This is a genomic window from Pacificoceanicola algae, assembly GCF_049341065.1.
In the GTDB taxonomy this organism is placed as follows: domain Bacteria; phylum Pseudomonadota; class Alphaproteobacteria; order Rhodobacterales; family Rhodobacteraceae; genus Pacificoceanicola.
Map to the genome: position 1 here is coordinate 1 of NZ_JBMPIX010000003.1, position 53,372 is coordinate 53,372.

Sequence of the window (53,372 nt, forward strand, 5' to 3'; positions counted from 1 at the left end):
CGCCGATCCTCCCATCCAACGCAGGAATTGAATCAGCCGACGCCCCTTCGATCAAGGGCGAGTTTTTCAACAAAATACGCCCGACCTGCTGGAGCAGCGAAGGCTGAACACAAGCTCGGATCGTGGCCGCTTCGGGCTGGGAACAGTCGAATGCAGATGCAGTACGTAGGGTTTTGAGCGGGGTAGGTCCGGGCTCGGAGCGGTCGTTTCCACTTCGAGCCGAACGGTTGGTTCGTCTCAACCAAAATGCGAAGGGTTGGCCCGACAAGACTTTCGAGGAACTCCGGGTACAGGTCCGACCCGGCTGAAAATGTCGGGCCGACTTTCCGGCCAGCGCTTTACCCGTCAAAGTCCACTTCTTCGACCAGACGCAGGGCGTCTTCGCGCAGGCCCGCGACGGTCATCAGGTTGGTCTCATCCGCCGTGAAGCTGCCCCAGCTTTTCACAAGGTCATCCGCTTCGGAGCCCGGCGCGATGGGGTATTCATAGTTGGCGTGGGCATAGATTTCCTGAGCTGCCGGGGTGGTCAGGAACTCCATCATCTTCAGCGCATTGTCACGGTTGGGCGCTGAGGCGGTCATTGCGACGCCCGAGATGTTCACATGGGTGCCCGAGCCTTCGAAGACGGGGAACAGGACGTTGACCGAATTGGCCCATTCTGCCTGTTCGGGGTCTTCCAGCATCTCGCCCATGTAGTAAGTGTTGCCGAGGCTGATATCGCATTCGCCGGCCCAGATCGCCTTGACCTGCGCGCGGTCGTTGCCCTGCGGTTTGCGGGCGAGGTTGGCTTTGACCCCTTCGAGCCAGGCCTTGGTGACCGCTTCGCCGTGGTGGTGCAGCATCGCTGCGACCAGCGCTACCGTGTAGGGGTGGGTGCCGGAACGGGTGCAGATGCGGCCTTTCCATTTCGGGTCGGCAAGGTCTTCGTAGGTGGTGACCTCTTCGGGCGCGACACGCTCTTTGGAGGCATAGACGATGCGGGCGCGGGTGGTCAGGCCCCACCAATGTCCATCGGGATCGTGGTAGGCGGCGGGGACGTTGGCGCGCAGCGTTTCGCTGTCGACAGCCTGGGTCACGCCGGCCTCGACCGCGGCGGCAAGACGCGCGGCATCAACCGTAAAGATCAGGTCAGCAGGCGAACGGCGGCCTTCGGCCTTGAGCCGTTCGACCATGCCTTTGTCAAGGAAGGCGACGTTGACCTTGATTCCGGTCGCTTCGGTAAAGGCGTCGGTCAGCGGCTCCAGCAATTCGGGCTGGCGATAGGAATAAACGTTCACCTCTTGCGCCAGCGCCGGGGCGGCGATGGCGAGGGTGGCAAGCGCGGTTGTGATGCGCAGGAACATTGGGGGATCTCCCTTGAGTCCGGTTTGATTTCACTGCGGGCTTTAAACCTGACCAAAACAATCAGGTCAATACCTGATAAAAACATTCACCTTTTGGAAGGGATGTCGAAACCGATCTTCATCGGCTGGGAACATAGCGCCACCTATGGCTTTGCCTATCATGAGGGGCTCGCGCAGCGCGGTTGCAGATATGAGCGGCGTCAGGACTGAAGGCGCAATGCAGGCGGCGGGGCCTTAGGTTTGGCCGCGCTTTTCCGCCAGCTTCGCGGCGTCCCACAAGGCATCCATTTCGGCCAGATTACTGTCCTCGGGGCGTTTGCCCTGCTTGGCCAGATCCGCCTCGATGGATTTGAAGCGGCGGGTGAATTTGGCGTTGGCGGCGCGCAGCGCCTCTTCGGGGTCGATGTCCAGATGGCGCGCGAGATTGGCCATGACGAACAGCAGATCGCCGAATTCCTCGTGCTGGTGCTCGGGGCTGGTGGCTTCGCGCAGCTCTTGTGCCTCTTCGACGATCTTGTCGATGACCTCATCGGTCGAAGGCCAGTCAAAGCCGACCCGCGCGGCGCGCTTTTGCAGTTTCACAGCCCGCATCAGGGCGGGCAGGCCCATGGCAACATCGTCCAGAACGCCGCCGCGCGCCTTGGCGGCGCGTTCCTGTGCCTTGATCGCCTCCCAATCGCGGGTTTGCTGTTCGGCGGATTTGTCCCGGCTTTCGTCACCAAAGACATGCGGATGCCGGGCAACCATCTTGTCCGACATGGTGTCGGCCACTTCGTCAAAGGTGAATAGCCCCGCCTCATCGGCCATTTGCGCGTGAAAGACCGACTGGAACAGCAGATCGCCCAATTCGCCCTTGAGTTCATCCCAAGCCGCACGCTCGATGGCATCGGCGACCTCGTAGGCCTCTTCGATGGTGTAGGGGGCGATGCTGGCGAAATCCTGTTCCAGATCCCAGGGGCAGCCTGTTTGCGGATCGCGCAGGCGCCGCATGATTTCCAGCAGGCGGGGCATGCCGCCCTTGGGATTGTGGATCAACTCTTCGCTCATTGCATCGGCCCCCGGATTGGCGTTTTGTCCTTTGGTGCGGGATTGAAGGCAAGGAGTCCAGAGATGGCGGTGGTGAACAGGATTGCAGGCTTTGCGGATGAGATGGCAGGCTGGCGGCGGCATCTGCATATGCACCCCGAGCTGTCCCTTGAGTGTTTTGAGACAGCCGCCTTTGTCGTGTCGCAATTGCGCAGCTTTGGCGTGGATGAAATCCACGAGGGAATCGCCACCAGCGGTGTCGTCGGGGTGATCGAAGGGCGCGGGCCGGGGCCGGTGACCGGGCTGCGCGCCGATATGGACGCCCTGCCGATGGAGGAGGGCACGGGCGCCGAATGGGCCAGCACTGTGCCCGGGCGGATGCATGCCTGCGGCCATGACGGGCATACCAGCATGCTGCTTGGGGCGGCGAAATACCTTTGCGAGACGCGCAATTTCGCGGGCAGGGTCGTGCTGATCTTTCAACCGGCCGAGGAAACCATTGGCGGCGGGCGGATCATGGTTGAAGAGGGGGTCATGGAGAGGTTCGGAGTCGAGGAGGTCTATGCCCTGCACACCGATCCCTATGGCGATCTTGGAGAGTTCCGGACCTGTCCCGGGCCGATCATGGCCGCTGTCGATGATTTCGAGATCACGGTGATTGGTAAGGGCGGCCATGCCGCCTATCCGCATGACTGCCGCGATCCGATGCCCTGCGCCTTTGCTATCGGGCAGGCGGTACAGTCCTTGGTCGCGCGTGAGGTGGACCCGCTGGGATCGCTGGTGATCTCGTTGACCATGGTGCATGGAGGTACGGCGTTCAACATCATCTCCGAAGAGGTGGTCTTGGGCGGTACCGTGCGCAGCCTTGACCCAAAGGTGCGCGATCTGGTCGAGGCGCGGATTGCAGCCATCGTGGCCGGGCAGGCGGCGAGTTACGGCGTTCAGGCTGCTCTGGATTACCGGCGGAACTATCCGCCCACGGTCAATCACGCGGCGCAGACCGAGTTTGCCGTGTCGGTGGCGCGCGAGGTCTCGCCTCTGGTTGTGGATGATCTGCCGCCTGAGATGGGGGCCGAGGATTTTTCCTATATGCTGAACGCGCGGCCGGGGTGTTTCCTGTTTCTGGGGCAGGGTAAGGGGCCTTCGGTGCATCATCCGCTGTTTGATTTCAATGACGCAGCGGCGCCTATTGGAGCCAGTTTCTTTGCGCGCGTGATTGAGAAGCGTCACGGGACGGGGTGACGCTCGTTTCTACGAAACATCGCCCCACCCACCGTCCCGCAGGGGCTTTTCATTCGGGGCGGCCAGGTGCAGGCTGAGTTTTGAAAGGAACATTCCATGCCCGTACTCAATTCCATCGCCGATATGGCCGAAGACATGACGACCTGGCGGCGCCATTTGCACCAGAACCCCGAGCTGGGCTTGGAGTGTCACAAGACAGCGGCCTTCGTGGTGGATCAGCTCAAGAACTTTGGCATCACTGATATCCACACCGGGATTGCGACAACCGGTGTGGTGGCGGTGATCGAAGGGCGCGGACCGGGACGCACGATTGGTCTGCGGGCCGATATGGATGCCTTGCCGATGGAGGATCTGTCGGGGACGGATCATGCGTCGAAGATACCGGGGATTGCCCATACCTGCGGCCATGACGGGCATACCACCATGCTGCTGGGGGCTGCGAAGTATCTGGCGGAGACGCGCAATTTTTCCGGCAAGGTCGCACTGATCTTTCAGCCTGCCGAAGAGGGCGAAGGCGGTGGGCGCATCATGGTCGAAGAGGGCATGATGGAGCGCTTCGGCATTGACGAAGTCTATGGCATCCACAACATGCCGGGCGGTGAGGTTGGGCATCTGCACACCACGCCGGGGGCGCTTTTGGCGGGGGTGGATACCTTTTACATTGATGTTCAGGGGGTCGGCGGGCATGGGGCGATGCCCTATCAGGCCAAGGACCCGGTGATGAGCGCTGTTGCCATCGTTCAGGCGCTGCAGACCATCGTCAGCCGGAATGTGAATGCACTTGACCAGTTGGTGATCACGGTGACGCAAATCCATGCCGATGGCGGGACCAACATTATCGCCGACACGGCGCGGATCGTCGGCACCCTGCGGTATTTCGACAAGGAGGTGCAGGCTCTGGCGCGGGCACGCATGGCCGAGATCGTGGAGTTTCAGCCAAAGGCTTTTGGACAAACCGCTGTGCTGACCTATGAGGAAGGCTATCCGCCAACGATCAATCACCCCGATCAGGCCAGTTTTGCCGCACAGGTGGCGCGCGAAGTGGTGGGGGCGGGCAAGGTTGACGACAAGTGCCAGCCGATCATGGCCGCCGAGGATTTCGCCTATATGCTTGAAGCGCGACCGGGGGCCTATTTGTTCTTGGGACAGGGCGATACGCCGGTCTGCCATCACCCAGAGTATGACTTCAACGACGAGATCGCCCCGGTGGGCGCCTCGTTCTTTGCCACGCTTGTGGAGCGTGCGCTACCTTTGTAAACCCTGCGCCTGAGGTTGGGCGGGCATCCTTTGCGGTGCCGCCCACCCACCCACCCACCCCGTCACCGCAAAGGATGCCGCTATGGCCTTGGAAGACGCCAAGAAACAGATCGATCACGCCTTTACCCGCGAAGACCTGAAGGGGCCGTCCTTTGAGAATGTCTTTGCCGGGGCGCCGTCGTTCCTGCGCCGCCGGTATACCAAGGATCTGGGCGGCGCGGATATCGCCGTGACCGGGCTGCCATTTGATCAGGCGGTGACCAACCGGCCCGGCACGCGCCTTGGGCCGCGCGCGATCCGTGAGGCATCGCTGTTGCAACCCTGTGATGCGCCTTATGGCTGGGGCTACGACGTGCTGAGCGAGTTTGCCATCGCCGACTATGGCGATATGGCCTTTGATTACGCGATGCCCTCGGAAGTGCCGGGGCGTGTCACCGAACACGTCGGCGGCATTCTGGCCACGGATACCGCTTGCATTGCGCTGGGGGGCGATCATTCGGTGACCCACGGGTGTTTGCGTGCCCATGCCTTGGTGCATGGGCCGCTGTCGGTGATCCAGATCGATGCCCATACGGACACCTGGGCCGATGATGATGCGGCGCGGGTCGATCATGGCACCTTTATGTACAAGGCCGCGAAAGAGGGGCTGGTGGTGCCCGAACGCTCGGTTCAGATCGGGATTCGCACCGATAATCCTGATCCGGTCGGTTTCAATATCCTCGACGCTCGGGCAGTGCATTCCCAAGGCCCCGAGGCGATTGCCGCGCAGGTCCGCGAGATTGTGGGCAATGCGCCGTGTTATCTGACTTTCGACATCGACGGGTTGGATCCGGCCTTTGCGCCCGGCACCGGCACGCCGGTCTGGGGCGGGCTGAGCAGCGCTCAAGCGGCGGTTTTGCTGCGTGGACTGGCCGGGATCGACCTGAAAGGTGGCGACGTGGTCGAGGTTTCGCCGCCCTTTGATCCGGCAGGGATCACCGCCATCGCGGGGGCGCATGTGGCGACGGAATTGCTGTGCCTCTGGGGGTGGACGCGGCGCTAGGGGCCTGTATCGGCGAAAATCCGGGGCCTGAGCCCCTTTGTCGGCGGGATTGTGTCAATTCACCGTGACCCCCTTTCAGAATCGTGCCCGCCCGTGTCATTCCAGTGGGGGGCGGACGTCAGACACTTGGAGCTTTCTCTTTGCGCATGATCTTTTTTGCGATCCTACTTCTGGTTATCGGCGCTTTGGCGTGGATCCGCTTTGCGCCCTCTGACCCGGCTGTCTGGAACGTTGACCCCATGGTGACGGCCGATCAGGATCTGACCAGCGGCGTGCGGCGACGCATCCCTGCGTCCGAGGGAACCTTCGCCCGTCTCAATGGCATCATCCTTGCCACCCCCCGCACCGAAGTTCTTGCAGGCTCACCTGAAGAGGGGCGCGTGACCTATGTCACCCGCAGCCTGTGGATGGGCTTTCCCGACTATACCACGGTTCAGCAAAACGACGGTTTGCTGGAGATCTGGGCGCGACTGCGCTTTGGTCAATCGGATATGGGGGTGAACCAGGCCCGGGTCGAAGGCTGGCTTGCGCGTCTGGCCGAGGTGCAGGCAAAGGGTTGACCCCTGCCGCGTCTTGGGCAATGGAACCGCATGATCCCAACTGAACGCCTACAGCAAATCAAGGAACGGCTGGAATACGTCGAGGCCCGTATGTCTTCGGGGGCGGGCGATATTGCCGAACTGGGCCGCGAATATTCCGAGCTGAGGCCGGTTGTGACTCAGATCGAGGAGTGGGAACAGCTTCAGGCCGATCTGGCCGAGGCCGAGGCCCTGCTCGCCGATCCTGAAATGAAGGAACTGGCGGAAGAGGAACTGCCGCTTCTGCGCGAGCGTCTGCCAATGGCCGAACGCGCCGTGCAACTGGCGCTCTTGCCGCGTGATGCGGCGGACAGCCGTCCGGCGGTTCTGGAGATTCGTCCCGGCACCGGGGGTGACGAAGCGGCCTTGTTCGCGGGCGATCTGGCCCGCATGTACCAGCGCTATGCTGAAAGCCATGGCTGGAAATGGGAGGTCATCGAAGAGCAGCTCAGCGATCTTGGCGGCCTGCGCGAACTGGTTGTCCGCATCGTTGGCGAGGGTGTCTTTGCCCGATTGAAGTTCGAGTCCGGCGTGCACCGTGTCCAGCGCGTGCCGGAAACCGAAAGCGGCGGGCGCATCCACACCTCGGCGGCGACGGTCGCAGTTCTGCCCGAGGCGCAGGATGTCGACATCAAGATCGACCCCAACGACATCCGCATCGACACCATGCGCAGTTCGGGCGCCGGCGGACAGCACGTCAACACCACGGATTCGGCTGTGCGGATCACGCATATTCCGTCCGGGATTGTCGTCACCAGCTCTGAAAAATCCCAGCACCGCAACCGCGAGATCGCCATGCAGGTCTTGCGCGCGCGGCTCTATGACGCCGAACGCCAGAAGATCGACAATGAACGTGCCTCGGACCGAAAGTCTCAGGTCGGGAGCGGCGATCGCAGTGAACGCATCCGCACCTACAACTTTCCGCAGGGGCGCATGACCGATCACCGGATCGGGTTGACGCTGTACCGGCTGGATCAGATCCTTCAGGGCGATCTGGATGAAATCATCGATGCGCTGACCTCGGAACATCAGGCGGCACAACTGGCCGAGATGGAGCACTAGGATGCGCGGGGCCGAACTGGTGGCGCGCGGCACTGCGACGCTGATCGAGGCCGAGGTGCCCGATGCAGGCCGCGACGCGCGGCGGCTGCTGGCGCATGTGCTCAAGGTTCCGCCGGGTCGCCTGACGCTGTTCCTGCCCGAAGAGGTCGATCCCGAACTCGAAGTGATCTTTAACGTCATGATCCAGCGCCGGGCCGAACGCATGCCGGTCAGCCATCTGACCGGTCGGCGGCTGTTCTACGGGCGTGAGTTCCTTGTCACGCCCGAAGTGCTGGACCCGCGCCCCGAAACCGAAACCCTGATCGAAGCCGCGCTTGCCGAACCTTTTGCCAGCGTTCTGGATATTGGCACAGGATCGGGCTGCATCCTGTTGACGCTTTTGGCTGAGCGTGACAGGGCCGTGGGCGTCGGGACGGACATCAGCCCGGCGGCGCTGAACGTCGCGTTCTGGAACCGGAACGCGCTGAAACTGGAGGGCAGGGCTGATCTGCGAACCGGCAGCTGGTACGCGCCTTTGGACAAGGACGACCAGTTCGATCTGATCGTTTCGAACCCGCCTTATATTGCCCTGCACGAAATGGCCCATCTGTCCCCCGAAGTGCGCGATCACGAGCCGCGCCTGGCCCTGACCGATGAGGCTGACGGCCTTCAGGCCTATCACGCGATCTGTGCCGGTGTGATGCGCTGTCTCGCCCCCGGCGGACGGCTGCTGGTCGAGATCGGCCCGACGCAGAGCGCCGAAGTGGCCTCCCTGATGACGGCGGCGGGCCTGCGCGGAATCGCTGTAATTCCCGACCTTGATGGCCGTGATCGTGTGGTCGTGGCCACTCATCCGGGGCAAACTGGCTGAAAACCGCATCAAATCCGCATAATCGGGGCATTTCTCCTTGCCCAATACGCAGATTCTATGTTTAGAAGCACATGTCGAGAAGCTTGATCGTAACTTTTGCGGTCGCGCCCGACGTCAAGCCAACATTCAGGTGACCCCTAAATTGAACTGGCGCAGGATGCGCCGTGGTGGTCACGAAACAGTCGAAAAGCAGGCTGGATATCTTAAATATGCGATCTTCCAAATCTCGTTCGCGGAACAAGAACAACCGCAACCGTAACAATAGCAATACCCTTGGTAATGTTGTGAACCGCGTGTTCGACAGCAATGGCCCCGAGGGTAAGGTTCGCGGCACGCCGCAACAGATCATCGACAAGTACAACCAGCTCTCGCGCGACTCGGCGCTTGGCAATGACCGGGTGGCCACTGAAAACTTTCAGCAGCACGCCGAACATTACCTGCGCTTGCTGAGCGAAGCCCAAAAAGAGATGGACGCCAAACGCGAAGCGCAAGAGCGCGAAAATCGCGAAAGGCAGGCTCAGCGGGATCGCGAACGCACCGACCGCGACGTGCCACGAGGTCGGCGCGACGATGAAGGCGGACAGCCCGAAGTGTCCAATGCTCCGGCGGGCACCGGCGAACAGCCCGGCTCGGGCGATCAACCGGACGTCTATGATCTGACGGCTGAGGCAGAAGATGATGGCCCGGGTCTGGTCGATACTCCGGAATCGCGCAATGCGCCGCGGCCTGTGGCCGAGGCCCAACCCGCTGCCGAGGCTCAGCCCAAAGCTGCTGCCGAGGCCCCGGCCAAACCGAAAAAACCGCGCGCCCCGCGCAAACCCCGTGCCAAGAAACCAGCGGAAGCCACCTCCGAGGCACCGGCTGCTCCTGCCTCGGGCGATGCATCGGACGCGGCTGAATAAGCACCCAAGGCTGACTTCTAAATGCAAAAGCCGCGCGGAACCTCCGCGCGGCTTTTTTGCCGTCCCATCAGGGAAACGTCAGCCCGAGGCCAAGCTCCGCGCCAAGGCACAGAACCCCTCCAGCGGCACACGCTCGGCGCGTTCCGTCGGCGCGATCCCAACGGCTGTCAGATGATCCTCGATATCCGGCGCAAGCCCCTTGAGCGCCGCGCGCAGCATCTTGCGCCGCTGGTTGAAAGCGGTGGCAACAACGCGTTCAAGCACCTTTGGATCGGCGGGATAACGCGGCTCGGGCAGGGCGGTGAAATGAACCACCGCGCTGCTGACCTTGGGGGCAGGGGTAAAGGCCTCGGGGGGCAAGTGCAGGGCAATCCGCGCATCCGTGCGCCATTGCGACAGAATCGCCAGCCGCCCATACGCCTTGGACCCCGGCTGCGCGACGATCCGTTCCGCGACCTCTTTCTGAAACATCAGCGTCAGCGACGACCAGAACGGCGGCCAGACCTCTGGCGTCAACCAGCGCACCAACAGTTCGGTGCCGACATTGTACGGCAGGTTGGCACAGATCGCGATGGGCGGGCTCAGATGCGCTAGCGGATCGATCTTCAGGGCGTCGCCCTCGATCACCTCAAGCCGACCAGGATAGGCGCGCGCGATCTGTTCCAGCGCGGGCAAGCATCTCGAGTCCTTCTCGATGGCAAGAACCTTGCGCGCCCCTTCCGCCAACAGCCCTCGGGTCAGCCCGCCCGGGCCGGGGCCGACCTCGATCACATCAGTGCCGGACAGATCTCCCGCAATCCGCGCGATCCGGGACGTCAGGTTCAGGTCCAGCAAAAAGTTTTGCCCCAAAGCTTTGCGTGCGCGCAGCTCATACGTCGCGATCACATCGCGCAGGGGGGGCAGGTCATCAATCGCGCTCATGGTTTCACTGGTCCAAAAATATCCCGGGGGAGGCGCCTTGGCGCCGGGGGCAGAGCCCCCTTATACAGTGCCGCCCGCCATGGTCCACGCCAGACGCAAAGCCGCCAAGGTCGAAGAAGGATTCGCCTGCCCGGTTCCGGCGATGTCAAAGGCGGTGCCATGGTCGGGCGAGGTGCGGACAAAGGGCAGGCCAAGCGTCACGTTCACCCCGCGGTCGAAATCCAGCGTCTTGATCGGGATCAGCGCCTGATCGTGGTACATGCAAACCGCCACGTCATAGCGCGCGCGCGCGGCGGCGTGGAACATGGTGTCGGCGGGCAAGGGGCCTGCAATCTGCATCCCCTCGGCGCGCAGCCGGTCCAGCACCGGGGTGATCACCTGCGCCTCTTCCAGTCCCATGCGCCCGCCTTCTCCGGCGTGCGGGTTCAGCCCGGCCACGGCGATACGTGGGTTGGCAATGCCAAAGCGCGCCTGCATGGCCTGATGGGTGATGCGCAACCGCCGCTCCAGCAGGTCCGGCGTCAGCGCCAAGGCGACGGCGGACAAGGGAATGTGAATGGTGACGGGCACCACGCGTAGCATGTCCGAGGCCAGCATCATCACCACCTCATCAGCGTCCGCCAGATGCGCCAGAAACTCGGTATGACCGGGATAGGCAAAGCCCGCGCCTTCGGCCAGCGCCTGCTTGTGGATTGGCAGGGTGCAAAGAGCCGAGGCCGCACCAGAGGTGACCTGCGCCACACCCGCCTCGATCGCGGCGATCACGCCTTTGGCGTGGGTGGGCTGCGCCTGTCCCGGCACGCGTAGGCCGTCAAACGTCATAGGCAGCACTGGCAGGGCCCGCGCGCCTGTTTCGGCGGCCTCGGCCGGGCTGGCGATCACGGAATGCGGGACGCTGCCGGGCAGATGGCGAGGATCGCCGATCCAGTAAAAGGGCAAGGCGCCGCGCAGCGCCCGCCAACAGGATTCGATGATTTCCGGGCCGATCCCGGCCGGTTCGCCGCAACTGACGGCGATCGGGGCCGGGGTCATTTCTGAACGATGCGGGAGTCGGCGCGCAATTGCGCGAGATAACCGTCTGCCAGTGCCGTAAGACGGCGATTTCGCAGACCCAGGGTGAATTCCTGACGGTCCACGTCCTCGGCAATCTTGTTGGTGCGCCCGCAGAGCATCAGGAACACCAGCGTCTGGCCATTGGCCCGGGTCAGCGCGGTCGATACTTCGCCAGCGTCCAGTTTGGACAGCTCATAGGCGATATCCGTGGGGATCTCTGCCGGGGGCAGGGTGCCGCGTTCCAGTACTTCGGCGGGCTGGCCCTTGGCGATACCATAAAGGTCGTCGCAGCGATCAACGCGGCCCTGAAGCACGCGTGCCTTGGCCAGCGTTTCCTCGGACCGGCCACCGGGCATGTAGTAGGCGGCGTAATCGATCGAGGAGATCTCGGGCGCGCTATAGCCGGTTTCCTCGATGTCGCGCAGTTGGAACAGCGCGATGGCATTGGGGATCGGCAGCGGGTCGGTCACTTCACCGGGCTTCAACGCCAGCACAAGCGGTTGCAGAACCGGCGGCAGTTCCTTGATGTCCCGCCAAGGCAGACGCCCGCCGTTGCCGCGAGACGGTGTTGCCGAATAGCGCCGCGCTTCGGCAGAAAACTCCGAGGTGGATGTCATCTGGGAAATCCGGGCAGCGCGGGCGCGAACGGTCTCTTCCTGTTGCGGGGGCATCGGCATGATGATTTCCGACAAGAGCACCCGCACGCTGCTGCCCGAGCCATCGGCGGCCAGGGCACGGTCCACTTCATCTTCCGAGACCGTGGCGCGCCCGGCAAAGCGCTGACGCACCAACATCCGCCAAGCCAGACCGGCCTTGACGAAATCGCGGAAGGTTTCGGCCGAGACATTGTTGGCCTCCAGCACCTTGATGAATTCGTCGCGGGACAGATTGGCGCGCTCGGCAAATTCCGACATGCCTTCGAGGATCTCTTCGCCCGAGGGGCGGACACCGGCTTCAAACGAGGCCTGAAGCCGCAGCCGGTCGTCGATCAACTGTTCGCGGGCCAGCTTTTGCAGATCGCCCGGCGCGTTCAGAAGGCGCAGCATTTCGGCGCGCTGTTGCAGTTCATACCCGGTGATGACCAGATCATTCACGATGATGGCGGGCGAAAACAGCCCCTGCGCCTGAACCTGAACGGCGCCGACTGGCGCAATGGCCAAGGTCACGGCTGTTGCCAGCCTGGCAAGGAAGCGGGTCATTGATTGCATGTGCGTCGATACTCCTTGGCGCTGCCGCTGGTGCCGAAGCCCTGTAGCGCGACAGTCAGGTCGAAATCCGTGCTTGGTTCAAGATTGGTAGCGGATGCATAGCGGCGCTGCACCCCGAAATCCACCTGAACGCATTCATTGCGGTATTGCAGGCCCAGCCCGACGCGGTCAAGGTTGCGTTTGGCCAGATCATAGCGCCACTCGGTCGATCCGGTCCAATGGCGCGAAAACCGGTAGCTGCCGTCAAAGGTCCATTCGGATTGGGCGTCAGGACGGTCTTCGGCGGGGTCCGTTACCAAAAGAACATAAGACGCGCCAAGCTCCATCCGTGTATTGGACCAGCCTGCGCGGGCCTCGGCCTTGGAAAAGCGCAGGGACTCATCCAGAAGGCCGCGCGCCACAAGGTTCAGGCCGGACTGATGGGCAAAGCGTCCGGCGATCAACCAGTCGCTAGTGCTGCCGGACAGGCCCGAGGACCGGCTGAACTCCGGGTCAGCGTCGTCCCGCCAAACTTTGCCAAAGGTCAATGCCGCCGACCAGCCAGAGGGCGCCTGATGCATCCAGCGCAGGCCGGCAGCCAGCGTGCGGCCATGTTCGCGCCGATCTGCGGCGGGAAAGCGCGACAGCGACAGCAGGTTGGCTTCGTCAAATTCGACCCGTGTGCTTTCGTCATTTGGGTTGCCCGGGCGCGTGCCGCCGACCCAGCCAAATTGCAGCAATGGTTCGATCAGGGTGCGCCCGCCGCCCGCGCCTTGTTTCTGGAAGGGCCAGCGCAATTCCAGCGCCACGCCCGGCGTCGCGCGAGACACGTCAGCGACCGATGTGATGTCCTGCCGCGTGCTGTAGCGATCCAGCCAGAGATGTGTGGACACCCCGGCGCGAATCCCGCCCGGCAAAGTCCAGCGACGGCGCCAGCTGGCCTCGGCATTGATGCGGTTGACGTCGCGCCCGTCTACGTCGGTATCTGCATCCGCGCTGTCGAAGGGAATCGAGGAATAGCGAAAATGGCCATGGGCCTCGGCGGACAGCCGCAGCTCGCCACCCAGCAGGCTGGGAAACTGGCGCCGTTCCATGCGCGCGAAGCCGACGATCGTGGGCTGCGTGTCGTTGTTTTCGGAGGTGCGCAGGGATTGGTAATGCACCAGCCCGGCCTCAATGAATTCGTCCCGACGCACGCGGGTCAGCGTCATGGTGCTGTCCAGACGGTCCGCCCCGGTCACGTCATAGTCGTTCAGGTACGAAGTGTCCGATGTGGTCTTGAGATCAAATTCCAGCTTGAAGTCACGTTTGAGGTCAAAGGCACCCTCGGCAAACAGGTATCCGCGCGCCTCGTCCGGACGCAGGGTGTCGCTGGACAGCGCGCCGGTCAGTTGCAGATCGCCGTTGCGAAAGGCCTGCCGATAGCGGAACTCAAGCGTGCGGGTCTTGGGTGACAGGTAAGGGGTCAGCGTGATGTCGCGGTGATCGCCAATCGGGATGAAGTAAGGGATCTTGATCCCGAACCCCAAAAGCGTCGAACTGCGCAGCGAGGGGATCATGAAGCCGCGGGCGCGTTTGAGCGTGGGGTCCGGCAGACGCATGCGCGGCAGGTAAAAGATCGGGACATCCAAAACGCGCAGTTGGGCGTTGTCGAAATAAAGCTGCCGTTCTTGCTGGTCATGCACCACGCGGCTGGCGCGAATTTGCCAGAGCGGGGCGCTGTCATCGCCGCAGACCTGACAGGAAGTGACGGCCACGCGCGACAGTTGCGTGTAGCGGCCTTCGACGCGGCGGGCTTCGACCGCGGCCAGTTGCAGCTGCTGGTCCATGATCATGCGCGCACCGCGCAGCAGGCCGTTGCGCAGGCCCTGATCCAGCGTTGCGTCATCGGCCAGAAGAATGTTGCCGGCTTCGTCCGTGATGCGGATCGGGCCTTCGATGGTCAGGGTGTCGCTGTCGCGGTCATAGGTGATGCGCGTGGCGATCAGGCGGACGCCTTCATGCAGCGCCTCGACATTGCCCGTGGCGATCAGCAGCGCTTCGTTTTCGACATAGACCTGATCGGCGATCAGCAAGGCGGGCGTGCTGGGCGCAGTCGTATCGTCCTGCGCCAAGGAGGGCAGGGCCGAGACCAGAAGAAAGGCCAAGATATGGAGAAGACGAGTCATCCATCCTCCATATGCAGTATCAACCCCAGTGCAAGCAAGACCGAGGCGACCGGCGGCACCCAAGCGGCCAACAGCGGCGACAACTGGCCGTTCTCACCAAGGATCTGTGCAAAGTTGCGGACATAGTACAATCCAAAGCCCAACAGCACGGCTGACAGCACCGATACACCGGTGCGGCCAAGGCGGGTGGGGCGCATGGTAAAGGCGGCGCCGATCATCATCATGGCGACCAGAAACAGCGGGCGGGCCAGTTCCATATTCATCCAGACAATATGGCGCCGCGCAGAAAAACCTGCCTCTTCAAGGCTCAGGATAAAGGCAGGCAGATCCCAGATGGCGATGGCGGACGGTTTGCCGAACCTGTCACGAATGCTGTCCTTGGTCAGGGTAGAGGGCAGCGAAAGGCTGTCGTGGGTCTTGGACCCGGCTTCGGGGTTGAGACCCGCTGCCAAGGGCCACGCCTTGGCGTTGGTGAGCAACCATTCGCCGTCCATAAGCTCGGCCTGCTCGGCAATAATCCGCTGCACTGCGCTGCCACCGGGGGCGTAGACAACGAAACTGACGTCGAAAAGAACGGTCGCCTCGGCGTTTGCGCGGGCGGCGCGGATCACCGATTGGCCTTTGGGTCCACCCTGACGCAGCCAAAGCCCTTCCGGGCCAATGGACATGGCGGACGCGCCGCCATTCTCATAGGTTTCGCGCAGGTCCGAGTAGCGTTTCGACGTCGCCGCGACGATCGGGTTCATCATCGCCACGACCAGTCCGCCAATGATCAACGCCACAACCACCGGAGCCATCAGCGCTGTCAGGCCGGACCGCCCGGCGGCGCGCGCTACAACCAGTTCAGAGGACCGCGCAAGGCCAAGGAACAGTGCCACGGTCGACAGGATCATCACCAGAGGCAAGATCTGGTACAGCCCTTCGGGCAGTTTCAGAGCCACCAGTTGCAAAAGTTGCCCCAGTGTTGGATCGCCGTCGATTCGGCGCATTTCGTCCATCAGGTCAACAAAGGCCTGAAACAGCGCGAAAACCGCGAGGATCGACAGGAAAAGCCAAAGGAAGCGGCGGGCAAAGTAATAGTGCAGCGTCATGCGGGCACCTCTTGCGCGGTGCCGCGTTTGGGCCGATAGGGGCGGCTGGCTTGCCGGAGCAGGGCGCAGACAATCGCAATACCGACGAGGCTGGGCAGATAGACCAAAGGCCAAAGGGCAGGATCGCCGCGAACCGGGTCTGTCACAGCGCTTTCAACCGTCTTCACCAGAACCAGCAGGAAAATCGCCCCGACGATTTGGCGGGTGACACCAAAACGCGAATAGCCGCCGACCATCAATCCGGAAAAGCCCATCAGCGCCGCGACGATGCACAGCAGCGGCCCCTGAAAACGCATGTGCGCCTCTTCGAGCACTTCGCCGGGCGATTCATTGGCCTCGACGGCGACGGCATCGGTTTGCGTCAAAAGTTCCCATGTGGGGATGTAGTTGACCTTGCGGCGCCCGCGGCTGGCCTGCGTCACCAGCCCTGAGACATCATAGACGAGATCAGTGAAATTGGTGGTTGAAAGCCGCTCGGTTTCAAGATTCAGCGTTTGCGCCATCCCTGCCAGCATGGCCAGTTTGGGCCCGGCGTCGTCGCGCAAAAGGTATGCCTTTTCAGCGGTATAGGTCACTTCGCGCCCAGCCTGCCTGCGGTCGGACAAGAGGACATCGCGCAATTCGCCGGTTTCGGTGATGTCGCGGATATAGAAGGTCACGCCCTGCGTTGGATGCAAAAAAGCGCCTTCACGCAGCAGGCGCGCGCTGAGCGAGCCGGAAATCTCGCGCTCGCGCAGGCGCAGCTGTTCCAGAGAGGCGGGAACCAGAATATGGGTCAGGATTGCCATCATCAGGGCGATCAGAATGCCGAAGAATAGCACCGGCCGTGCCATCCTCCACGGCGAAAACCCGACCGATTGCAGCACCGTCAGTTCCGAGTCGCCGGTCAGTCGATTGGTGACATAGACCGCTGCGGCAAAGCCAGCCATCGGCACCACAAGGGCGATCACCGAGGGCAAGGAAAGGGCTGAAAATTCGAGGAACACGCCAGCTGAATGGCCATCCGCAATGAGTCTGTCGAAAAGGACCACAGCCCGATTGACCCAGTAGACCGAGACAAGCACCAGGGCGAAAAATCCGAACAACACCATCAATTGCGACAGCATGTACCTGTCGAATCTTTGCACTTCGGGCCCCTTACCACCTGAACTTTCCGTTTCATCTCTACCGGATCGGCGCGCGCGGGGAAAGCTGACTCTGGTCATTGCGCGCGGGCAGGGCTACCTCTTGGCGGAACACGTCTTAGGAGTTTGAGATGACCGAACCGCGCGAGATCACATTTGCCGAAATTAATCTTGATGGGCTGGCCGAGGCCACGGGCCACGTGGCGCTTCTGGTCAACGAGGCCGGAACACTGACGCCGGGTACGCGGCGGTTGAACCGGCTGACCAAAGGCGCGGTGGTCCGTGCGCTGGCCTCGGAGGCCTGGGGCAAGTTGAAAGAAGGCGAGGCGATGAACCTTTCGATGCCCGTTGGACTGGCGGCTGACGCCGTGACGCTGGTGCGGCTTGAGCGTCGTCCGACAGTGGCGATGGCGCGCAAGGCGGGGGCGGCCTTGGCCACGGCTGCGGGCGCCAAGCCGGTGACGCTGCTGGTCGAGGGCACAACCCGGGCTCCGCAGATCGCGCTGGGACTGGCCTTGCGTGGCTACCGCTTTACCGACCACCTTTCTGACAAGGGTGAGGCACCGGCGCCCGCTGTCCTGATGTGCAAGGACCCGGTTGCAGTTCAGGCGGCGGCAAACAATGCGATGGCCGTGGCGCAGGGCGTATTCTTCACCCGTGATCTGGTTTCGGAGCCGGCCAACGTTCTGACCACCACAGAATTTGCCGGCCGTCTGGAGGCCTTGGGCGACCTGGGCGTCCAGGTTGAGGTGCTGGAAGAGGATAAACTTGCCGAACTGGGCATGGGTGCGCTTTTGGCCGTCGGGCTGGGGTCGGAAAGCCCGTCGAAGGTTGTGATCATGCGGTGGAAGGGCGGGCAGGGCGCGCCATTGGCCTTGGTTGGCAAAGGCGTGGTTTTTGACACCGGCGGTATCAGTCTGAAACCGGCGCAGGGCATGGAAGACATGACCATGGACATGGGCGGCGCCGGTGTTGTGGCCGGGGTGATGAAAACTCTGGCGCTGCGCAAGGCCAAGGCCAACGTGGTGGGTCTTGTCGGCTTGGTCGAGAACATGCCGTCTGGCAAGGCCACGCGTCCGGGCGACATCGTCACGTCGTTGAAGGGCGATACGATCGAAGTGATCAACACCGACGCTGAAGGGCGACTGGTTTTGGCCGACGTGCTTTGGCACGCGCAAGAGGCGGAAAAGCCTGCTGCCATGGTCGATCTGGCCACGCTTACTGGCGCCTGCATCATTGCTTTGGGCCATGAAAATGCTGCCGTCTTTTCGAACGACGACGATTTCGCAGGTGGCTTCCTCAAGGCCGCTGAAACCGAGGGCGAGGGCGCATGGCGAATGCCTCTGGGTCAGGCCTATGACGAGCAGATCAAGACCCTGAAAGCGGATATGAAGAACACCGGCGGTCGCCCTGCGGGGGCGATCACCGCAGCCCAGTTCCTCAAGCGCTTTGTCAAGGACGACATGCCGTGGATCCATCTGGACATCGCGGGCGTCGCGCAGATCGCCAAGGATACCGCCTTTGCCCCCAAGGGCGCTACGGGCTGGGGCGTCATGGCGCTGGATCGGCTTGTGCGCGATCGGTTCGAGCAGGACTGACGTGATATGGGCGCGGCCTTCTTCTATCACCTGACGCGTCGCCCGCTTGAGGCGACGCTGCCCGTGCTTTTGGAAAAATCCATCGGCGCGGGCTGGCGGGTTGCCGTGCGTGGCAGCGCGCGCGAACGTATGGACTGGCTTGATCAAAAGCTGTGGCAAGGTCCGGAAGACGGCTTTCTGCCACATGGGATGGCGGGCGGCCCGCATGACGTCGATCAACCGGTTCTTTTGACGTGGAGCGTCGAGGCCGCGAACGACCCGCAATGCCTGATGACCATAGACGGCGCCGAGATCACGCCAGAAGAGGTGCAGAGGCTGGAACGTGCCTGCATCTTGTTCGATGGTCACGACCCGGAGGCTTTGCACGTGGCACGCGGTCAATGGAAGGCGCTGACCAGCGCCGGGTGTTCCGCGCAATACTGGTCCGAAGAATCCGGTCGTTGGGAAAAGAAAGCCGAGGCTTGATCGTTTTCAGCGCTCGAGCACCAGTCGTCCGCCGGAAATCTCGATCCGGTGAAAGCGCTGAAGATAGGTCATTCCCAACAGCGAAGTGTCCATTTCTCCGGCGTTCACAAAAGCTGGCATGTTGCGGTCGACAAAAGGCCCCAGCGCCACGCGGTCCAATGTCACCGGAGCCGTCTTGACGGCGCCATTGGCCGTCATCGCCTGCGAATAAAAGGCCAAGGTGCCCGCGTCGATTCCGGCGCGTTCCGCATCCCGCTGCGTCAGCACCACCGCCGAGGCGCCGGTGTCCACGACAAAGCGCGTCGGCTCTCCGTTCAGGTCAAGCGTCACATAGTAATGCCCGTCGGGCGCGAGTGGCAGTTCGATCCGGCCCTGATCGGCAAAGACTGCCTGTCTGGGTTGCACGGTCTGGCGAATGTCGCCCCAAAGGCCGATGCCCGCGATGACGCCGAGAAAGATCAGCGCCCAGGCTGAGAGTTGCTTTATCTTGGTGCTCAGGCTGTCGCGGTTCTCGATGAAGAACCAAAGCACAAGCACGCCGCCCAAGAGCAACAAATAGACAAAACGCCCCGTTTCCCAAGATGACATGCTCAGCTCCCACTCAACCACATATTCAAATGTAGGGGGCCGGGTGTCGAATTTCACCCTGCAGAGGCAGCAAAGCCGAAGGCCCGCAAACCATCAAGCACAAATTGCACCGAAAGTGCGGCCAGAAGCATGCCCAATAGGCGCGTCACTACGGTGATGCCGGTTTTGCCAAGTGCCCGTTCGATCAGGCCTGCCGACAGAAACAATGCCAGGACGATCACCAGAACCGCCGCCATGACTCCCAGAACCGAGGCCATGGCCAAGGCGCCGTCAGCCTGTCCGGTCAGAAGGATGATCGAGGCGATTGACCCCGGACCAGCGATAAGCGGGATGGCGATGGGAAAGACGGACGGGTCAGGGAAATCCTCGGTTTCGGTCTGGTCCTCGCGCCGTTTGGTACGGCGTTCGAACAGCATGTCGAGGGCGGTCAGGAACAACAGGATGCCGCCCGCGATGCGGAAGGCAGGCATCGATATGCCGATGAACCCTAGCACGGCCTCGCCGAAAAAGGCGAAGAGCGTCAACAGTGTAAAGGCAATAAGGCAAGACCGAAGCGCCACCGAACGGCGGTGCCTTGCATCGGTACCCGTCGTCAGTGCGATGAACATCGGCGTCAGACCAACAGGGTCGATGACCACGAAAAGTGTCGCGAAGGCGGTGATGAGAAAGGCGCTGTCCATGGGTTTGGTTAGCTTGCCGCCATGGTTGGCGCAAGTCGTCTGTCAGATGATTGGAACGGAACCGGGGGCTGAGCCGCATTGCCGATCACAAAGGCGAAGGCTTATCGAGATTTAATGTGATCGGAGTCGTTTGATACGGCGATACCTATTTGGCGGTGGTCATTTGCCGGACAGCCCGCCATTGCCAAGGCTGATCAAGCAACCGAACACGAGGCAAGTGATCGGGTATTTCAAGCTTCTGCCGCTTCCAGCTTTTCCAGCGCTGCTTCCCACATCGCTTCTGCGCGGCGCAGCCCGTCCATGACCTCGGCGTATTTCTTGTTCCAGACTTCCAGTTCGCCGACCTTGTCATTTTCGTACAGCGCCGGGTCTGCTAGCTTTTCCGCCAGCTTTTCGCGCATCTCTTCGATCTTGGTGACGCGATCTTCGCATTTCCGGGCTTGCGCGCGAAGTTCAAGGATTGCGTCCCGCGATGGGCGTTTGGGCTTTTCCTTGGGCTTTTCGGGGCGCGCAGGGGCATCGCGGGTCAGCAGCATGGCACGATAGGCGTCGAGGTCGTCCTCGTAGGGTCTGACGGTGCCATCCTTCACCAGCCAGAGCCGGTCAGCGACCATCGACAACAGGTGCATGTCGTGACTGACAAGGATCACCGCGCCGGAATAGGCGGTCAACGCTTCGACCAGCGCCTCGCGCGATTCGATATCAAGGTGGTTGGTCGGCTCGTCGAGGATCAACATATGCGGCGCGTCGAGCGTTGCCAGCAGCAAGGAGAGGCGCGCCTTTTGGCCCCCCGACAAACGCCCAACCTCGGTTTCTGCCTGCGCGGCCATCAGGCCGAAGCCTGCCAGCAGGGCGCGCAGCTTGGCGGGCGGGCTGTCGGGGCGCTCGCGTTGCAGATGCTGGATCGGGGTCTCGTCCAGATGCAATTCGTCGACCTGATGCTGGGCGAAATAGCCGATGCGCAGCTTGGAAGACCGGTTCATGCGGCCGTCCATCAGGGGCAGGCGGTCGGACAGCAGTTTCGAAAGGGTCGATTTTCCCTGACCGTTCTTGCCGAGCAGGGCGATGCGGTCGTCCTGATCGATCCGAAGGTTCAGCCGGGACAGAACGACGGTATCGCCATACCCGGTTGATCCGTTTTCGATATTGATGATTGGTGGAGACAATTCGTCTGGCTGAGGGAAGTTGAACACATGCTTGGCGGCATCCTCGGGCGCGCTGATCATATCCATCCGTTCGATCATCTTCAGGCGCGACTGGGCCTGCTTGGCCTTTGACGCCTTGGCCCGGAAGCGATCGACAAAGCTTTGCAGATGCTGTCGGCGGGCGTCCTGCTTTTTTGCCATTGCGCTGGCCTGCGCGCGGCGCTCGGCGCGCTGCTTGGCAAAGCCGTCATAGGGCACGCCGTAATAGGTCAGCTGCTTGTCTTCGAGATGCAGGATGCTGTTCACGGCGCGGTTCAGAAGGCCGCGATCGTGGCTGATCACGATGACGGTGTGGGGGTACTTCTGCAGATAGCTTTCCAGCCAAAGCGCGCCTTCGAGGTCCAGATAGTTGGTTGGCTCGTCCAGAAGCAGCAGATCGGGTTGTGCAAACAGCACACCGGCCAGCGCGACGCGCATCCGCCAGCCGCCGGAAAAGGCTGAGGAGGGCTGCAATTGCTGTTCGGGATCAAACCCAAGTCCGCGCAGGATCGTGGCGGCGCGGGCCTCGGCGCTCCAGGCATCAATGTCGGCGAGACGGGTCTGGATATCCGCGATGCGGTGGCTGTCCGTGGCGGTCTCGGCTTCGGACATAAGCGCGCTGCGCTCGGTGTCGGCGGCAAGCACCGTGTCGATCAGCGAGGTTTCTGAGGCCGACACCTCTTGGCTGACGCCGCCAATGCGCGCGCGCGAGGGTAAGGTGATGTCGCCTTGGTCAAGTGTCAGATCACCCTTGATCAGGCGGAACAGCGTCGTCTTGCCCGCGCCATTGGGGCCGACGAGGCCAACCTTGTGACCATCGGGAATGGTGGCAGAGGCGCCCTCGAACAGAGGGCGGCCTTCGACAGAATAGGAAATATCTTGGATACGCAGCATAATCAGGGCCAATGTCAGAGGCGCCGATCGCTGTCAATGAGCCGCGCCGTCAAGCCATAACCTTCGGGCACTCTCTTGGCTTCACTGGTCCATAAATATCCCGGGGGTTTGGGCGCTGGCCCCAATCTGCGCGGCGTTTGCCAAAGGGCACGAAGGGCTTTTCAAATCTTGCGGTTCATGTTAGCGCCCCGCGCAATAGACATGCCCGGACGTGGTGTCCGGGCCTTCATTGATGGAGCATACCCATGGCCCTTGAGCGCACCTTTTCGATCATCAAGCCCGACGCAACCCGCCGCAACCTGACTGGCAAGATCAACACCAAGTTCGAAGAAGCGGGCCTGCGCATTGTCGCTCAGAAGCGCATTCACATGACCAAAGCTCAGGCTGGCAAGTTTTATGAAGTGCACGCCGAGCGCCCGTTCTATGATGAGCTGTGCGAATTCATGGCCTCCGAGCCGGTGGTTGTGCAGGTTCTGGAAGGCGAAGGCGCCATTGCCAAGAACCGTGAAGTCATGGGCGCAACCAACCCGGCAGACGCGGCCCCCGGCACCATCCGTGCCGAGTTCGCCGAATCGGTGGGCGAAAATTCGGTCCACGGATCGGACGCTCCGGAAACCGCAGCCGTCGAGATCGCCTATTTCTTCTCAGGCCTTGAGCTGGTTGGCTAAATATTTCGGGTTCATCTGACCTGAAAACAATGAAAAGCGCCCTGCGGGGCGCTTTTTGCATTCTTGAGCGGATCAAGCCGGAGTCATGCTCGCATCAGGCACTGTCCCGGCGGCAAGGGACAAGGAACTTGGCGGACGAGGGGCCTGTTCGGCGGCTTGTTGCGCTTCCACATGGGCGCGCAGCAGCGCGGCGTTACGCAGGTTGGCTTTGAAGCCAATGTCGAAGACATCACCGATCAACGGGATAAGTCCTATCACCCAGTCTGCCCCGATATTGGCGAGCATACGCCGTTGCAAGCGCCGCGGTGCGCGCAGGTCTCGGGCTGACTTCACGATATAAAGGGAGGGCGCCAGAGCCAGCGCATCACCGACGCCGGGAACCAGCCCAATCAGGCTGTCCCAGCCAAAGGTGATGCGGGTGAAGGGCAGACGAAACGCGCTGTCCATGCGGCGCGCAATCGACTCGGCCCGCTCGACGTGCCTCAGGTCGGTGTTGCGTGCCATCGGTTACACCCGGCTCGGTTCGTGACCTGTGCGGGCGATGATCCAGACAGCGTGCACGATTCCCGGTATATAGCCCAGAAGCGTCAGCAGGATGTTCAGCCAGAAATGTTTGCCCAGTCCAACCTGAAGGAAGACGCCAAGCGGCGGCAGAATAACGGCGAAAATGATACGAATGAGGTCCATTAGGGGCCTCCTCTTTGTCGAGTTGCGTTCATTTGCATAACCGTGAGAGGCCGATTTGGTTCCCGATCAGCGTTCGATGCCTATCTCGCGCAGGAAGCGGCCAAGGCCTTCGGGAAGGGCGTTCGGGGATTTGGAAGTGTTGGACTTCAGGCTGTCGAACTGGAGGCGAAGCGCTTGTTTTTCCTTGCCTTTGCAATCGTTCCAGGGCCGCCCCTGCAGGGCCATATGCAACACGTAATAGCCGATGAAATGCGGGCGCGTTCCGGCCTGAAGCATCCGGGCATAGGCATCGTGTGCGCCCAAGGCCCGCAGGGTTTCGGCGTCGGGGATGCCCGCGCGTTTGCACTCGGCCTCGAAGGCGGGGCCAAGGTTGCGGATCGAAGAGATCGGCGTGTTCATTTCAGCAGGGCGTCGACCTTGGCGCCGGGCATGCCTTGGCCCAGAAGGTCGAATTCGCCATTACCAAACATCTGGAGAGCGGCGTCGTGGATCACGCGATGCGTGACGCGGGCAAGTGCTGCGCCAAGCGACAGGCGCGCAACGCCCGCAGCAGCGAATTCGGTCCGACTGCGGGTCGCGTAAGGGCCAGCAACAAGGGCGTTCACCGGAAGCGATGTGGCGGCGCAGATGGCGCTCAGATCGTCAAAACGGGGTGGCAGCGGGATATAGACGCAATCGGCGCCTGCCTTTTCGTAGCTTTGGATGCGGGCGATTGCTTCGGGCAGATCATAGTGGCCGTTCATCACGCCATCGGCGCGTGCGACCAAGACGAAATCGCGCGGCAGGCTGCGGGCCGCTGAGGCGGCGGCGCGGATGCGTTCGGCAGCCAATGCGGCGTCGTAAGGGGCATCCGAGGGCAGGGCGGTGTCTTCGATGGAAATACCGGCAAGACCGGCTTCGGCAGACAGGCGGACGGTTTCGGCGCAGGTATCGGGCGCTTCGCCAAATCCATTCTCGAAATCGCCGGAAACGGGCAGGTTTGTCGCGGCGATCAGGTCTTGGGCGTGGGCGAGCGCTTCGTCGCGGGTGACGTGGCCCATGTCGGGGCGGCCGAGGGTGAAGGCATGCGCAGCGGAGGAGGTGCCGATGGCCTGAGCGCCAAGCGATGCCAGCATCTTGGCCGACCCGGCGTCCCACGCATTGGCAAGGATAAAGGGGTTGCCGGGCTGGTGCAGGGCGCGGAAAGCGGGGCCGGGATCATGTGTCATGTTGGGCCTTTTCAGCTAGTGTTTCGGCAAAAGCGCACAGCTCGCGCAATGCTTGGGCGAGCAGGGCGTCGTCGACGGTCAGAGCGACGCGGATGTGCCCCGCTGCGGAGTTGCCAAAGCTTTCGCCCGGCATGACGGCGATGTGGCGGGCGTCCAGAAGCGCCTCGGCAAAGTCGCGGCCTGACAGGCCCGTGGCGCGGATGTCCAGCATGACATACATGGCGCCTTGCGAGGGGATGGCGGTGACGGTGTTCTGCGCGGCAAGGATGTCGAGGGCAAGGGCGCGGCGGCGGCGGAAGGGCTCGGCCACTTCGTCCTGCAGCCATGCGCCTTGGTTCAGGGCAAACACAGCGGCATCCTGAATGTAGCCGGGCACGCCGTAGTTGGTGTTGGTCGACAGATCGATCAGGTGTTTGATCACCTCGACGGGGCCGACGATCCAGCCGACACGAGATCCGGTCATGGCGTGGCTCTTGGACATGGAGCCGATGACCAAGGTGCGATCCTGCATGCCGGGCAGGGCGCGGGGGGACAGGTGCTCGCCTTCCCAGATCTGGGTGTCATAGACCTCGTCCGAGATCAGCCAGAGGTCGTTTTCGATGCAGACCCCTGCCAGCCCTTCGAGAGTGGCGCGGGGATAGACCGTGCCGGTGGGATTGTTGGGGGTATTGATCAGCAAGCTGCGGGCACCGGTTTCTTTGGCCAGTCGGGCCACCTCGGCCGGGTCGGGCAGGAAGGCGTCGCGCGCTCGGGTCGCAATCGCAACGGGCTTGGCCGAGGCGCCGCGGATCGTGCCGGGGTAGGTGGCGTAATAGGGATCAATGTGCAGGGCGGTGTCGCCGGGCTGACAAACCGCGATATGGGCCGCAAAGAGCGCGGCCTGACCGCCAGCGGTAATCACCACGTTGTCGGCCTTGGTTGGCACGCCGGTTTGTGCCTCGACCCGTTGTGCAAGGGTTTCGCGCAGCGCCTTGATGCCCGGCACCGAGGCATAGCCAGTATGCCCCGCACGCGCCCGTTCGTGCATGTGATCAAGGATCAGGGGATGCGTGCGGATGTCATGTTCGCCAATGGTCAGCTCGATCACGCGGGTGCCTGCGGCAACCATCTGGCGGGCGCGGTAGAACACCTCCCAACCGTCAGAGCCGCCGGAGTTCAAGGTTCGAATGCGCGTGGAAAGCTGAGGCATGTGGGTTCCTGTCTGGTTGCCTGTATCAGTGCCAGAGCCTTTGGGGGCGAGCAAGGCCGCACTTGGATCAAGTAAGAAAATGGTAACATATGTTAATGATTTCAGTGCTTTGCGTTCGGGATGGGGTTTGACCCACCGAACGGTCTGACGTACAGTCTGTGACATGCTGGACGAGGTGTCAGCAAAACGGCCTTTGGGTTCTCCCCGGGGCCGTCTTTGTTTGCACCCCGCCTGGAGGGGGAAACCTACAGGCAAGAAAGGTGTCGAGCATGAACAGAGCAGAAAACAACCGACCCGTCCTGATCACGATGAAATCAGAGCTTGAGCGACTTGAAAGAGATCGCGACGAAATCGCGGCAATGCTGGCGGCGCTCAAGGCGGATTTGTTCGAGATGCAGAGCAATCTCAGAAGGGGAAAGCCCGACAAGGGCAGCGACGGCGGTAAACTTTTGAACGACGTCCGGTACTGGATCAAACAGGCCAAGGAAACGGAGAATGAAATTGACGCAATCAGACGGAAAGACTGTGCAATCGCCGGGGAATACGGGCTCGATCTTGAGCAGGCAGGCCTTGAGATCGGGTGCCGCCTGGCTGGCCTCCGCGCCTGTTGCGGTGCAGACGAGGTTTTTGGATGAGTTGGAGATCGGGGAGCGCTTGGCGCTCCCCTTTTTGTTCGACTTCTGGGCGCATGAGCATCAGTTGGCCCCGGAAGGTGATTGGCGCAGTTGGGTCATCATGGGCGGGCGCGGCGCGGGCAAGACGCGCGCCGGGTCCGAATGGGTGCGCTCGCAGGTCGAAGGCGCGCGACCCTTGGACAAGGGGCGTTGCAGGCGCGTAGCCTTGGTTGGTGAAACCTTGGATCAGGTGCGCGAGGTGATGATTTTCGGCGATAGCGGGATCATGGCCTGTTCGCCGCCGGATCGAAAACCCAAATGGGTGGCGACACGGCGCTGTCTGGTCTGGCCCAATGGCGCCGAGGCCATGGCCTTTTCCGCCTATGATCCAGAGAGCCTGCGCGGGCCGCAGTTCGATGGCGCATGGGCGGATGAATTGGCCAAATGGCCGAAGGCGCGGGATACCTGGGATATGTTGCAGTTCGGGTTGCGTTTGGGGGCCGATCCGCGGGTCTGCGTGACCACGACGCCGCGCAATGTGGGCGTGCTGAAAGAGTTGCTGGAGCTTCCCTCGACAGTCGTGACACGCGCTGCGACCGAGGCGAACCGGGCCAATCTGGCACAGTCTTTCCTTGAAGAAGTTCGGGCGCGCTATGCAGGCACCAAACTGGGCATGCAAGAGCTGGACGGGCTGCTTTTGGACGAGATCGACGGCGCGCTCTGGACGCGCGAGATGTTCGACGCGGCGCGCGTGGGCCTGATGCCGCAGATGAGCCGCATCGTGGTGGCCGTCGATCCGCCCGCAGGGGAAGGCAAGACGGCGGATGAATGCGGGATCGTCGTTGCCGGGGTGGTCATGCAAGGCCGCCCGCACGAATGGAAAGCCTACGTGCTGGAGGATGCGACGGTGCAGGGGGCCTCTCCACTTGGGTGGGCCGAGGCGGTGGCCGCGGCGGCGAAACGCTGGCAAGCGGACCGCGTGGTGGCGGAGGTCAATCAGGGCGGTGCGATGGTCGAATCGATCCTGCACAACGTTGATCCCGGCCTGCCAGTGCGCAAGGTCCATGCCTCGAAGGGCAAGGCGGCGCGGGCCGAGCCGGTGGCGGCGCTGTACGAGCAGGGGCGCGTGTTGCACGGTCAGGGCCTTGCCGCATTGGAGGAGCAGATGTGCCTGATGACCAATGCGGGCTTCGAAGGGTCGGGCAGTCCGGATCGCGTCGATGCGCTGGTCTGGGCCTTGACCGATCTGATGCTGAACGGCGTGCAGGGGGTGATGCCATCGGTGCGGATTTTGGGATGACAAACTCATGGCTGTTTTTGGGTCACGGAGCGCCGAGATTTTCGGCGCGCGATCTGAAGTTATTGCCGAACAGGTAAAATGTTTTCGCAATAACAGCGGCTTGCGAGGGTGCCGACCCACCGAACGGTGGTGGAAAGCCCTCTTAACCTATCAATCATAGGTTGGCTATCGAAGCACGAAGGGACGCCCTTCGGGACTGATCCGGATGAAGTGGTGGTTACGGCCGGGAAGGCAATGCTTTCCCGGACACGAGAGGTGCGGCCCTGCGACGGGCCAAGGAAAGGAGCGAGCGATGGTATTCGATTTTCTGCGACGGGGCGTACAGGCGCCAGAGGGCGCGCCAATGCACGCATGGCTGTTTTTGCAGAGGCCAATGGAGTGTTGATTTCGCCCGTTCGGAAGGCTGCTATATGCCGGATCAATGCGACTTTTCCTTTGATTTGATCGAGCACATCACGCAGATCTGCAGGGGCGTTGATAATCAACGTCTTCAGCGTCACCATCGCCTGTGAGCGCGATTTGACCGCCGTATCGCGGGTAATCTTCAGATGTCGGATCATTTCTGATGACCCTGTTTGGGTCTTGGGTTGTGCTGTTGCTTGGCCAGAGAGAACTGATCGTGCCGCTCCTTCTGCATCCAAGCTATCCGTCTTCCCTTGCGTATATCGTAGTTGGCGATTTGGCCGAGTGACCTCGATGACATTGTGACCTTGGGCAAGCAAGGATCGTGAAAGGCCAGCGCCATATGAACCAGTCCCTTCGATCCCAAATGCCAAGACATGGCCAAGAGATCGCGACCAACGTTCCAGCTCCAAATACCCTTTGGGACTGGTTGGGATGGATACTGCGGCCAAACGGGTGCCTTGCGTATCAATCGCGACGGCGACATGGGTGGCCTTATGTGTGTCGATGCCGATGATTACTGGATGTCTGGTCTTCATGGTTGCCCTCATTGCTTTGAATGCCCAGGCACCGATCCGAGGGGACAGGACTGTGAAGGGGCGTCCCCGTCAGGCTCCTATGAGGTCACATCTCGCCCGTTGCCGGGGCGACTTGACGGTCGACACGTCAACGCAATGACACGCAGTCAATCGTAGCATGAGTCAGGCCATCAAGCCGCAATACCATACTCACAGTCGAAGCAGTTGCGGGCGACACGGGCCTTCCGTTCGAGCTGCATGTGCTGCGCAGCGACCGCATGAGCCTGGTGCCGGGCGCCGATGGTTGGCCGGTGGCCTATGAGTATGCTGTCGGCGGGAGAAAGCATCGCTTTGACGTGACCGGACCGGTTTCGCCGATCTGCCATGTGAAGAGCTTTCACCCACTGGACGACCACTATGGTCTGAGCCCGCTGCAAGCGGCGGCGCAAGCGGTTGATGTCCATAACAGCGCGAGCCGTTGGTCCAAGGGCCTGCTCGACAATGCCGCGCGGCCTTCGGGGGCAATTGTCTGGCGCGGGACTGAGGGGCAGGGCCACCTGAGCGCGGAACAATACGAGCGTTTGGCGGCGGAACTGGAAAGCAACCATCAGGGCGCACGCAACGCGGGCCGTCCGATGCTGCTGGAAGGGGGCCTTGATTGGCGGCCCATGGGATTCAGCCCCTCGGATATGGAGTTCCAGAAAACCAAAGAGGCAGCCGCGCGCGAGATTGCCGTGGCGTTCGGTGTGCCGCCGATGCTGCTGGGGATCCCCGGTGAGGCGACCTATTCGAACTATGCCGAAGCGCATCGGGCCTTTTATCGACTGACCATTCTGCCCCTTGCCACGCGGGTCAGTGCGAGTGTCGGGCGTTGGTTGTCGGGCTTCCTGGGCGAAGAGGTGAGCCTGAGACCTGACCTTGATCAGGTGCCCGCCCTGGCCACCGAGCGTGATGCGCAATGGTCGCGCGTTTCCGGGGCGGACTTTCTGACCGCAGCGGAAAAGCGGCAGATGCTGGGCCTGCCGGCGCTGAGCGAGGAGGAGCGAGGTGACTAACCTGAGACGCACCAGCGAGCCATTTGCCTGCGCACCCGCGCTGCGGCTTGAGGCGCATGAGCGGGTGAGCCGACTGCATGTGGACGCTTTGAACGGGCGGCTTGAGCGACTGGAGAAGGTGATCGAGCGGCTGGAACGACGGCTTTGGCTGACGGTGTACGGCGTGGCCGGAGTGATTTTGGCCGAGGCTTTTCAGGGTCTGATGCACGCAGCCCCCTGAGGAAACGAGGAGACGGAAAATGGATCTGGAACACAAGTTCTGCCGTTTTGACGACGAAGTGAAGGTTGTCGAAGGCACAAAGATCGAAGGTTATGCCAGCCTGTTTGGAGCCTGCGATCAGGGCGGCGACGTGGTGAGCAAAGGCGCCTATGCCCGGTCTCTGGCGCGTCTGACCAAGGAGGGGCGCGGCGTAAAGATGTTGTGGCAACACGACCCGGCCCAGCCCATCGGCATCTGGGATGAGGTGCGCGAAGACGAGCGCGGCCTTTATGTCAAAGGCCGCCTGCTGGATAGCGTGGAAAAGGGCCGCGAGGCGGCTGCGCTGATCGAGGCGGGCGCAATTGACGGGCTGTCAATCGGCTATCGCACGCTCAAGGCGGCAAAGAATGACAAGGGCCAGCGGCTCTTGACTGAACTGGAGCTTTGGGAGGTCTCGCTTGTGACTTTCCCGATGCTTCCCAGTGCGCGGGTGGCTTCCAAGGGGGATGACCTCATGGCGGAAGACAGCCTGCACGAGCTGGCGGAGGTCCTTGAGGACTTGCGCCGTAACCTGGCGGGCGGCTGACGCGCGCCACTCTCACGACATGGGGAATAACCGCATGACCAAGACCGAGACCAAGTCTCGGACCGGGGAAGACTTGTCTCCGGTCACCCGGGTGAGTGCCGCGATGGCGGGACTGATCGGGGATTTCAAGGCCCTCCAGGCCGACCTTTCAGAGAAGCTGAACAAACAGGAAGAGCGACTGACCATGCTTGATCATAAATCCGCCCGCACGGGCCGCCCGGCCCTTTCGACCCAAATGGATGTCGAAGCCCCCCATCAGAAGGCCTTTGACGCCTATCTGCGCACCGGTGACGATGACGGCCTGCGCGGCCTCGAACTGGAAGGCAAGGCGATGTCCACGGCCGTGAATTCGGACGGCGGCTATCTGGTGGATCCGCAAACCGCCGACTCGATCAAGTCGACTCTGGCTGCGACCGCCTCGATCCGAGCGATTTCGAATATTGTGAACGTCGAGGCGTCGTCCTTTGACGTTCTGATCGATCAGAACGACGCTGGCGCTGGCTGGGCGGACGAAACCTCGTCTGCGGCGGAAACCGGCACGCCTACCATCGAGCGCATCTCGATCCCGCTGTACGAGCTGAACGCAATGCCCAAGGTGTCCCAGCGCCTGCTGGACGACAGCGCCTTTGATGTCGAAGGATGGCTGGCGGGCCGCATTTCCGAGAAATTCGCGCGCGCAGAAGCGGCGGCTTTCGTGAATGGTGACGGCGTTGACAAACCGCGCGGCATTCTCAACCACGCTCAGGTTGATCAGAGCGTTTGGGCCTGGGGGTCGATCGGTTACATCGAAGCTTCGATCGCCTCTGACTTTGGCGGCGGCGACGACCTGATCCAGTTGGTTTACACGCTGGGTGCTGAATATCGCGCTGGCGCCAGCTTTGTCATGAACTCCAAGACCGCAGGCGCGCTGCGCAAGCTCAAGGATGCGGACGGCCGCCACCTTTGGTCGGACGGCTTTGCTTCGGGCGAACCAGCGCGACTGTTGGGCTATCCGGTTCTGATCGCCGAAGACATGCCGGATATCTCGGTCGATGCGACCCCGATCGCCTTTGGTGACTTCGGCGCAGGCTACACCATCGCTGAACGTCCGGACCTGCGCGTTCTGCGCGATCCGTTCAGCGCCAAGCCGCACGTGTTGTTCTACGCAACCAAGCGCGTTGGCGGTGATGTCAGTGACTTTGCGGCCATCAAGCTGCTGCGCTGCATCGCCTAACGGCTGACGAGAATGGGGGGCGGGCAATCAGGCCTGCCTTCCAGAGGGCGCGCGTCCCGATGTTGTCCAGCAGCCCCCCTCCGCCCGTGCAACCTGGGCGGCGCGCGCCCGCTTTGACCGGGGCTGGGGGCCGGGCGAGGAGCTTTGGAGAATTGACATGATCTTGGTGGAAGAAACACAGGTGCCCGAGGCGGCTTTGCCCGTCGATGCGCTGAAGCAGCACCTGCGGCTGGGCAGCGGATTTGCCGAAGACAATGTGCAGGACGCGGTCCTCGGCTCATTCCTGCGGGCGGCGATGGCCTCGATCGAGGCGCGTTGTTCCAAGGCTCTGATCACGCGGAGCTTTGTGATGACGCTGAACGAGTGGCGCGATGCGACGGTGCAGGTCTTGCCGGTCGCCCCGGTGCTGGCGATCACTGAAATGACGCTGGTGGATGGCTATGGCGCTGCCACCGTGGTCGATCCGGCCAGATATCGGCTGGAAAAGGATACCTTTGCCCCTCGTCTGAAACCGCGCGGGACCTTCCTGCCAGGAATAGCCTCCGATGGGGCCGTCGAGATCCGCTTTGAAGCCGGTTTCGGAGCGAGTTTCACCGATTTGCCTGCCGATCTGGCGCAGGCAGTGCTGCTGCTGGCAGCGCATTATTACGAATATCGCGATGAAACGGCGCTGGGTCAGGGGTGCATGCCCTTTGGAGTGACCAGCCTGATTGCCCGGTATCGCCCGATGCGTTTGGGGATGAGCGGATGAGCGGCGTCAATCTGAGCCGACGCCTGACTCTGGAACGCGCCGAGCGGGTTCCGGATGGGGCGGGCGGTTATACGCAAACCTGGGTCGTTCTTGGCACCGTGTGGGGCGATGTTCAGGCCCGCACCGGACGTGTTGCGACCGGCGAGGCAGGTGCAGTGTCAGTCACCGGATACCGCATTGCCGTGCGTGCCGCCCCTTTGGGCCATTCCAATCGTCCCGAACCCGGGCAGCGTTTTGGCCTGCAGGGGCGGCAGTTTCGGATTGACGCGGTCACTGAGGATCCAAAGCGGAACCTCTACTTGATTTGCGATTGTAAAGAGGAAGTTACGCCATGAGCTATGCAGTTTCCGGTCCGTTGCAAGCGGCCGTTTATGCGCAGTTGCAGGCCGACGCGGCGCTGGGCGCTTTGGTTGGCGCCAACATTTTTGATGCTTTGCCGCAAGGCACTCTGCCGCCCCTTTATGTCGCCCTTGGGCCAGAGACGGTGCAGGATGCTTCGGATGTCAGCGGCGTGGGCGCGCGGCACGATTTCACGGTGTCTGTCATCACCGATGTTGCTGGTTTCCAAAGCGCAAAAGATGCGGCCGGTGCTGTCAGCGACGCGCTGCACGGGGCCGATCTCACGCTCAGTCGGGGCCGCCTTGTCGGGCTGTGGTTCCGCAAGGCCAAGGCCACCCGCGAGGCGGCAGGCCTGCGGCGGATCGATCTGACCTTCCGCGCCCGCGTGGAAGACGACGCGGCGGCATAGGCTCCGCTTTCGACAATTCCCTTCTGCGGCAGCGCGGAAACCCTTCAACCCAAATCAACTGGAGTAAGATCATGGGTGCACAAAACGGCAAAGACCTTCTCGTCAAAGTAGACCTGACCGGCGACGGCCAGTTTGAAACAATGGCGGGCCTGCGTGCGACGCGCGTCAGCTTTAACGCCGAGCAAGTCGATGTGACGACACTGGAAAGTCAGGGCGGATGGCGCGAGCTGCTGTCCGGGGCTGGCGTCAAATCGGCCAATATCAGCGGCTCGGGTGTCTTCAAGGATGCGGGCACGGACGAGCGCGCGCGGCAGATCTTTTTCGACGGCGAGACTCCGGAATTTCAGGTCATCATCCCGGATTTCGGCACAGTCGAGGGGGCCTTTCAGGTGACGTCGATCGAATACGCCGGCAGCCACAACGGTGAAGCGACTTACGAAGTTTCACTGGCCTCGGCGGGTGCATTGCAGTTCATCGCGGTTCCGGTGGCGTAATGGCCAATCCGTGGAGGGGGGAGGTGGCGCTTGTCATAGACGGAGAGCGCCACCTGATGCGGTTGACGCTGGGCGCTTTGGCGGAGCTCGAAGCCGAGCTGACCAGCGGATCTCTGGTCGATCTGGTCCAGCGTTTTGAAACCGGCGGCTTTAGCACGCGGGACGTGCTGGCGTTGATCGTCGCGGGTTTGCGCGGCAGTGGCTGGAAAGGCCGCACAGCGGACCTGATGCAAGCCGAAATCGAAGGTGGGCCAATGGCGGCGGCAAGGGCTTCGGCCGAATTGTTGGCGCGGGCTTTCATGACACCGGAGAGCGCGGATGACGGGGTTTGACTGGCCTGTGCTGATGCGTGCGGGAATGCGCGGTTTGGGGCTGAGCCCGGATGAATTCTGGGCTTTGACGCCAGCTGAACTGCAAGTGCTTTTGGGCGAAGGCCCGGGCGGGAAACCGATGGGACGGTCGCGGCTGGATCAGCTGATGGCGGCCTTCCCGGATCAGAGTAAAGGGGCTCAATCATGAGCGAATTGGACATGATCGGCGATCTCGGTGACGAGGTCGAGGCGCTGAAGGGCTCGCTTGGTGGCGCCGTTGGCATGGCCGCGCAGTTCGACGCGGAACTCAAGCGCATTCATCAGACGTTTTCGGCCACCGGAGCGGGCGCTGCCAAGCTGGAACGCACCCTGAGTGCGGGCGTCAGCCGGGCGATCGACGGCGTGGTTCTGGATGGGATGAAACTGTCGGACGCGCTGCAGGTTGTGGCCAACTCGATGATCAATGCGGCCTATCGTGCGGCGGTCAAGCCTGTGGCTGACCATGTGGGCGGGCTGCTGTCGACGGGAATGTCGGCAATGCTCGGAGGTTTCTCGCCGTTTGCCAATGGTGGCAGTTTTTCACAGGGGCGCGTGATGCCTTTCGCGACCGGCGGCGTTGTCAGCGGCCCGGTGACTTTCCCGATGCGTGGGGGCACGGGGTTGATGGGCGAAGCAGGCCCGGAGGCGATCATGCCGCTGACACGCGGTGCGGACGGCAAGCTGGGCGTGCGTTCGTCCGGTGGCGGGCAGCCTGTCACCGTCGTCATGAACATTTCGACCCCGGACGTTCAGGGGTTCCAACGTAGCCAAAGCCAGATCGCGGCGCAGATGAGCCGTGCACTGAGCAAGGGCGCGCGCAACAGGTAATGGAGGGAAAAATGGCGTTTCATGAAGTGAGATTTCCGGCGGACCTGAGCTTTGGCTCGGTTGGCGGTCCCGAGCGGCGGACAGACATTGTCCAGCTGACCAGCGGTTTCGAAGAGCGCAATACGCCCTGGGCGCATTCGCGCAGGCGGTATGACGCGGGACTGGGACTGCGCGCGCTTGACGATGTCGAACAGCTGATCGCCTTTTTCGAGGCGCGCCAGGGGCAACTGTTTGGGTTCCGCTGGAAGGACTGGGCCGACTACAAGTCTTGTCCGCCGTCGCGCAAACCTGCCTATGGCGATCAGGTCATAGCGAAGGGAGACGGCGAGACACGCGGTTTTCAGCTGATCAAGACATATCGTTCAGGTGAGGGGGCCTATGCCCGCCCGATCACCAAGCCGGTCGCAGGTACCGTGGTCGCGGCAGTTCAGGAGGTTGAGCGGCGCGAGGGGCTTCACTTCGAGCTGAACACGGAAACCGGAGTCATCACTTTCGATGAGCCGCCTCTGGAAGGCGCCGAGATCAGCGCAGGCTTTGAATTTGATGTGCCAGTGCGGTTTGACACGGACCGGATCAATGTCAGTGTGGCCAGTTTCCGTGCCGGGCAGGTGCCCGATGTACCAGTTGTAGAGGTGCGAGTCTGATGTCCAACGCAGAGGCACTTCACACCCATCTGGAGAGCGGGATTGGCACCGTTTCGCGGGCCTGGGCCGTAACGCGCCGCGATGGCACGGTCTACGGGTTCACCGACCATGACCGTGACCTGAACTTCGACGGCATCACCTTTCGTGCCGATACCGGGCTTTCGGCCCGGGCACTTCAGCAGGCAACGGGCCTTTCGGTGGACAACACCGAGGCCATGGGCGCACTTACAGACACGGCAATTCGCGAAGAAGACATTGCCGCAGGTCGCTTTGATGGCGCCGAGGTTGTTTCTTGGCTCGTGAACTGGGCGGATGTTTCAGCCCGGCGGATCATGTTCCGCGGCCATATCGGCGAGTTGCGCCGGGGGAATGGTGCTTTTCATGCTGAACTGCGCGGTTTGACGGATTTGTTGAACCGTCCATTGGGACGCGTCTATCAAAAGCCTTGCTCAGCCGTGCTTGGCGACAAGGCCTGTGCCTTTGATGTGTCCCGTGCCGGGTACAGCCATGAGGGGGTGATGCTCTCGGCGCAGGATGCGCGTTCGTTCCGTTTCGAACAGCTCTCAACGTTTGAGCCGGGTTGGTTTCAACGCGGGCGGCTTGAGGTGCTGAGCGGCGCCGCTGCGGGCCTGAGTGGCGCGATCAAGCGCGATGTCTTGGAAGCAGACGGTACCAGGCGCATTGACCTTTGGGACTCGCTTCGCGCGACCCCTGAAGCAGGGGATCAGATTCGTCTGATTGCAGGATGCGACAAGCGCTTTGAAACCTGCCGCCTCAAGTTCAACAACGTGATCAACTATCAGGGATTCCCGGATATCCCCGAGGAAGACTGGGTCTTTGTGCACGCCTCGCAGGCCAAGACAACTGGCGGAGGTTCTCGGCGATGAGCACTGTGGTTGAGGCCGCACGCGGCTGGATTGGAACACCCTATGTCCATCAGGCCTCGGTCCGGGGAGCGGGCTGCGACTGTTTGGGTTTGCTGCGCGGTGTCTGGCGCGAGGTGATCGGGCCAGAACCCGAAAAGATTCCCGCGTACACAATGGATTGGTCAGAACCGCAGGGCGAGGAACGCCTTTGGCGCGTGGGGATGGCGCATCTGCGGCCAAAGCCGATGACCGAGGCGGCCTTGGGTGACGTGCTGTTGTTCAGAATGCGTGACGGCTCTGTCGCCAAACATGTGGGCATTCAGGCCTGTTTGGGGGCTCAGGCCTCATTCGTGCATGCCTATAGCGGGCATGGAGTGATCGAAAGTGCGCTCAGCGCACCTTGGGCGCGGCGCATTGTTGCGCGCTTTGTCCTTCCAATGGAGGCCCGGTAATGGCGACTATCCTTCTTTCGGCCGCAGGCGCGGCAATCGGCAGTTCGATTGGCGGCTCGGTCCTTGGGCTCAGCATGACGGCGGTAGGTCGTTTTGTGGGCGCCTCATTGGGGCGTGCGTTGGATCAACGGCTCATGGGGCAGGGCTCAGAGGCTGTTGAGACCGGCAAGATCGACCGCTTTAGGATCACCGGCGCTGGTGAAGGCGCCCCTGTGGCGCAGGTCTATGGACGAATGCGCCTAGGTGGGCATGTGATCTGGGCTACCGAGTTCAAGGAACGTGTGAAAGAAAGCGGCGGCGGCGGCAAAGGCACCCCCCAGCAGCCTCAGATCAAGAAATACAGTTATTCCTTGAGCCTCGCTCTTGCATTGTGCGAGGGGGAGATCACCGGAGTTCAGCGTATTTGGGCAGACGGCGCCGAGGTCCCGCTTCAGGATCTCAATATGCGGGTTTATCCAGGAACGTATGATCAACTGCCTGACCCCAAGATCGAGGCCGTCGAAGGCACGGGGCAGGTGCCCGCCTATCGCGGCACCGCCTATGTGGTGATCGAAGATCTGCAACTTGAGCGTTTCGGCAACCGCATTCCCCAGTTCAGTTTTGAAGTGACGCGGCCTGATCTGCAGGACGCTACGGATGTTCCTACGGCCGTCAGCGGGGTTGCAATGATCCCCGGCACCGGGGAATACGCCCTGGCAACAGAGCCGGTCTATATGCGCTATGCTGCAAGCTCCGGGGATTTGTTCGGTGCTGGAAAGGGCGGCAAGCGGGTCGCCAATATCAACTCTCCGTCGGAAGAGCCGGATTTCAACACATCGCTGAAACAGCTGACGGATGAATTGCCAGGCTGCGGCGCGAGCTCTTTGGTGGTCAGCTGGTTTGGCAATGATTTGCGCTGCGGATCGTGCCAGATCAAGCCCAAGGTCGAGCAGGCAGAATTCGACGCCCCCAAGATGCCGTGGTCAGTCAGTGGGTTGTCGCGCGCCGACGCAGAATTGGTACCGCATTCGGCGGATCGTCCGGTCTATGGCGGAACGCCCACGGATCAATCAGTGGTGCAGGCAATTCGGCGCATGTCAGCCGAAGGGCTGGAAGTTATGTATTATCCTTTCATCCTTATGGATCAGATGGAAGGCAACGGGTTGACAGACCCGTGGACAGGCGCGGATGACCAACCGAGCCTGCCGTGGCGCGGCCGCATTACGCTGAGCACGGCACCGGGGCGCGTGGGCTCCCCAGACGGTACGACAGGTGCCGATGCCGAAGTCGCGGCCTTTTTCGGATCAGTCACCGCAACCGATTTCACTGTTGGCGATGGCACGGTCGAATATAACGGCCCGGAGGAGTGGAGCTACAGCCGCTTCATTCTGCATCAAGCGGCGCTTTGCGCTGCTGCCGGAGGCGTAAAAGCCTTCTGTATCGGTTCCGAGATGCGCAGTCTGACGCAAGTCCGTGGGGCGTCCGGTTTCGCTGCTGTTGCCGCGTTGAAAGCGCTGGCCGCAGAGTGTCGCGCCATGCTGGGGCCGCAGGTCAAGCTGGGCTATGCGGCGGATTGGACCGAGTATTTCGGGTATCACCCGCAGGATGGCTCAGGCGATCTGTTCTTTCACCTTGATCCGCTCTGGAGCGATGAGAATGTCGATTTCATCGGGATCGATAACTATATGCCATTGTCTGATTGGCGCGATAGCGCGGGTCATGCTGATGCCGAATGGGGATCAATCTATAACCTCGACTATCTCAAAGCGAATATTGCCGGTGGGGAAGGTTATGACTGGTACTATGACGGTCAGGAAGGCCGCGACGCTCAGCGCCGCGAACCCATCACCGACGGTGCCTACGATGAACCTTGGGTCTGGCGCTACAAGGACATCCGCAACTGGTGGCAGAACCTGCACTATGAACGCATTGGTGGGGTGCGTGCCGACGATCCTACCGCGTGGGCTCCAGGTTCCAAGCCGATCTGGTTCACCGAACTTGGCTGTGCGGCGGTCAACAAGGGCACGAACCAACCGAACAAATTTGTCGATCCGAAAAGCTCTGAATCCTCGCTGCCCCACTATTCGAATGGTTTGCGGGATGAGTTGATCCAGCGGCAGTATATCCGCGCGATATATGACTACTGGGGGGATCCTGAGAACAATCCTGCCTCCGAAGTTTACGGCGGGCCGATGATCGACATGTCCCGTGCCTTTGTCTGGGCATGGGACGCAAGGCCCTATCCCTGGTTCCCGGGCAACGATGCGCTTTGGTCCGATGGCCCAAACTATCGGCAGGGTCATTGGCTGAATGGGCGTGTCTCCGGCCGAACGCTGGCCTCCGTTGTGCGCGAAATTTGCGAGCGGGCGGGTTTGACCGGGATCGACACCAGAGCCTTGCACGGCTTTGTGCGGGGGTACATCGTGCCAACTGTCAGCGACGCCCGTCGAGCGTTGCAGCCTTTGATGCTGGCCTACGGCTTTGACGCGATCGAGCGCGACGGGACGTTGGTGTTCCGCATGCGGGACGGTGCTCAACCTATTGACATCTCGACTGAGAATCTCGCTCTCAGCGAGGATGTCGAAGGGGATCTGATGGAAACCCGCGCCAGCGAAGTGGAAATGGCTGGGCGCGTCCGGGTCGGCTTTGTTCTTGCGGACGCGGACCATCAGGTGGCCACCGAGGAAACAGTTCTGCCCGATGAGCAAACCCACGCCGTCGCCGAAACCGACCTGTCGCTGGTGATGACACGCGGTGAAGGCCGACAGACCGCCGAACGCTGGCTTGCTGAAGCGCGGGTATCGCGCGACACCATGCGTTTTGCGCTGCCACCCTCCAAGCTGCACCTGGGCGCTGGTGACGTGGTCCGACTGCCCACGCGGTCTGGACCGGTTCTGGCGAGGATCGACAGGGTCGACGTCCTGGATCACCAGATCATCGATGCTGTGCGGATCGAACCGGACGCGTTCCAACCTTCGGAATACACTGAAGATGGTGTTTCCATGCGGCCATTTACAGCCGCCGTGCCGGTGACCCCGTTCTTCATGGATCTTCCGTTGATGAGCGGTGAAGAGGTTGAGCATGCGCCGCACCTCGCGCTTGCCGCCGAGCCCTGGCCTGGAACGGTTGCTGTCTATGATGCTCCGACGGATGCGGATTACGCACTGAACGGGATCATCGCGGCGCAGTCCGTCATCGGGGTGACGGAAACTCCGCTGCATGCCGCGGGCGCTGGGCGAATTGATCGGGGTGCGCCTTTGCGCATCCGGTTGGCCACGGGCGCGCTCCAGTCGATATCGAACGAGGCATTTCTTGCGGGCGCCAACCTGATGGCTATCGGGGATGGCACCCCGGGAAATTGGGAATTGTTCCAGTTCCGCGATGCTGATCTTGTCGAGGACGATGTCTGGGCGCTTGGCCACCGTTTGCGCGGACAAGCGGGCAGCGATGGTGTCATGCCAGAGACCTGGCCGGCTGGATCCATCGTGGTTATGATGGATGGCGCTCCGGTGCAGATCGCCCTTGCGGCTGCGCAGCGACGACTTGAGCGCCACTTCAGGATTGGTCCGGCCCGCAGACCGTATGACGATCCGACCTATGTGCACGAAGTTCACGCCTTTGATGGCAATGGTTTGCGGCCCTATCGCCCTGCGCACCTGCGTGTGACAGAGGCCGCCGGTGACCTTTCCGTCAACTGGATCCGCCGCACCCGGATCGAGGGCGATCCTTGGGATCTGTTCGAAGTGCCATTGGGCGAGGAGTCTGAACTCTATGTGGTTCGCGTTCTTCAGTCTGACACGGTCGTGCGGGAAGAGCAGGTCACTGCGCCAGAATGGACCTATTCGGCGGGTATGCAAAACGCCGATGGCCTCAGCGGGCTTTTCACGATCGCGGTGGCGCAGGTCTCTGCCCGCTTTGGTCCCGGTCCTTTCGCAACTCAGGTCTTCAACCGATGAGACCGGTACTGTCGGGCGACGTGAGCGCCGCGGCGCGGGCACTGTTAGCAGTGCCCGCGTCTGCGCGTGGCAGTCTGGCCAAACGGCTGGTGATCCAAGCAGAGGCAGCGGACCAGTATCGTCGAAAACTGGGCAAAGCCCATCCCTTTTGGGGGAACGGTACCCTGATGGCGGCGGCTTTGGGGCGCTGCCCCTTACCCGCCGAGCGGCGTATGGACGATCCGGACTATGCCGAGTGTTTCGTGACGGTTCTGGAGGCATTGCGCGACAGGCGAAACGCGATCTGAGCGCAGGGCGGTCTCAGCCCCGTGCACAGGAAATGCAGCGGGTGGCGGTTGGATCCAGCTCCAGACGCTTGGGCGCGATTTCGTCGCCACATTCGTTGCAATACCCGAACTCCTCCTCTTTCAAACGATCCAAAGCCGCCAGCAAGGCCCGCCGCAGCCCGTCACGGCGCGCTTGCGTTGCCTTGGCCATGGATTGGTTCAGCAGAGCATCCTGACGGGACAACCGCCCAACTGCCTGCTGATCCAGTACCACAGTGGATTGCCCCTGCAGCCCGCGTGCGTCCTCAATGTCCAGCTCGGCCAGTCGCGCTTCGATCAGGTTCTGGAACCGAAGTGTTTCTGTCTCATCCATTTTTGCAATCCCTGCCATCACGGATTTGCGTTTCGCCTGACGCAGACTATCTGTTATCGTGACCTCGTCAAAGGAGAGTTGAGATGGCTGAAACGCGCGCAAAATTGGCCGAAGTCGATCCGGTCTGGGCCCGCATCGTTCGCGAGGCAGAAGAGGCCGTAAAAGCCGAACCGCTTCTTGGCGGAATGGTGCATTACTCGATCCTGCACTACCCAACGCTGGAGCAGGCGCTGGGCTTCCGGATTTCCCTGAAGCTTGCCAATGGCGAGATGTCCGAACAGATCCTTCGTGAAATCTGCGACGAAGCCCACAAGGCCGACCCAGATATTGCGCAAGCGGCGCGCGCTGACATCGTTGCGGTCTACGATCGTGATCCGGCCTGCCATCGCTATTTGCAACCGTTGCTGTTCTTCAAAGGGTTTCAGGCCATTCAGGCCTATCGCGTCGCGCATTGGCTGTGGAAACAGGGACGCAAGGATATGGCCTATTTCTTCCAGATGCGCAGTTCTGAAACCTTTGGAATCGACATCCATCCGGCGGCCCGTATCGGGCGCGGGATCATGATCGACCACGCCCATTCCATCGTGATTGGTGAAACTGCGGTGGTCGGCGACAACGTGTCGATGCTGCATTCGGTAACGCTTGGCGGGACCGGAAAGGAAGAAGAGGATCGTCATCCCAAGATCGGCAATGGCGTGTTGATCGGCGCGGGTGCGAAAGTTCTGGGCAATATCCGCGTCGGCGATTGCTCGCGGATCGCCGCGGGCTCTGTCGTGCTGCACGATGTGCCGGAGTGCACCACGGTTGCGGGCGTGCCAGCCAAGATCGTTGGGAAAGCCGGCTGTCCGCAGCCGTCCATCAACATGGACCAACTGTTGCGCGACAGTGTCTGACTGCCAAGCCAAAGCGGCTTAGGCATCACTTCGGAAAGGTACCAGCTTTGCGGCATGGGGGTATGGCCCCCATGTCCACTCAGGCAAGCATGGCCATCGGGTTTTCAATATTGTCGACGATCGCATTGAGCAGGTCGGCCCCCAAGGCACCGTCGATCACCCGGTGATCCACGCTCAGCGTCACTGACATGACAGTGGCGACTCCCAATTCCCCATCAGCACCGACCACGGGTTTTTTGACGCCCGCGCCGACGGCCAGAATGGCGCCGTGCGGCGGGTTGATTACCGCGTCGAAATTGTCGATGCCGAACATACCGAGGTTCGAGATGGCAAAGCTGCCGCCCTGATATTCATGCGGCGCCAGCTTGCGATCCCGGGCGCGGGCCGCCAAATCTTTCATTTCTGCGGACAGCGCCGAAAGGCTCTTGAAATGCGCATCCCTGAGAACCGGGGTGAACAGCCCGCCTTCGATCGCCACAGCCACCGCCACATCGGAGGGGGTCAGTTGCAATATTCGATCCCCCGCCCAGACCGCATTGGCGGCGGGCACCTGTTGCAGCGCGTTTGCGCAGGCCTTGATGATAAAGTCGTTGACGCTCAGCTTGACGCCGCGGGCGTCTAACTGATTGTTCAACTGGCTGCGAAACGACAGCAGTGCGTCTAGGCGGATGTCGCGGCGCAAATAGAAATGCGGGATGGTTTGCTTGGCTTCGGTCAGCCGTGCGGCGATGGTTTTGCGCATGCCATCAAGCGGAATTTCCTTGTACTCCCGATCCTGATACATCGCGGCGACAGCATCGGAGGAGATCGCCGGAGCGGCGGAGGGGGACGCAGCAGTTTTCGTCGCGGTCGCGACAGGTTGCGCTGCGGGGGCAGCGCTTGCAGTTTCCACATCGGCTTTGACGATCCGTCCATGCGGGCCAGAGCCTTTGATCTGCGACAGGTCCAGACCCTTGTCGGCCGCAATGCGGCGCGCAAGGGGAGAGGCAAATATCCGGCTGCCGTCAGCGGATTCCGGAGCAGGGGGGGCGGCTTTGTCGGAGCCCCCTTCGGGGGCCGCCTCCGCAGCCGCTGTTGCCTCAGCCTGCGGCTGCGGGGCAACGGGCGCGTCGCTTATGTCGCTGGCGCTTTCGCCTTCTTCCAGCAGCACGGCGATAGGGGTGTTCACCTTGACGTCTGCAGTGCCCTCGGTGATCAGGATCTTGCCAATCGTGCCTTCGTCCACCGCTTCGAATTCCATCGTGGCTTTGTCGGTTTCAATCTCGGCAATTACGTCGCCGGACTGGACGCTGTCGCCCTCTTTGACCAGCCATTTGGCGAGCGTGCCTTCCTCCATCGTGGGCGAGAGGGCGGGCATGAGAATTTGTGTGGGCATATCAATTTTCCTCGATCAGGCTGAGGATGTCATAGGGTTTGCGCGGCGTCTGACCGCGCGCCAAACGGGCCACCGCGTCGCGCAGACCAGTGCGATGCGCGGCGATCCATTCATAGGCTTCTTGATGGCTGGGCCGCTCGTTCGGGCGCAGCCCCTCCATCAGGCATTCGGGCACATAGGCGCGGCCTGCCTCTGTCGCGATGCGATAGGCTTCGCGGGCAACGTCCCGGCCCTGGACCTCGACGCTCATCGGTAGGTGACCTTGCGCACGGCCTCGATCACTTGATCGGTGGTCACCAAAGCGAGCTTTTCAAGATTTGCCGCATAGGGCATGGGAACGTCCTTGCCGGTGCAATTGATCACCGGCGCATCGAGATAGTCAAAGGCCTGTTCCATCAGCACAGCCGAGATGTGGTTGCCGATCGCGCCCACCGGGAAGCCCTCTTCGACCGTCACGCAGCGGTTGGTTTTCTGCACCGAGGCGATCACCGTCGCGGTATCCATCGGGCGCAGGGTGCGCAGGTCGATAACTTCGGCGCTGATGCCGTCTTGCGCCAGCTTTTCAGCGGCATCCAGCGCATAGCTCATCCCGATGCCAAAGCTGACAAGGGTGACATCCGTGCCCTCGCGCCAGATGCGGGCCTTGCCGAAGGGCACGGTGTAATCGTCGATCTCGGGAACATCAAAGCTGCGCCCGTAGAGGATTTCGTTTTCCAGAAAGATCACCGGGTTGGGATCGCGAATGGCGGATTTGAGCAGGCCTTTGGCGTCAGAAGCCGAGTAGGGCACCGCCACTTTGAGGCCCGGAATATGGGCATACCACGCCGAATAGTCCTGCGAATGCTGCGCGCCGACGCGGGCCGCCGCGCCATTGGGGCCCCGGAAGGTGATTGGGCAGCCCATCTGGCCGCCGGACATATAGAGCGTCTTTGCGGCAGAGTTTATAATCTGATCAATGGCTTGCATGGCGAAGTTGAAAGTCATGAACTCCACGATCGGCTTCAACCCGCCGAAGGCGGCCCCGACACCGATGCCAGCGAAACCGTGCTCGGTGATCGGCGTGTCGATCACCCGCTTGCCGCCGAACTCCTCCAGCAGGCCCTGAGAGATCTTGTAAGCGCCCTGATATTCGCCCACCTCCTCGCCCATCAGGAAGACCTCGGGGGTGGCGCGCATTTCCTCGGCCATGGCGTCGCGCAGGGCCTCGCGGACGGTTTGTTGTTTGACCTTTGTGCCCTCGGGCCAACCTGGGCCGGGTGTGGCTGCGGAGGGCGCGGGGTGCTGTATCGCTGCCGCCGGCGCGCTTTCCGAGGTCAGCGTCTTGTCCGCAGGCACCGGCGCCTGTGCCGGGGCAGAGGGGGCGGCATCGGCGCTTTCGCCTTCCTCGACCAGCACCGCAATGGGGGTGTTCACCGGAACGTGCTCCGTGCCCTCAGCGATCAGGATGCGGCCCATGATGCCTTCGTCCACCGCTTCGAATTCCATCGTCGCCTTGTCGGTTTCGATCTCGGCGATGATATCGCCAGAGCTGACGGTGTCGCCTTCCTTGACCAGCCATTTGGCGAGCGTGCCTTCCTCCATCGTCGGGGACAGGGCGGGCATGAGGATTTCAGTTGCCATGGTCGTCTCCAAGGGTGTTGCCGCAATGTTTGTTCAGTTTTGCGAAGGCCGCTTCGAAGCGTGTCGACGCACCTTCCGGAATGAAGGGCAATTGGACATAATCCAATCTACTGGACTCGATGCAGCCCGTGGCTGTGCAGGTGGGCTCGGGAACCATGCCGAACCTGTTGTCAACCGCGGCCTGATAATGGGCACTGGTGACCAGCGTTCGGATCGTTTGGTTCGCAACGCTTGAGTCCGAAGCGGTGTCAACCTTAGCCGCGCGGTAGCCCAATAGTGTGACTCCATGCGCCTCGCCCCTGAACACTGGTGCAGGGCCGAAGGCGGCAACTGGAATATCGGCCGCGATGACCTGTGACGGGGTGAGATCCTCGTTGACCGTCGAAATGGCGATGGTCATGGTACACGGCGCTTCAAAGGAGACCTGTGTTCGAACGATGTGACGCGGCGGCAGGCCTGGTTTCTCACGATCCCAATGCCAGTTGAATGCGGCCTCGACTCCGGATTGAAGAGCGTTGGACAGGCTGTTCGCGGCAGCGGCCATCGGGGCGACAGTCATAGCCACGCAAAGGCCCAACGCCGCGCTTACGCCCAATTTGATCACTTTCCCATGGTCAGGCATAGATGTCGGTCCAGAGTTCTTCCAGCGCCGGTTCCGGGCTTTCGCGGGCAAACTCGGCGCTTTCGTTGACGATCTTCTTGATCTCCTTGTCGATGGTCTTGAGATCCTCTTCCGAGGCATGTTTGCCCTGAAGCAGCATCTCTCGCACGTGATCGATCGGATCACGTTCTTCGCGCATCTTCTGCACCTCTTCGCGGGTGCGGTACTTGGCCGGATCCGACATGGAATGGCCGCGATAGCGGTACGTCTTGATTTCAAGGATATACGGACCCTTGCCCGCGCGGCAGTGCGCGACGGCCTTTTCACCAGCCTCCTTCACCGCCAGCACGTCCATGCCATCGACCATCTCGCCGGGAATGCCAAAGGCGGCGCCGCGGTGGAAGATATCGGGTGTGGAGGTCGACCGCTTCATCGCGGTGCCCATTGCGTACTGGTTGTTTTCAATGACGAAAATAACCGGCAATTGCCAAAGGGCGGCCATGTTGAAGGTCTCGTAGACCTGCCCCTGGTTGGCCGCGCCATCACCGAAATAGGTAAAGGTGACGCGCCCGTTGCCCTTGTATTTATCGGCAAAGGCCAGCCCGGCACCCAGCGGCACCTGAGCGGCGACAATGCCGTGCCCGCCGTAGAAATGCTTTTCGCGGCTGAACATGTGCATCGAGCCGCCCTTGCCCTTGGAATAGCCCCCCTCGCGGCCCGTCAACTCGGCCATGACGCCGTTCGGGTCCATCCCGCAGGCCAGCATGTGACCGTGATCGCGGTAGGATGTGATGCGCTTGTCACCCTCTTCGGCGGCGGCCTCAAGACCGACCACAACCGCTTCTTGTCCGATGTAGAGGTGGCAGAAGCCACCGATCAGACCCATCCCATAAAGCTGACCAGCCTTTTCTTCAAAGCGTCGGATCAGCAGCATATCGCGGTAATAGGCCATAAGCTCTTCTGCCGAAACATTGGGCTTGGCCGTCGTCTTGCGGGCCGCCATGGCGTCTCCTCCCCAAGAAATTAGTTTAGCTTTGAACGTTTTTTCAAAGCGTACCCGCGCCCGATAGGCGAGTAAACCCTTTGCGCCCCTGTGGCAGGGGGCCGTCGGTTGCAATGTAAGACAAAGGTTAGTTGACGACGATCTCGTCGGAGCGGACCACGCCCAGAATGTCACGCGCCTGTTGATCCAGCAAATCAAGATCCAGGTATTCGTCAGACAGCCGCTTGGTCAGGTTTTCCATGTGCGCCACTTCTTCGTTCAGATGCGCCAGTTCGCCTTCAAGCTCGTGGCCTTCGACGACGATCTCGGCCCGGCGGAACAGTCCGAAATCCCCCTGCACGGCGGCAAAGGTGAAATAGGCCGAAAGGCTCAGCGCCACGGCAAAAAAGATCAACACACCTAAGGAGGGTCGCGCGCGCCTGTTGGTCATCGAGGATCGGTCACCTGAAATGAAACTGCTTTGCCTGATGCTGTCTCTTTATGGACAACTGTGGGCAGGATGGCACGGGGGCGGCGACTGGAAAAGAGGGCGATTCGCCCCGGCGGGGAATCGCCGCCCAAGCGTTGCATTCCTGCCGATTCGCGCACTTTGCCACTGGCGCGGCGCGCGCCCTTCGGTAGATTGGCGCTCATGTCTCGGATGATGTTCGCCCTTTGCCTGTTTCTGACCGTCTCGGCCTGCGCGGCACGGGGCGTCGTCAGCATTTTGCCGGGCGCTACCGCCGCGAACGCCGTCGTCCAGCCCGTCTATGTGGCGACCAACCGCAATCCTGCCAGCGGCGAAGAGGGGCGGCTTTTCCAGCAGCAGTTCGGCGAGAACCGCGACGCCGCTCTGCGCTATGTCCGGATGGATGTCTCGATCCCGCCGGGACATAAGTCGGGGCAGATCGAATGGCCCGCTCCCGAGCCTCCGGATCCGGCGCGCCATTTTGTTGTCAGCGGCGAGCAAATGTTCGCCGGGCCTTCCGAATTCCTGAACGGCCTGCAAAATGATGCGCCGCGTGGCTCCCAAGAGATCGTGCTCTTTGTGCATGGCTACAACGTGAACAACGCCGAAGCGGTCTACCGTCTGGCGCAGATTGCCCATGATTTCGAAGCCAAAGTCCCTGTCGTCGCCTATTCATGGCCCTCGGCAGGCAGCCCGCGCGGCTATGCCTATGACCGCGACAGCGTGATCTTTTCGCGCGATGGGCTTGAAACCTTGTTGACCGAATTGACCAGCCAGAACCGCGTGTTGATCGTCGCGCATTCAATGGGCAGCCAGTTGGTGATGGAAACCCTGCGGCAGATGGCTATCTCGGGAAAAGGTTCTGTGATTTCAAGGCTTTCCGGGGTGGCTCTGATCAGCCCCGACATCGACGAAGACGTGTTCCTGCAACAGGCCAAGCGGATCAAACCCTTTCCCCAACCTTTCATGCTGCTGGTCTCAGCACATGACAAGATCCTGGACTTGGCGGCTTTTCTGACGGGCAAGCCGACACGGCTCGGCTCGATTTCCGATCCGGGGCGTCTGGCGGACCTGCCGGTCGAGATTATTGATCTCAGCGACATCGAAGGTGGTGACCCAAGCGGGCACAACACGGCCTTTACCGCGCCAGCGGCCATTGCGCTTTTGCGCAGTCTGGGCAGCTGAAAACCGCCTCCAGAAGCTGAACAAGCAGGGCAGGGGCGCGTTAACGCCCCCACTGGGCTTAGCCCAGTGCGGCAACACCGGGTAGGGTCTTGCCTTCCATCCACTCCAGAAAGGCGCCCCCTGCGGTCGAGATGTAGGTGAAATCCTCGGCCGCACCCGCCTTGTTCAACGCCGCAACCGTATCGCCGCCCCCGGCAACCGAGATCAGCTGACTGTCCGCACTGCGCTTGGCGGCAAACCTGGCCGCGGCATTTGTGGCCGCATCGAATGGCTCGATCTCAAAGGCGCCAAGCGGGCCGTTCCAGATCAGCGTCTTGGCGCGTTCGATGGCCGCCTGCACGGTCTTCACGCTCTCGGGGCCGGCATCAAGAATCATCGAATCGGCGGGGCAGGCATTGGCTGCGACGGTCTCATTCTCGGCACCGGCCTTGAATTCGCGCGCCACGACGACATCGCTGGGCAGGATGATCTCGCAGCCCGCTGCCTTTGCCTTTTCAAGGATTTCGAGCGCCGTCGGCGCCATGTCGTGCTCGCAAAGCGATTTGCCGACGTCTATGCCCTGCGCCGCCAAAAAGGTGTTGGCCATGCCGCCACCGATCACCAGCATGTCGACTTTTTCGACAAGGTTGCCCAGCAGGTCCAGCTTGGTCGAAACCTTGGCGCCGCCAACCACGGCCAGAACCGGGCGCTCTGGCGCGCTAAGGGCGCTTTCCAGTGCGGACAATTCCGCCTGCATCAGCCGCCCTGCACAGGACGGCAGCAAACGGGCAAGCGCCTCAGTCGAGGCATGGGCGCGATGCGCCGCCGAAAAGGCATCATTGCAGTAGATATCGCCCAATTCGGCCATCTGCGCGGCCAGTTCGGGATCGTTCTTTTCCTCACCGGCATGGAACCGGGTGTTTTCCAGCAGAGCGACCTGTCCGGGCTCAAGCGCGTCAATCACGGCCTTGGCGGCAGAGCCCACGCAATCGGCCGCAAACACGACCTTCACGCCCATCACCGCCTCAAGTGCCGGAATCAGCGGTTGCAGGCTCATGTCGTCGCGGCGCTCGCCCTTGGGGCGACCGAAATGGGCCAGCAGGATCGGCTTGCCGCCGCGGTCCAGAATGTCCTGCACTGTGGCCCCAATCCGCTCGATCCGGGTGGCGTCGGTGACGCGGCCATCCTCTACGGGGACGTTGATATCGACGCGGGTGAGCACCCGTTTGCCGTCCAGTTCCATTTCGTCGAGGGTTTTCCAGCCCATGGTTCTCTCCCACTTCGCATGTCAGGTGTTGTCTGCCCTTTGTGGCGCGGGGCGTCAACGGCGTCTTGGCAATTGCGGGTGCGGGCATTAAGTCCCTTGGTCAATGCCAATTCGAATGGGAGTGAACCATGGCCGAGATCAAAGACCCCGAAAACACCATTGTGATGGAACTGAAAGACGGCACAGTCATCATCGAGCTGCTGGCCGACGTGGCCCCCAAGCACAGCGAACGGATGAAGGAACTGGCCCGCGCCGGTGCCTATGACGGCGTGGTATTTCACCGCGTGATCGATGGCTTCATGGCCCAGACCGGCGATGTCGAGCACGGCAATGCCGACAGCGACAGCTACAACCCGCGTCGCGCAGGCACCGGCGGTTCCGAACACCCGGACCTTCCGGCGGAGTTTTCCAAACTGCCGCATTCGCGCGGCACGCTTGGCGCCGCCCGCAGCCAGAACCCGAATTCAGCGAATTCGCAGTTCTTCATCAACTTCAAGGACAACGATTTCCTGAACGGGCAGTATACCGTCTATGGCCGGGTGATCTCGGGGATGGAGCACGTTGACGCCATCGCCAAGGGCGAGCCGCCTGCGAACCCCGACAAAATGATCAGCGTGAAGGTTGCTGCTGATGCGTAAGCTGGCGGTAGTTTTCGCGCTGATGGCCTCGCCCGCGCTGGCGACGGGCCTGCAAATCGACGTGGCTGGCGAGGGCGCCAATGGCACCATCCTGATCGACCTTTTCGAAGAGATCGCCCCGGATCACGTCGCGCAGATCACCGCCTTGGCGGAAACCGGGGAATACGACAACGTCGTGTTTCACCGCGTGATCGACGGCTTCATGGCCCAGACCGGGGACGTGGAATTCGGCGATATGGAGGCCGAGGGCTTTGACATGCGCATGGCCGGGCGTGGCAGTTCGGACCTTCCTGATCTGAAGGCGGAGTTCAGCGACAAGCCCTTTGACCGCGGTGTCGTCGGCATGGCGCGCTCGCAGAGCCCGGATTCCGGCAACTCGCAGTTCTTCATCATGTTTGATGCCGGGCATTTCCTGAATGGTCAGTATACCGTTGTCGGCGCCGTGACCGAGGGCATGGATGTGGTCGATGCCATCAAGCGCGGTGAGGGGCGCAATGGCGAGGTCATGGGAACACCGGACCGTATGGTGACGGTCACCGTCACCGAGTGACTTTGGAGCTGGAAGCTTGATCTGATTGTGCCCGCCTTTCGGCGGGCGCAGTTTTCTGGGGCCCGTGGCGACCTGAGCCTATCGCCTCGCCCTTGGAATTTTTTGAGGGCTTCTAGGGGCGCGGTTGGTGTTTCAAGCCGCCAGTCGTGCGGGCAAGCGGCGCGCGATCGGCGCGAGGGCGCCGTAATGCAACCAACTGCCGCCAAGCCGGTGCGTGAGTGCGCCGGTGCCCAGTTTGAAACGCGCGATGCCCGCCGAGTCTTGCGTGTTGATCGTGCCAAGATCCAGTGTTTCGTGACCCTGATCGGCAAGCGCCGTCATTGCGGTGAACAGCGCAAGGTTCATTGCGTTCAATTTGCGCCCTGCGGTTGTGACATGGCCCATCTGCCAGGTTGCCATTCGGCCATGACGCAGCATCAGCACCGCGGCCAGCGGCTCCCCCCATTGGCGAACCTCCCAAAGCTGCGCCTTGCCGGGGTTTGCCCGCGCGAAGGCAAGGGAAAAGGCCGGGGGCAGGGAGCGATACCGTTTCGTACGGGCCTGCTTTGCCTCGGCCTCCAGCAGCCAGTGATCGGCTGAGAGGGCGTGGCGCGTGACGCGCAGCCCCGCGCCCTCAGCGCGATTCAGACGGTTGCGCCATTTTTGATGCAGAGCGGCGCGCATCTCCGGCCCTGTGGTGAGCGGCAACAGCGCCAGGCTTGCCGGGGTCATGAGCGGCCAGAACCCCGCCGCGCGCAGGGCCTGCGGCACCAACCCATCGGCATTGAGCAGCAGTGGGCGTCCGTCCTGCCAGTTTTGAAACCGCTCCAGCCAGCCCGCCAGATCGCCGGGATCACGCGCCACTGGCCCGCGCGAGATCATGTCGACCCGGCCCAGAAAGCCCAGCTTTCGCGATTGCACCTGCCAGATCAGTTGCACATTGCCACCGACCTCGCTTTGCATCTTGCGGATTGGCAGACCAAGCGCGTCGCAGGTGCGGGCGAACTCGGGCGATTGAGGCAGGGGAAGGGGCAACTGGCGCATGGCGGCATTAACGCGATGGAAAGTTGATCTGTGGTTAATGGGGGTATGGAAAAGACAATTGCCCCCCGCCCACGCCCCACTTCCGGCGCCGCGCTCTTGGCAGCGTTGGTGCTTTCACTGCCCTTTGCAGTGCTTGCTGTGATGGAATTGGTCTTGTAATTGGCGCGTGCCAATCGGGCACGCGCCAAAACAGGTCAGCTCAGTTTGACCAGCGCGTGACGTTTTTTGCCGGCGCTCAGCTTGATGGGCGAGGACAGGGCCGACGCATCCATCACAAGACCCGCATCGGTCAGAGGCTCATCGTCCAGTCGCGCGCCATTCTCGGCGATCAGGCGCTTGGCCTCTTTGCCTGTTTTTGCCAAGCCAGAGCGCACGATCAACTGGACTACGGATATCCCGTCGCCAATGTCCTCGGCGGTCAGCGTCAATGTCGGCAGATCGTCGCCAATCCCGCCTTTTTCAAAGACTTCGCGTGCGGTGGCTTCGGCTGCGGCAGCCGCTTCGGCGCCATGGCACAGGGTCGTTACCTCATTGGCCAGAACGATCTTGGCATCATTGATCTCTGAGCCTTCAAGCGCACCCAGACGGTCGCACTCCTCCAACGGCAGTTCGGTGTAGAGCTTCAGGAAGCGGCCCACGTCGGCGTCGGTGGTGTTCCGCCAGAACTGCCAGAAGGTATACGGCGCGCACATATCGCCGTTCAGCCAGACCGCGCCATCTTGCGACTTGCCCATCTTCTTGCCGTCCGAGGTGGTCAGCAAGGGCGAGGTCAGGCCAAAGATCTCGTGGTCCAGCACGCGCCGGGTCAGGTCGATCCCGTTGACGATATTGCCCCATTGGTCACTGCCGCCCATCTGGAGCAGACACCCATAGCGGCGGTTCAGCTCAAGGAAATCATAGGCTTGCAGGATCATGTAGTTGAATTCGAGGAAGGACAGGCTTTGTTCCCGGTCAAGCCGCGATTTCACCGATTCAAACGACAGCATCCGGTTCACGCTGAAATGCCGCCCGATGTCGCGCAGGAAATCGAGGTAGTTCAACCCGTCCAACCATTCGGCATTGTTCAGCATCAACGCCGGGGTTTCGGCCTCGTAGTCGAGGTACTTGGCAAAGACCTGTTTGATGCCCGCGATGTTGTCGTCGATCTGTGCGGGCGTCAGCAGGGGGCGTTCGTCGGCGCGGAACGACG

58 protein-coding genes and 1 pseudogene (1 of these 59 running past the window's edge) are annotated in these 53,372 nt (G+C 61.8%); 32 read left to right on the plus strand and 27 right to left on the minus strand.

Features of this window, described 5'->3' with window-relative positions; all coding sequences use genetic code 11:
- Positions 1-338 precede the first annotated feature (338 nt).
- Both ACOYQJ_RS04860 and mazG read right to left on the minus strand, forming a co-directional pair.
- Complete coding sequence (locus tag ACOYQJ_RS04860) at positions 339-1,343, minus strand: Fe(3+) ABC transporter substrate-binding protein (RefSeq protein ID WP_422904887.1); 1,005 nt, start codon at positions 1,341-1,343, stop codon at positions 339-341.
- 234 nt (positions 1,344-1,577) lie between these two features.
- Positions 1,578-2,390 (minus strand): nucleoside triphosphate pyrophosphohydrolase, encoded by an 813-nt coding sequence (gene mazG, locus ACOYQJ_RS04865; protein ID WP_422904888.1) that lies wholly within the window; start codon positions 2,388-2,390, stop codon positions 1,578-1,580.
- Between the two features lie 63 nt (positions 2,391-2,453).
- Between mazG and ACOYQJ_RS04870 the strand changes: the two genes are divergently transcribed.
- The 7 genes from ACOYQJ_RS04870 (at position 2,454) to ACOYQJ_RS04900 (ending at position 9,302) form a co-directional block, all read left to right on the plus strand.
- The gene (locus tag ACOYQJ_RS04870; protein WP_422904889.1) at positions 2,454-3,611 is read left to right on the plus strand and encodes a M20 aminoacylase family protein; all 1,158 of its coding nucleotides are present in this window, start codon (positions 2,454-2,456) and stop codon (positions 3,609-3,611) included.
- 96 nt (positions 3,612-3,707) lie between these two features.
- Positions 3,708-4,868, plus strand: coding sequence for a M20 aminoacylase family protein (locus ACOYQJ_RS04875; protein ID WP_422904890.1), 1,161 nt, complete (start codon positions 3,708-3,710; stop codon positions 4,866-4,868).
- An 82-nt stretch (positions 4,869-4,950) separates the two neighbouring features.
- Entirely contained in the window at positions 4,951-5,910 is a 960-nt protein-coding gene (gene speB / locus ACOYQJ_RS04880; RefSeq protein ID WP_422904891.1) for an agmatinase, read from the plus strand.
- A gap of 146 nt (positions 5,911-6,056) precedes the next feature.
- Positions 6,057-6,470 carry a DUF1499 domain-containing protein gene (locus ACOYQJ_RS04885; protein ID WP_422904892.1) on the plus strand — a complete coding sequence of 138 codons (414 nt, stop codon included), beginning with the start codon at positions 6,057-6,059 and terminating at the stop codon, positions 6,468-6,470.
- A 30-nt stretch (positions 6,471-6,500) separates the two neighbouring features.
- Positions 6,501-7,550, plus strand: coding sequence for a peptide chain release factor 1 (prfA, locus tag ACOYQJ_RS04890; protein ID WP_422904893.1), 1,050 nt, complete (start codon positions 6,501-6,503; stop codon positions 7,548-7,550).
- A gap of 1 nt (position 7,551) precedes the next feature.
- Entirely contained in the window at positions 7,552-8,400 is an 849-nt protein-coding gene (prmC, locus tag ACOYQJ_RS04895) for a peptide chain release factor N(5)-glutamine methyltransferase (protein WP_422904894.1), read from the plus strand.
- A gap of 209 nt (positions 8,401-8,609) precedes the next feature.
- Entirely contained in the window at positions 8,610-9,302 is a 693-nt protein-coding gene (locus ACOYQJ_RS04900; RefSeq protein WP_422904895.1) for a DUF4167 domain-containing protein, read from the plus strand.
- A 78-nt stretch (positions 9,303-9,380) separates the two neighbouring features.
- Here the strand turns inward: ACOYQJ_RS04900 and rsmA are convergent, their stop codons facing one another.
- From rsmA to lptF, 6 genes are read right to left on the minus strand one after another with little or no spacing between them, the layout of a single operon-like run.
- Positions 9,381-10,223 carry a 16S rRNA (adenine(1518)-N(6)/adenine(1519)-N(6))-dimethyltransferase RsmA gene (rsmA, locus tag ACOYQJ_RS04905; protein ID WP_422904896.1) on the minus strand — a complete coding sequence of 281 codons (843 nt, stop codon included), beginning with the start codon at positions 10,221-10,223 and terminating at the stop codon, positions 9,381-9,383.
- Between the two features lie 60 nt (positions 10,224-10,283).
- A complete protein-coding gene (pdxA, locus tag ACOYQJ_RS04910) occupies positions 10,284-11,255 on the minus strand; it encodes a 4-hydroxythreonine-4-phosphate dehydrogenase PdxA (RefSeq protein WP_422904897.1) in 972 nt (323 codons plus the stop codon).
- Positions 11,252-12,484 (minus strand): peptidylprolyl isomerase, encoded by a 1,233-nt coding sequence (locus ACOYQJ_RS04915; RefSeq protein ID WP_422904898.1) that lies wholly within the window; start codon positions 12,482-12,484, stop codon positions 11,252-11,254. Before ACOYQJ_RS04915 ends, pdxA begins: the two co-directional genes overlap by 4 nt.
- Positions 12,472-14,631, minus strand: a complete 2,160-nt coding sequence (locus tag ACOYQJ_RS04920; protein WP_422904899.1) for an LPS-assembly protein LptD — start codon at positions 14,629-14,631, stop codon at positions 12,472-12,474. Before ACOYQJ_RS04920 ends, ACOYQJ_RS04915 begins: the two co-directional genes overlap by 13 nt.
- Positions 14,628-15,722, minus strand: a complete 1,095-nt coding sequence (gene lptG / locus ACOYQJ_RS04925; RefSeq protein WP_422904900.1) for an LPS export ABC transporter permease LptG — start codon at positions 15,720-15,722, stop codon at positions 14,628-14,630. The genes ACOYQJ_RS04920 and lptG overlap by 4 nt, the downstream gene beginning before the upstream one ends.
- Positions 15,719-16,828 carry an LPS export ABC transporter permease LptF gene (lptF, locus tag ACOYQJ_RS04930; RefSeq protein WP_422905309.1) on the minus strand — a complete coding sequence of 370 codons (1,110 nt, stop codon included), beginning with the start codon at positions 16,826-16,828 and terminating at the stop codon, positions 15,719-15,721. Before lptF ends, lptG begins: the two co-directional genes overlap by 4 nt.
- A gap of 149 nt (positions 16,829-16,977) precedes the next feature.
- Between lptF and ACOYQJ_RS04935 the strand changes: the two genes are divergently transcribed.
- Both ACOYQJ_RS04935 and ACOYQJ_RS04940 read left to right on the plus strand, forming a co-directional pair.
- The gene (locus ACOYQJ_RS04935; RefSeq protein WP_422904901.1) at positions 16,978-18,444 is read left to right on the plus strand and encodes a leucyl aminopeptidase; all 1,467 of its coding nucleotides are present in this window, start codon (positions 16,978-16,980) and stop codon (positions 18,442-18,444) included.
- A 6-nt stretch (positions 18,445-18,450) separates the two neighbouring features.
- Positions 18,451-18,909: a DNA polymerase III subunit chi gene (locus ACOYQJ_RS04940; protein ID WP_422904902.1), complete on the plus strand. Its 459-nt coding sequence runs from the start codon at positions 18,451-18,453 to the stop codon at positions 18,907-18,909.
- Positions 18,910-18,915: 6 nt separating this feature from the next.
- Here the strand turns inward: ACOYQJ_RS04940 and ACOYQJ_RS04945 are convergent, their stop codons facing one another.
- From ACOYQJ_RS04945 to ACOYQJ_RS04955, 3 genes are all read right to left on the minus strand, one after another.
- Positions 18,916-19,497: a retropepsin-like aspartic protease family protein gene (locus tag ACOYQJ_RS04945; protein ID WP_422904903.1), complete on the minus strand. Its 582-nt coding sequence runs from the start codon at positions 19,495-19,497 to the stop codon at positions 18,916-18,918.
- Between the two features lie 53 nt (positions 19,498-19,550).
- Positions 19,551-20,177, minus strand: a complete 627-nt coding sequence (locus ACOYQJ_RS04950; RefSeq protein ID WP_422904904.1) for a MarC family protein — start codon at positions 20,175-20,177, stop codon at positions 19,551-19,553.
- A 230-nt stretch (positions 20,178-20,407) separates the two neighbouring features.
- Positions 20,408-22,255, minus strand: coding sequence for an ABC-F family ATP-binding cassette domain-containing protein (locus ACOYQJ_RS04955; protein WP_422904905.1), 1,848 nt, complete (start codon positions 22,253-22,255; stop codon positions 20,408-20,410).
- Between the two features lie 245 nt (positions 22,256-22,500).
- Here ACOYQJ_RS04955 and ndk point away from each other — a divergent pair, with 245 nt between their 5' ends.
- The gene (gene ndk / locus ACOYQJ_RS04960) at positions 22,501-22,923 is read left to right on the plus strand and encodes a nucleoside-diphosphate kinase (protein ID WP_422904906.1); all 423 of its coding nucleotides are present in this window, start codon (positions 22,501-22,503) and stop codon (positions 22,921-22,923) included.
- Between the two features lie 72 nt (positions 22,924-22,995).
- Here ndk and ACOYQJ_RS04965 read toward each other — a convergent pair whose 3' ends face one another.
- The 5 genes from ACOYQJ_RS04965 to ACOYQJ_RS04985 all read right to left on the minus strand — a co-directional run bounded on the left by ACOYQJ_RS04965 (position 22,996) and on the right by ACOYQJ_RS04985 (position 26,007).
- On the minus strand, positions 22,996-23,427 hold the full coding sequence (locus tag ACOYQJ_RS04965) for a DUF4112 domain-containing protein (RefSeq protein ID WP_422904907.1): 432 nt from the start codon (positions 23,425-23,427) through the stop codon (positions 22,996-22,998).
- Between the two features lie 3 nt (positions 23,428-23,430).
- Positions 23,431-23,610, minus strand: a complete 180-nt coding sequence (locus tag ACOYQJ_RS04970; RefSeq protein WP_422904908.1) for a YqaE/Pmp3 family membrane protein — start codon at positions 23,608-23,610, stop codon at positions 23,431-23,433.
- A gap of 66 nt (positions 23,611-23,676) precedes the next feature.
- Positions 23,677-24,009: a TfoX/Sxy family protein gene (locus tag ACOYQJ_RS04975; RefSeq protein WP_422904909.1), complete on the minus strand. Its 333-nt coding sequence runs from the start codon at positions 24,007-24,009 to the stop codon at positions 23,677-23,679.
- Positions 24,006-24,818 (minus strand): isocitrate lyase/PEP mutase family protein, encoded by an 813-nt coding sequence (locus ACOYQJ_RS04980; RefSeq protein ID WP_422904910.1) that lies wholly within the window; start codon positions 24,816-24,818, stop codon positions 24,006-24,008. The genes ACOYQJ_RS04975 and ACOYQJ_RS04980 overlap by 4 nt, the downstream gene beginning before the upstream one ends.
- Positions 24,808-26,007 (minus strand): pyridoxal phosphate-dependent aminotransferase, encoded by a 1,200-nt coding sequence (locus ACOYQJ_RS04985; protein ID WP_422904911.1) that lies wholly within the window; start codon positions 26,005-26,007, stop codon positions 24,808-24,810. The genes ACOYQJ_RS04980 and ACOYQJ_RS04985 overlap by 11 nt, the downstream gene beginning before the upstream one ends.
- A 269-nt stretch (positions 26,008-26,276) precedes the next feature.
- On the opposite strand from ACOYQJ_RS04985, the gene ACOYQJ_RS04990 reads away from it, so the two are divergent.
- Positions 26,277-26,642 (plus strand): hypothetical protein, encoded by a 366-nt coding sequence (locus ACOYQJ_RS04990; RefSeq protein WP_422904912.1) that lies wholly within the window; start codon positions 26,277-26,279, stop codon positions 26,640-26,642.
- Between the two features lie 19 nt (positions 26,643-26,661).
- Entirely contained in the window at positions 26,662-27,921 is a 1,260-nt protein-coding gene (locus ACOYQJ_RS04995; RefSeq protein ID WP_422904913.1) for a DNA-packaging protein, read from the plus strand.
- Positions 27,922-27,980: 59 nt separating this feature from the next.
- Here the strand turns inward: ACOYQJ_RS04995 and ACOYQJ_RS05000 are convergent, their stop codons facing one another.
- Positions 27,981-28,862: an IS110 family transposase gene (locus ACOYQJ_RS05000; protein ID WP_422904914.1), complete on the minus strand. Its 882-nt coding sequence runs from the start codon at positions 28,860-28,862 to the stop codon at positions 27,981-27,983.
- 194 nt (positions 28,863-29,056) lie between these two features.
- Between ACOYQJ_RS05000 and ACOYQJ_RS05005 the strand changes: the two are divergent.
- From ACOYQJ_RS05005 to ACOYQJ_RS05080, 16 genes and pseudogenes are all read left to right on the plus strand, one after another.
- Positions 29,057-29,896: pseudogene (locus tag ACOYQJ_RS05005) on the plus strand (phage portal protein); the annotation flags it as partial.
- The gene (locus ACOYQJ_RS05010; protein ID WP_422904915.1) at positions 29,889-30,116 is read left to right on the plus strand and encodes a GTA head formation protein, RCAP_rcc01685 family; all 228 of its coding nucleotides are present in this window, start codon (positions 29,889-29,891) and stop codon (positions 30,114-30,116) included. The pseudogene ACOYQJ_RS05005 and the gene ACOYQJ_RS05010, both read left to right, overlap by 8 nt.
- 19 nt (positions 30,117-30,135) lie before the next feature.
- On the plus strand, positions 30,136-30,681 hold the full coding sequence (locus ACOYQJ_RS05015; protein ID WP_422904916.1) for an HK97 family phage prohead protease: 546 nt from the start codon (positions 30,136-30,138) through the stop codon (positions 30,679-30,681).
- A 34-nt stretch (positions 30,682-30,715) separates the two neighbouring features.
- Positions 30,716-31,894: a phage major capsid protein gene (locus tag ACOYQJ_RS05020; RefSeq protein WP_422904917.1), complete on the plus strand. Its 1,179-nt coding sequence runs from the start codon at positions 30,716-30,718 to the stop codon at positions 31,892-31,894.
- Positions 31,895-32,051: 157 nt separating this feature from the next.
- Positions 32,052-32,645, plus strand: a complete 594-nt coding sequence (locus ACOYQJ_RS05025) for a head-tail connector protein (protein ID WP_422904918.1) — start codon at positions 32,052-32,054, stop codon at positions 32,643-32,645.
- Entirely contained in the window at positions 32,642-32,980 is a 339-nt protein-coding gene (locus ACOYQJ_RS05030) for a phage head closure protein (RefSeq protein WP_422904919.1), read from the plus strand. The genes ACOYQJ_RS05025 and ACOYQJ_RS05030 overlap by 4 nt, the downstream gene beginning before the upstream one ends.
- On the plus strand, positions 32,977-33,393 hold the full coding sequence (locus tag ACOYQJ_RS05035; RefSeq protein WP_422904920.1) for a DUF3168 domain-containing protein: 417 nt from the start codon (positions 32,977-32,979) through the stop codon (positions 33,391-33,393). Before ACOYQJ_RS05030 ends, ACOYQJ_RS05035 begins: the two co-directional genes overlap by 4 nt.
- 71 nt (positions 33,394-33,464) lie before the next feature.
- A complete protein-coding gene (locus ACOYQJ_RS05040; RefSeq protein WP_422904921.1) occupies positions 33,465-33,887 on the plus strand; it encodes a phage major tail protein, TP901-1 family in 423 nt (140 codons plus the stop codon).
- Positions 33,887-34,219, plus strand: coding sequence for a gene transfer agent family protein (locus ACOYQJ_RS05045; protein WP_422904922.1), 333 nt, complete (start codon positions 33,887-33,889; stop codon positions 34,217-34,219). The genes ACOYQJ_RS05040 and ACOYQJ_RS05045 overlap by 1 nt, the downstream gene beginning before the upstream one ends.
- Positions 34,206-34,406 (plus strand): rcc01693 family protein, encoded by a 201-nt coding sequence (locus tag ACOYQJ_RS05050; protein ID WP_422904923.1) that lies wholly within the window; start codon positions 34,206-34,208, stop codon positions 34,404-34,406. Before ACOYQJ_RS05045 ends, ACOYQJ_RS05050 begins: the two co-directional genes overlap by 14 nt.
- Positions 34,403-35,065 (plus strand): RcGTA-type gene transfer agent tail tape measure protein, encoded by a 663-nt coding sequence (locus ACOYQJ_RS05055; RefSeq protein WP_422904924.1) that lies wholly within the window; start codon positions 34,403-34,405, stop codon positions 35,063-35,065. The genes ACOYQJ_RS05050 and ACOYQJ_RS05055 overlap by 4 nt, the downstream gene beginning before the upstream one ends.
- Before the next feature lie 11 nt (positions 35,066-35,076).
- The gene (locus tag ACOYQJ_RS05060; protein ID WP_422904925.1) at positions 35,077-35,709 is read left to right on the plus strand and encodes a phage distal tail protein, Rcc01695 family; all 633 of its coding nucleotides are present in this window, start codon (positions 35,077-35,079) and stop codon (positions 35,707-35,709) included.
- Positions 35,709-36,596 carry a phage/gene transfer agent baseplate hub protein gene (locus tag ACOYQJ_RS05065; protein ID WP_422904926.1) on the plus strand — a complete coding sequence of 296 codons (888 nt, stop codon included), beginning with the start codon at positions 35,709-35,711 and terminating at the stop codon, positions 36,594-36,596. The genes ACOYQJ_RS05060 and ACOYQJ_RS05065 overlap by 1 nt, the downstream gene beginning before the upstream one ends.
- Positions 36,593-37,027 carry an NlpC/P60 family protein gene (locus tag ACOYQJ_RS05070; protein WP_422904927.1) on the plus strand — a complete coding sequence of 145 codons (435 nt, stop codon included), beginning with the start codon at positions 36,593-36,595 and terminating at the stop codon, positions 37,025-37,027. Before ACOYQJ_RS05065 ends, ACOYQJ_RS05070 begins: the two co-directional genes overlap by 4 nt.
- Positions 37,027-40,962 (plus strand): baseplate multidomain protein megatron, encoded by a 3,936-nt coding sequence (locus ACOYQJ_RS05075; RefSeq protein WP_422904928.1) that lies wholly within the window; start codon positions 37,027-37,029, stop codon positions 40,960-40,962. The genes ACOYQJ_RS05070 and ACOYQJ_RS05075 overlap by 1 nt, the downstream gene beginning before the upstream one ends.
- A complete protein-coding gene (locus ACOYQJ_RS05080; RefSeq protein ID WP_422904929.1) occupies positions 40,959-41,249 on the plus strand; it encodes a DUF7742 family protein in 291 nt (96 codons plus the stop codon). Before ACOYQJ_RS05075 ends, ACOYQJ_RS05080 begins: the two co-directional genes overlap by 4 nt.
- Before the next feature lie 13 nt (positions 41,250-41,262).
- Here the strand turns inward: ACOYQJ_RS05080 and ACOYQJ_RS05085 are convergent, their stop codons facing one another.
- Entirely contained in the window at positions 41,263-41,601 is a 339-nt protein-coding gene (locus ACOYQJ_RS05085) for a TraR/DksA family transcriptional regulator (protein ID WP_422904930.1), read from the minus strand.
- Positions 41,602-41,684: 83 nt separating this feature from the next.
- Here ACOYQJ_RS05085 and cysE point away from each other — a divergent pair, with 83 nt between their 5' ends.
- Positions 41,685-42,494 carry a serine O-acetyltransferase gene (cysE, locus tag ACOYQJ_RS05090; RefSeq protein WP_422904931.1) on the plus strand — a complete coding sequence of 270 codons (810 nt, stop codon included), beginning with the start codon at positions 41,685-41,687 and terminating at the stop codon, positions 42,492-42,494.
- Positions 42,495-42,573: 79 nt separating this feature from the next.
- Here cysE and ACOYQJ_RS05095 read toward each other — a convergent pair whose 3' ends face one another.
- From ACOYQJ_RS05095 to ACOYQJ_RS05120, 6 genes are all read right to left on the minus strand, one after another.
- A complete protein-coding gene (locus ACOYQJ_RS05095; protein ID WP_422904932.1) occupies positions 42,574-43,869 on the minus strand; it encodes a pyruvate dehydrogenase complex dihydrolipoamide acetyltransferase in 1,296 nt (431 codons plus the stop codon).
- Position 43,870: 1 nt separating this feature from the next.
- Entirely contained in the window at positions 43,871-44,119 is a 249-nt protein-coding gene (locus tag ACOYQJ_RS05100; protein ID WP_422904933.1) for a hypothetical protein, read from the minus strand.
- A complete protein-coding gene (locus ACOYQJ_RS05105; protein WP_422904934.1) occupies positions 44,116-45,489 on the minus strand; it encodes a pyruvate dehydrogenase complex E1 component subunit beta in 1,374 nt (457 codons plus the stop codon). The genes ACOYQJ_RS05100 and ACOYQJ_RS05105 overlap by 4 nt, the downstream gene beginning before the upstream one ends.
- Positions 45,479-46,033 (minus strand): hypothetical protein, encoded by a 555-nt coding sequence (locus ACOYQJ_RS05110; protein ID WP_422904935.1) that lies wholly within the window; start codon positions 46,031-46,033, stop codon positions 45,479-45,481. The genes ACOYQJ_RS05105 and ACOYQJ_RS05110 overlap by 11 nt, the downstream gene beginning before the upstream one ends.
- 70 nt (positions 46,034-46,103) lie before the next feature.
- Positions 46,104-47,093: a pyruvate dehydrogenase (acetyl-transferring) E1 component subunit alpha gene (gene pdhA / locus ACOYQJ_RS05115; protein ID WP_422904936.1), complete on the minus strand. Its 990-nt coding sequence runs from the start codon at positions 47,091-47,093 to the stop codon at positions 46,104-46,106.
- Positions 47,094-47,220: 127 nt separating this feature from the next.
- Positions 47,221-47,523 carry an FtsB family cell division protein gene (locus tag ACOYQJ_RS05120; protein WP_422904937.1) on the minus strand — a complete coding sequence of 101 codons (303 nt, stop codon included), beginning with the start codon at positions 47,521-47,523 and terminating at the stop codon, positions 47,221-47,223.
- A 201-nt stretch (positions 47,524-47,724) separates the two neighbouring features.
- Here ACOYQJ_RS05120 and ACOYQJ_RS05125 point away from each other — a divergent pair, with 201 nt between their 5' ends.
- Positions 47,725-48,726, plus strand: coding sequence for an alpha/beta hydrolase (locus ACOYQJ_RS05125; RefSeq protein ID WP_422904938.1), 1,002 nt, complete (start codon positions 47,725-47,727; stop codon positions 48,724-48,726).
- A 58-nt stretch (positions 48,727-48,784) separates the two neighbouring features.
- Here the strand turns inward: ACOYQJ_RS05125 and ACOYQJ_RS05130 are convergent, their stop codons facing one another.
- Positions 48,785-49,972 carry a phosphoglycerate kinase gene (locus ACOYQJ_RS05130; RefSeq protein WP_422904939.1) on the minus strand — a complete coding sequence of 396 codons (1,188 nt, stop codon included), beginning with the start codon at positions 49,970-49,972 and terminating at the stop codon, positions 48,785-48,787.
- A gap of 128 nt (positions 49,973-50,100) precedes the next feature.
- Here ACOYQJ_RS05130 and ACOYQJ_RS05135 point away from each other — a divergent pair, with 128 nt between their 5' ends.
- Together ACOYQJ_RS05135 and ACOYQJ_RS05140 are read left to right on the plus strand one after the other, a co-directional pair.
- Positions 50,101-50,610 (plus strand): peptidylprolyl isomerase, encoded by a 510-nt coding sequence (locus ACOYQJ_RS05135; RefSeq protein ID WP_422904940.1) that lies wholly within the window; start codon positions 50,101-50,103, stop codon positions 50,608-50,610.
- The gene (locus ACOYQJ_RS05140) at positions 50,603-51,160 is read left to right on the plus strand and encodes a peptidylprolyl isomerase (protein WP_422904941.1); all 558 of its coding nucleotides are present in this window, start codon (positions 50,603-50,605) and stop codon (positions 51,158-51,160) included. Before ACOYQJ_RS05135 ends, ACOYQJ_RS05140 begins: the two co-directional genes overlap by 8 nt.
- Before the next feature lie 132 nt (positions 51,161-51,292).
- On the opposite strand, the gene ACOYQJ_RS05145 is transcribed toward ACOYQJ_RS05140, so the two are convergent.
- Complete coding sequence (locus ACOYQJ_RS05145) at positions 51,293-52,183, minus strand: GNAT family N-acetyltransferase (protein ID WP_422904942.1); 891 nt, start codon at positions 52,181-52,183, stop codon at positions 51,293-51,295.
- Positions 52,184-52,377: 194 nt separating this feature from the next.
- Positions 52,378-53,372, minus strand: the 3' portion of a protein-coding gene (tyrS, locus tag ACOYQJ_RS05150) for a tyrosine--tRNA ligase (RefSeq protein ID WP_422904943.1). Its footprint extends 253 nt past the window's final position; the window shows 995 of its 1,248 coding nt (coding positions 254-1,248); its start codon lies beyond the right edge, outside the window — the gene reads right to left on this strand; its stop codon occupies positions 52,378-52,380.

What these genes read in the sequence shown, in the direction of transcription:
- ACOYQJ_RS04860 (WP_422904887.1), bottom strand. Translation starts at nt 1,343, where the DNA reads ATGTTCCTGCGCATCACAACCGCGCTTGCCACCCTCGCCATCGCCGCC.
- mazG (WP_422904888.1), bottom strand. Translation starts at nt 2,390, where the DNA reads ATGAGCGAAGAGTTGATCCACAATCCCAAGGGCGGCATGCCCCGCCTG.
- ACOYQJ_RS04870 (WP_422904889.1), top strand. Translation starts at nt 2,454, where the DNA reads ATGGCGGTGGTGAACAGGATTGCAGGCTTTGCGGATGAGATGGCAGGC.
- ACOYQJ_RS04875 (WP_422904890.1), top strand. Translation starts at nt 3,708, where the DNA reads ATGCCCGTACTCAATTCCATCGCCGATATGGCCGAAGACATGACGACC.
- speB (WP_422904891.1), top strand. Translation starts at nt 4,951, where the DNA reads ATGGCCTTGGAAGACGCCAAGAAACAGATCGATCACGCCTTTACCCGC.
- ACOYQJ_RS04885 (WP_422904892.1), top strand. Translation starts at nt 6,057, where the DNA reads ATGATCTTTTTTGCGATCCTACTTCTGGTTATCGGCGCTTTGGCGTGG.
- prfA (WP_422904893.1), top strand. Translation starts at nt 6,501, where the DNA reads ATGATCCCAACTGAACGCCTACAGCAAATCAAGGAACGGCTGGAATAC.
- prmC (WP_422904894.1), top strand. Translation starts at nt 7,552, where the DNA reads ATGCGCGGGGCCGAACTGGTGGCGCGCGGCACTGCGACGCTGATCGAG.
- ACOYQJ_RS04900 (WP_422904895.1), top strand. Translation starts at nt 8,610, where the DNA reads ATGCGATCTTCCAAATCTCGTTCGCGGAACAAGAACAACCGCAACCGT.
- rsmA (WP_422904896.1), bottom strand. Translation starts at nt 10,223, where the DNA reads ATGAGCGCGATTGATGACCTGCCCCCCCTGCGCGATGTGATCGCGACG.
- pdxA (WP_422904897.1), bottom strand. Translation starts at nt 11,255, where the DNA reads ATGACCCCGGCCCCGATCGCCGTCAGTTGCGGCGAACCGGCCGGGATC.
- ACOYQJ_RS04915 (WP_422904898.1), bottom strand. Translation starts at nt 12,484, where the DNA reads ATGCAATCAATGACCCGCTTCCTTGCCAGGCTGGCAACAGCCGTGACC.
- ACOYQJ_RS04920 (WP_422904899.1), bottom strand. Translation starts at nt 14,631, where the DNA reads ATGACTCGTCTTCTCCATATCTTGGCCTTTCTTCTGGTCTCGGCCCTG.
- lptG (WP_422904900.1), bottom strand. Translation starts at nt 15,722, where the DNA reads ATGACGCTGCACTATTACTTTGCCCGCCGCTTCCTTTGGCTTTTCCTG.
- lptF (WP_422905309.1), bottom strand. Translation starts at nt 16,828, where the DNA reads ATGCTGTCGCAATTGATGGTGTTGTTCGGATTTTTCGCCCTGGTGCTT.
- ACOYQJ_RS04935 (WP_422904901.1), top strand. Translation starts at nt 16,978, where the DNA reads ATGACCGAACCGCGCGAGATCACATTTGCCGAAATTAATCTTGATGGG.
- ACOYQJ_RS04940 (WP_422904902.1), top strand. Translation starts at nt 18,451, where the DNA reads ATGGGCGCGGCCTTCTTCTATCACCTGACGCGTCGCCCGCTTGAGGCG.
- ACOYQJ_RS04945 (WP_422904903.1), bottom strand. Translation starts at nt 19,497, where the DNA reads ATGTCATCTTGGGAAACGGGGCGTTTTGTCTATTTGTTGCTCTTGGGC.
- ACOYQJ_RS04950 (WP_422904904.1), bottom strand. Translation starts at nt 20,177, where the DNA reads ATGGACAGCGCCTTTCTCATCACCGCCTTCGCGACACTTTTCGTGGTC.
- ACOYQJ_RS04955 (WP_422904905.1), bottom strand. Translation starts at nt 22,255, where the DNA reads ATGCTGCGTATCCAAGATATTTCCTATTCTGTCGAAGGCCGCCCTCTG.
- ndk (WP_422904906.1), top strand. Translation starts at nt 22,501, where the DNA reads ATGGCCCTTGAGCGCACCTTTTCGATCATCAAGCCCGACGCAACCCGC.
- ACOYQJ_RS04965 (WP_422904907.1), bottom strand. Translation starts at nt 23,427, where the DNA reads ATGGCACGCAACACCGACCTGAGGCACGTCGAGCGGGCCGAGTCGATT.
- ACOYQJ_RS04970 (WP_422904908.1), bottom strand. Translation starts at nt 23,610, where the DNA reads ATGGACCTCATTCGTATCATTTTCGCCGTTATTCTGCCGCCGCTTGGC.
- ACOYQJ_RS04975 (WP_422904909.1), bottom strand. Translation starts at nt 24,009, where the DNA reads ATGAACACGCCGATCTCTTCGATCCGCAACCTTGGCCCCGCCTTCGAG.
- ACOYQJ_RS04980 (WP_422904910.1), bottom strand. Translation starts at nt 24,818, where the DNA reads ATGACACATGATCCCGGCCCCGCTTTCCGCGCCCTGCACCAGCCCGGC.
- ACOYQJ_RS04985 (WP_422904911.1), bottom strand. Translation starts at nt 26,007, where the DNA reads ATGCCTCAGCTTTCCACGCGCATTCGAACCTTGAACTCCGGCGGCTCT.
- ACOYQJ_RS04990 (WP_422904912.1), top strand. Translation starts at nt 26,277, where the DNA reads ATGAACAGAGCAGAAAACAACCGACCCGTCCTGATCACGATGAAATCA.
- ACOYQJ_RS05000 (WP_422904914.1), bottom strand. Translation starts at nt 28,862, where the DNA reads ATGAAGACCAGACATCCAGTAATCATCGGCATCGACACACATAAGGCC.
- ACOYQJ_RS05015 (WP_422904916.1), top strand. Translation starts at nt 30,136, where the DNA reads ATGGATCTGGAACACAAGTTCTGCCGTTTTGACGACGAAGTGAAGGTT.
- ACOYQJ_RS05020 (WP_422904917.1), top strand. Translation starts at nt 30,716, where the DNA reads ATGACCAAGACCGAGACCAAGTCTCGGACCGGGGAAGACTTGTCTCCG.
- ACOYQJ_RS05025 (WP_422904918.1), top strand. Translation starts at nt 32,052, where the DNA reads ATGATCTTGGTGGAAGAAACACAGGTGCCCGAGGCGGCTTTGCCCGTC.
- ACOYQJ_RS05030 (WP_422904919.1), top strand. Translation starts at nt 32,642, where the DNA reads ATGAGCGGCGTCAATCTGAGCCGACGCCTGACTCTGGAACGCGCCGAG.
- ACOYQJ_RS05035 (WP_422904920.1), top strand. Translation starts at nt 32,977, where the DNA reads ATGAGCTATGCAGTTTCCGGTCCGTTGCAAGCGGCCGTTTATGCGCAG.
- ACOYQJ_RS05040 (WP_422904921.1), top strand. Translation starts at nt 33,465, where the DNA reads ATGGGTGCACAAAACGGCAAAGACCTTCTCGTCAAAGTAGACCTGACC.
- ACOYQJ_RS05045 (WP_422904922.1), top strand. Translation starts at nt 33,887, where the DNA reads ATGGCCAATCCGTGGAGGGGGGAGGTGGCGCTTGTCATAGACGGAGAG.
- ACOYQJ_RS05050 (WP_422904923.1), top strand. Translation starts at nt 34,206, where the DNA reads ATGACGGGGTTTGACTGGCCTGTGCTGATGCGTGCGGGAATGCGCGGT.
- ACOYQJ_RS05055 (WP_422904924.1), top strand. Translation starts at nt 34,403, where the DNA reads ATGAGCGAATTGGACATGATCGGCGATCTCGGTGACGAGGTCGAGGCG.
- ACOYQJ_RS05060 (WP_422904925.1), top strand. Translation starts at nt 35,077, where the DNA reads ATGGCGTTTCATGAAGTGAGATTTCCGGCGGACCTGAGCTTTGGCTCG.
- ACOYQJ_RS05065 (WP_422904926.1), top strand. Translation starts at nt 35,709, where the DNA reads ATGTCCAACGCAGAGGCACTTCACACCCATCTGGAGAGCGGGATTGGC.
- ACOYQJ_RS05070 (WP_422904927.1), top strand. Translation starts at nt 36,593, where the DNA reads ATGAGCACTGTGGTTGAGGCCGCACGCGGCTGGATTGGAACACCCTAT.
- ACOYQJ_RS05075 (WP_422904928.1), top strand. Translation starts at nt 37,027, where the DNA reads ATGGCGACTATCCTTCTTTCGGCCGCAGGCGCGGCAATCGGCAGTTCG.
- ACOYQJ_RS05080 (WP_422904929.1), top strand. Translation starts at nt 40,959, where the DNA reads ATGAGACCGGTACTGTCGGGCGACGTGAGCGCCGCGGCGCGGGCACTG.
- ACOYQJ_RS05085 (WP_422904930.1), bottom strand. Translation starts at nt 41,601, where the DNA reads ATGGATGAGACAGAAACACTTCGGTTCCAGAACCTGATCGAAGCGCGA.
- cysE (WP_422904931.1), top strand. Translation starts at nt 41,685, where the DNA reads ATGGCTGAAACGCGCGCAAAATTGGCCGAAGTCGATCCGGTCTGGGCC.
- ACOYQJ_RS05095 (WP_422904932.1), bottom strand. Translation starts at nt 43,869, where the DNA reads ATGCCCACACAAATTCTCATGCCCGCCCTCTCGCCCACGATGGAGGAA.
- ACOYQJ_RS05100 (WP_422904933.1), bottom strand. Translation starts at nt 44,119, where the DNA reads ATGAGCGTCGAGGTCCAGGGCCGGGACGTTGCCCGCGAAGCCTATCGC.
- ACOYQJ_RS05105 (WP_422904934.1), bottom strand. Translation starts at nt 45,489, where the DNA reads ATGGCAACTGAAATCCTCATGCCCGCCCTGTCCCCGACGATGGAGGAA.
- ACOYQJ_RS05110 (WP_422904935.1), bottom strand. Translation starts at nt 46,033, where the DNA reads ATGGCCGCTGCCGCGAACAGCCTGTCCAACGCTCTTCAATCCGGAGTC.
- pdhA (WP_422904936.1), bottom strand. Translation starts at nt 47,093, where the DNA reads ATGGCGGCCCGCAAGACGACGGCCAAGCCCAATGTTTCGGCAGAAGAG.
- ACOYQJ_RS05120 (WP_422904937.1), bottom strand. Translation starts at nt 47,523, where the DNA reads ATGACCAACAGGCGCGCGCGACCCTCCTTAGGTGTGTTGATCTTTTTT.
- ACOYQJ_RS05125 (WP_422904938.1), top strand. Translation starts at nt 47,725, where the DNA reads ATGTCTCGGATGATGTTCGCCCTTTGCCTGTTTCTGACCGTCTCGGCC.
- ACOYQJ_RS05130 (WP_422904939.1), bottom strand. Translation starts at nt 49,972, where the DNA reads ATGGGCTGGAAAACCCTCGACGAAATGGAACTGGACGGCAAACGGGTG.
- ACOYQJ_RS05135 (WP_422904940.1), top strand. Translation starts at nt 50,101, where the DNA reads ATGGCCGAGATCAAAGACCCCGAAAACACCATTGTGATGGAACTGAAA.
- ACOYQJ_RS05140 (WP_422904941.1), top strand. Translation starts at nt 50,603, where the DNA reads ATGCGTAAGCTGGCGGTAGTTTTCGCGCTGATGGCCTCGCCCGCGCTG.
- ACOYQJ_RS05145 (WP_422904942.1), bottom strand. Translation starts at nt 52,183, where the DNA reads ATGCGCCAGTTGCCCCTTCCCCTGCCTCAATCGCCCGAGTTCGCCCGC.